At 44.5% G+C, this 57,671-nt stretch carries 54 protein-coding genes, 3 pseudogenes, 2 CRISPR repeat arrays and 1 riboswitch (2 of these 60 cut by a window edge); of the genes and pseudogenes, 46 read left to right on the plus strand and 11 right to left on the minus strand.

The features are described from left to right. Nucleotides 1-97 carry the end of a spore cortex-lytic enzyme gene (gene sleB / locus FN782_RS13555; RefSeq protein WP_142506346.1) on the plus strand. 566 nt of this gene lie to the left of the window's left edge, so the window shows 97 of its 663 coding nt (coding positions 567-663); the start codon falls outside the window, past its left edge; the stop codon is at nt 95-97. Between the two features lie 261 nt (nt 98-358). Here the strand turns inward: sleB and FN782_RS13560 are convergent, their stop codons facing one another. Together FN782_RS13560 and FN782_RS17530 are read right to left on the minus strand one after the other, a co-directional pair. Then, on the minus strand, nt 359-1,075 hold the full coding sequence (locus FN782_RS13560; protein ID WP_142506347.1) for a LysR substrate-binding domain-containing protein: 717 nt from the start codon (nt 1,073-1,075) through the stop codon (nt 359-361). A gap of 58 nt (nt 1,076-1,133) precedes the next feature. After that, nucleotides 1,134-1,223, minus strand: a pseudogene (locus tag FN782_RS17530) (LysR family transcriptional regulator); the annotation flags it as partial. Between the two features lie 122 nt (nt 1,224-1,345). Between FN782_RS17530 and FN782_RS13570 the strand changes: the two are divergent. The 9 genes from FN782_RS13570 to FN782_RS13610 all read left to right on the plus strand — a co-directional run bounded on the left by FN782_RS13570 (nt 1,346) and on the right by FN782_RS13610 (nt 11,069). Beyond that, nucleotides 1,346-2,389, plus strand: a complete 1,044-nt coding sequence (locus FN782_RS13570; RefSeq protein ID WP_185956315.1) for an MFS transporter — start codon at nt 1,346-1,348, stop codon at nt 2,387-2,389. 384 nt (nt 2,390-2,773) lie between these two features. Next, nucleotides 2,774-3,055, plus strand: coding sequence for an alpha/beta-type small acid-soluble spore protein (locus tag FN782_RS13575; protein ID WP_142506349.1), 282 nt, complete (start codon nt 2,774-2,776; stop codon nt 3,053-3,055). Nucleotides 3,056-3,263: 208 nt separating this feature from the next. After that, complete coding sequence (locus tag FN782_RS13580; protein WP_142506350.1) at nt 3,264-4,385, plus strand: MGDG synthase family glycosyltransferase; 1,122 nt, start codon at nt 3,264-3,266, stop codon at nt 4,383-4,385. Nucleotides 4,386-4,500: 115 nt separating this feature from the next. Beyond that, the gene (locus FN782_RS13585) at nt 4,501-5,523 is read left to right on the plus strand and encodes a fumarylacetoacetate hydrolase family protein (RefSeq protein ID WP_142506351.1); all 1,023 of its coding nucleotides are present in this window, start codon (nt 4,501-4,503) and stop codon (nt 5,521-5,523) included. 95 nt (nt 5,524-5,618) lie between these two features. After that, nucleotides 5,619-5,733: riboswitch (SAM riboswitch) on the plus strand. Nucleotides 5,734-5,820: 87 nt separating this feature from the next. Beyond that, nucleotides 5,821-7,086, plus strand: coding sequence for a homoserine dehydrogenase (locus FN782_RS13590; protein ID WP_185956316.1), 1,266 nt, complete (start codon nt 5,821-5,823; stop codon nt 7,084-7,086). Between the two features lie 130 nt (nt 7,087-7,216). Beyond that, nucleotides 7,217-8,602, plus strand: a complete 1,386-nt coding sequence (rlmD, locus tag FN782_RS13595; protein WP_246064958.1) for a 23S rRNA (uracil(1939)-C(5))-methyltransferase RlmD — start codon at nt 7,217-7,219, stop codon at nt 8,600-8,602. Between the two features lie 4 nt (nt 8,603-8,606). Then, nucleotides 8,607-10,199, plus strand: a complete 1,593-nt coding sequence (locus FN782_RS13600) for an amidohydrolase (RefSeq protein WP_142506354.1) — start codon at nt 8,607-8,609, stop codon at nt 10,197-10,199. A gap of 121 nt (nt 10,200-10,320) precedes the next feature. Beyond that, a complete protein-coding gene (locus FN782_RS13605) occupies nt 10,321-10,743 on the plus strand; it encodes a cell wall hydrolase (RefSeq protein WP_142506355.1) in 423 nt (140 codons plus the stop codon). Nucleotides 10,744-10,760: 17 nt separating this feature from the next. After that, complete coding sequence (locus tag FN782_RS13610) at nt 10,761-11,069, plus strand: spore coat protein GerQ (RefSeq protein WP_185956317.1); 309 nt, start codon at nt 10,761-10,763, stop codon at nt 11,067-11,069. A gap of 56 nt (nt 11,070-11,125) precedes the next feature. Here the strand turns inward: FN782_RS13610 and FN782_RS13615 are convergent, their stop codons facing one another. Next, the gene (locus FN782_RS13615) at nt 11,126-11,566 is read right to left on the minus strand and encodes a YtoQ family protein (protein WP_142506357.1); all 441 of its coding nucleotides are present in this window, start codon (nt 11,564-11,566) and stop codon (nt 11,126-11,128) included. 190 nt (nt 11,567-11,756) lie between these two features. On the opposite strand from FN782_RS13615, the gene FN782_RS13620 reads away from it, so the two are divergent. Then, on the plus strand, nt 11,757-12,416 hold the full coding sequence (locus FN782_RS13620; protein WP_142506358.1) for an FMN-dependent NADH-azoreductase: 660 nt from the start codon (nt 11,757-11,759) through the stop codon (nt 12,414-12,416). A gap of 350 nt (nt 12,417-12,766) precedes the next feature. Here FN782_RS13620 and FN782_RS13625 read toward each other — a convergent pair whose 3' ends face one another. Next, entirely contained in the window at nt 12,767-13,360 is a 594-nt protein-coding gene (locus FN782_RS13625) for a hypothetical protein (protein ID WP_142506359.1), read from the minus strand. 217 nt (nt 13,361-13,577) lie between these two features. Between FN782_RS13625 and FN782_RS13630 the strand changes: the two genes are divergently transcribed. Further along, nucleotides 13,578-14,819, plus strand: a complete 1,242-nt coding sequence (locus FN782_RS13630; RefSeq protein ID WP_185956318.1) for a helix-turn-helix domain-containing protein — start codon at nt 13,578-13,580, stop codon at nt 14,817-14,819. 100 nt (nt 14,820-14,919) lie between these two features. Here the strand turns inward: FN782_RS13630 and FN782_RS13635 are convergent, their stop codons facing one another. Then, nucleotides 14,920-15,984, minus strand: a complete 1,065-nt coding sequence (locus tag FN782_RS13635) for a TIGR04053 family radical SAM/SPASM domain-containing protein (RefSeq protein WP_142506361.1) — start codon at nt 15,982-15,984, stop codon at nt 14,920-14,922. Nucleotides 15,985-16,187: 203 nt separating this feature from the next. Continuing rightward, the gene (locus FN782_RS13640) at nt 16,188-17,153 is read right to left on the minus strand and encodes an L-lactate dehydrogenase (protein WP_142506362.1); all 966 of its coding nucleotides are present in this window, start codon (nt 17,151-17,153) and stop codon (nt 16,188-16,190) included. 511 nt (nt 17,154-17,664) lie between these two features. Here FN782_RS13640 and FN782_RS13645 point away from each other — a divergent pair. The 8 genes and pseudogenes from FN782_RS13645 to FN782_RS13680 all read left to right on the plus strand — a co-directional run. After that, nucleotides 17,665-18,030, plus strand: a complete 366-nt coding sequence (locus FN782_RS13645) for a hypothetical protein (RefSeq protein WP_185956319.1) — start codon at nt 17,665-17,667, stop codon at nt 18,028-18,030. Nucleotides 18,031-18,290: 260 nt separating this feature from the next. Continuing rightward, entirely contained in the window at nt 18,291-19,052 is a 762-nt protein-coding gene (locus FN782_RS13650; protein ID WP_142506364.1) for a phosphoadenylyl-sulfate reductase, read from the plus strand. A gap of 24 nt (nt 19,053-19,076) precedes the next feature. After that, on the plus strand, nt 19,077-20,243 hold the full coding sequence (gene sat, locus FN782_RS13655) for a sulfate adenylyltransferase (protein ID WP_142506365.1): 1,167 nt from the start codon (nt 19,077-19,079) through the stop codon (nt 20,241-20,243). A 415-nt stretch (nt 20,244-20,658) separates the two neighbouring features. Next, on the plus strand, nt 20,659-20,970 hold the full coding sequence (locus tag FN782_RS13660; RefSeq protein ID WP_142506366.1) for a PTS sugar transporter subunit IIB: 312 nt from the start codon (nt 20,659-20,661) through the stop codon (nt 20,968-20,970). A 25-nt stretch (nt 20,971-20,995) separates the two neighbouring features. Next, the gene (locus FN782_RS13665) at nt 20,996-22,276 is read left to right on the plus strand and encodes a PTS sugar transporter subunit IIC (RefSeq protein ID WP_142506367.1); all 1,281 of its coding nucleotides are present in this window, start codon (nt 20,996-20,998) and stop codon (nt 22,274-22,276) included. Between the two features lie 21 nt (nt 22,277-22,297). After that, on the plus strand, nt 22,298-23,626 hold the full coding sequence (locus FN782_RS13670; protein ID WP_185956320.1) for a 6-phospho-beta-glucosidase: 1,329 nt from the start codon (nt 22,298-22,300) through the stop codon (nt 23,624-23,626). Between the two features lie 16 nt (nt 23,627-23,642). After that, on the plus strand, nt 23,643-23,966 hold the full coding sequence (locus tag FN782_RS13675) for a PTS lactose/cellobiose transporter subunit IIA (protein WP_246064959.1): 324 nt from the start codon (nt 23,643-23,645) through the stop codon (nt 23,964-23,966). Between the two features lie 15 nt (nt 23,967-23,981). After that, a pseudogene (locus FN782_RS13680) lies at nt 23,982-25,064 on the plus strand (DUF871 domain-containing protein); the annotation flags it as partial. 157 nt (nt 25,065-25,221) lie between these two features. Here FN782_RS13680 and FN782_RS13685 read toward each other — a convergent pair. From FN782_RS13685 to FN782_RS13695, 3 genes are all read right to left on the minus strand, one after another. Continuing rightward, nucleotides 25,222-26,046, minus strand: a complete 825-nt coding sequence (locus tag FN782_RS13685; protein WP_425462717.1) for a phosphoenolpyruvate hydrolase family protein — start codon at nt 26,044-26,046, stop codon at nt 25,222-25,224. Between the two features lie 43 nt (nt 26,047-26,089). After that, nucleotides 26,090-27,295, minus strand: a complete 1,206-nt coding sequence (locus FN782_RS13690) for a Tm-1-like ATP-binding domain-containing protein (protein WP_142506370.1) — start codon at nt 27,293-27,295, stop codon at nt 26,090-26,092. Nucleotides 27,296-27,406: 111 nt separating this feature from the next. Beyond that, nucleotides 27,407-28,174: a DUF3153 domain-containing protein gene (locus FN782_RS13695; protein WP_185956321.1), complete on the minus strand. Its 768-nt coding sequence runs from the start codon at nt 28,172-28,174 to the stop codon at nt 27,407-27,409. Nucleotides 28,175-28,472: 298 nt separating this feature from the next. Between FN782_RS13695 and FN782_RS13700 the strand changes: the two genes are divergently transcribed. The 7 genes from FN782_RS13700 (at nt 28,473) to abc-f (ending at nt 36,900) form a co-directional block, all read left to right on the plus strand. Beyond that, entirely contained in the window at nt 28,473-30,611 is a 2,139-nt protein-coding gene (locus tag FN782_RS13700; RefSeq protein WP_142506372.1) for a coiled-coil domain-containing protein, read from the plus strand. Between the two features lie 286 nt (nt 30,612-30,897). Next, the gene (locus FN782_RS13705; protein WP_142506373.1) at nt 30,898-31,338 is read left to right on the plus strand and encodes an NUDIX domain-containing protein; all 441 of its coding nucleotides are present in this window, start codon (nt 30,898-30,900) and stop codon (nt 31,336-31,338) included. A 210-nt stretch (nt 31,339-31,548) separates the two neighbouring features. Continuing rightward, the gene (locus FN782_RS13710; RefSeq protein WP_142506374.1) at nt 31,549-31,866 is read left to right on the plus strand and encodes an antibiotic biosynthesis monooxygenase family protein; all 318 of its coding nucleotides are present in this window, start codon (nt 31,549-31,551) and stop codon (nt 31,864-31,866) included. Between the two features lie 226 nt (nt 31,867-32,092). Then, a complete protein-coding gene (locus tag FN782_RS13715) occupies nt 32,093-33,547 on the plus strand; it encodes an RtcB family protein (RefSeq protein ID WP_246064961.1) in 1,455 nt (484 codons plus the stop codon). A 5-nt stretch (nt 33,548-33,552) separates the two neighbouring features. Next, entirely contained in the window at nt 33,553-33,834 is a 282-nt protein-coding gene (locus FN782_RS13720) for a DUF6881 domain-containing protein (protein ID WP_142506375.1), read from the plus strand. A gap of 419 nt (nt 33,835-34,253) precedes the next feature. Next, entirely contained in the window at nt 34,254-34,967 is a 714-nt protein-coding gene (locus FN782_RS13725) for an MOSC domain-containing protein (RefSeq protein ID WP_142506376.1), read from the plus strand. A 286-nt stretch (nt 34,968-35,253) separates the two neighbouring features. Then, entirely contained in the window at nt 35,254-36,900 is a 1,647-nt protein-coding gene (gene abc-f, locus FN782_RS13735; RefSeq protein ID WP_246064962.1) for a ribosomal protection-like ABC-F family protein, read from the plus strand. A 147-nt stretch (nt 36,901-37,047) separates the two neighbouring features. Here abc-f and FN782_RS13740 read toward each other — a convergent pair whose 3' ends face one another. Continuing rightward, complete coding sequence (locus FN782_RS13740; RefSeq protein WP_185956322.1) at nt 37,048-37,770, minus strand: thermonuclease family protein; 723 nt, start codon at nt 37,768-37,770, stop codon at nt 37,048-37,050. 350 nt (nt 37,771-38,120) lie between these two features. Between FN782_RS13740 and FN782_RS13745 the strand changes: the two genes are divergently transcribed. From FN782_RS13745 to FN782_RS13785, 9 genes and pseudogenes are all read left to right on the plus strand, one after another. After that, nucleotides 38,121-38,822, plus strand: coding sequence for an aspartate/glutamate racemase family protein (locus tag FN782_RS13745; protein ID WP_142506379.1), 702 nt, complete (start codon nt 38,121-38,123; stop codon nt 38,820-38,822). Between the two features lie 189 nt (nt 38,823-39,011). Further along, complete coding sequence (locus FN782_RS13750; protein ID WP_142506380.1) at nt 39,012-39,452, plus strand: Rrf2 family transcriptional regulator; 441 nt, start codon at nt 39,012-39,014, stop codon at nt 39,450-39,452. Nucleotides 39,453-39,530: 78 nt separating this feature from the next. Next, nucleotides 39,531-40,166 carry an NAD(P)-dependent oxidoreductase gene (locus FN782_RS13755; RefSeq protein ID WP_142506381.1) on the plus strand — a complete coding sequence of 212 codons (636 nt, stop codon included), beginning with the start codon at nt 39,531-39,533 and terminating at the stop codon, nt 40,164-40,166. 200 nt (nt 40,167-40,366) lie between these two features. Then, the gene (locus FN782_RS13760) at nt 40,367-41,086 is read left to right on the plus strand and encodes a response regulator transcription factor (protein WP_246064963.1); all 720 of its coding nucleotides are present in this window, start codon (nt 40,367-40,369) and stop codon (nt 41,084-41,086) included. Between the two features lie 200 nt (nt 41,087-41,286). Next, a pseudogene (locus tag FN782_RS13765) lies at nt 41,287-41,955 on the plus strand (ABC transporter ATP-binding protein); the annotation flags it as partial. 230 nt (nt 41,956-42,185) lie between these two features. Further along, a complete protein-coding gene (locus FN782_RS13770) occupies nt 42,186-43,013 on the plus strand; it encodes an ABC transporter permease (protein ID WP_142506384.1) in 828 nt (275 codons plus the stop codon). Nucleotides 43,014-43,027: 14 nt separating this feature from the next. Then, nucleotides 43,028-43,801: an ABC transporter permease gene (locus FN782_RS13775; protein ID WP_142506385.1), complete on the plus strand. Its 774-nt coding sequence runs from the start codon at nt 43,028-43,030 to the stop codon at nt 43,799-43,801. 100 nt (nt 43,802-43,901) lie between these two features. Next, nucleotides 43,902-44,288: a MaoC family dehydratase gene (locus tag FN782_RS13780; protein ID WP_142506403.1), complete on the plus strand. Its 387-nt coding sequence runs from the start codon at nt 43,902-43,904 to the stop codon at nt 44,286-44,288. A gap of 180 nt (nt 44,289-44,468) precedes the next feature. Then, nucleotides 44,469-44,897 (plus strand): NUDIX hydrolase, encoded by a 429-nt coding sequence (locus FN782_RS13785; protein WP_142506386.1) that lies wholly within the window; start codon nt 44,469-44,471, stop codon nt 44,895-44,897. 10 nt (nt 44,898-44,907) lie between these two features. Here the strand turns inward: FN782_RS13785 and FN782_RS13790 are convergent, their stop codons facing one another. Beyond that, nucleotides 44,908-45,039: a MetS family NSS transporter small subunit gene (locus FN782_RS13790; RefSeq protein WP_142506387.1), complete on the minus strand. Its 132-nt coding sequence runs from the start codon at nt 45,037-45,039 to the stop codon at nt 44,908-44,910. A gap of 271 nt (nt 45,040-45,310) precedes the next feature. On the opposite strand from FN782_RS13790, the gene FN782_RS13795 reads away from it, so the two are divergent. The 10 genes from FN782_RS13795 to tnpA form a co-directional block, all read left to right on the plus strand. Further along, nucleotides 45,311-45,913, plus strand: coding sequence for a DJ-1/PfpI family protein (locus FN782_RS13795; protein ID WP_142506404.1), 603 nt, complete (start codon nt 45,311-45,313; stop codon nt 45,911-45,913). 222 nt (nt 45,914-46,135) lie between these two features. Further along, nucleotides 46,136-46,706: a CRISPR direct-repeat array (repeat unit 30 nt; unit sequence GTTTGTATCGTACCTATGAGGAATTGAAAC). A 257-nt stretch (nt 46,707-46,963) separates the two neighbouring features. Then, nucleotides 46,964-47,737, plus strand: a complete 774-nt coding sequence (cas6, locus tag FN782_RS13800) for a CRISPR-associated endoribonuclease Cas6 (protein ID WP_142506388.1) — start codon at nt 46,964-46,966, stop codon at nt 47,735-47,737. Further along, on the plus strand, nt 47,718-49,640 hold the full coding sequence (locus tag FN782_RS13805; RefSeq protein WP_142506389.1) for a TIGR02556 family CRISPR-associated protein: 1,923 nt from the start codon (nt 47,718-47,720) through the stop codon (nt 49,638-49,640). Before cas6 ends, FN782_RS13805 begins: the two co-directional genes overlap by 20 nt. Nucleotides 49,641-49,700: 60 nt before the next feature. Then, a complete protein-coding gene (cas7b, locus tag FN782_RS13810) occupies nt 49,701-50,642 on the plus strand; it encodes a type I-B CRISPR-associated protein Cas7/Csh2 (RefSeq protein WP_142506390.1) in 942 nt (313 codons plus the stop codon). Nucleotides 50,643-50,655: 13 nt separating this feature from the next. Beyond that, nucleotides 50,656-51,429 carry a CRISPR-associated protein Cas5 gene (gene cas5, locus FN782_RS13815; RefSeq protein ID WP_185956323.1) on the plus strand — a complete coding sequence of 258 codons (774 nt, stop codon included), beginning with the start codon at nt 50,656-50,658 and terminating at the stop codon, nt 51,427-51,429. A gap of 11 nt (nt 51,430-51,440) precedes the next feature. Beyond that, nucleotides 51,441-53,894, plus strand: coding sequence for a CRISPR-associated helicase Cas3' (cas3, locus tag FN782_RS13820; RefSeq protein ID WP_142506392.1), 2,454 nt, complete (start codon nt 51,441-51,443; stop codon nt 53,892-53,894). Nucleotides 53,895-53,967: 73 nt separating this feature from the next. After that, entirely contained in the window at nt 53,968-54,459 is a 492-nt protein-coding gene (gene cas4, locus FN782_RS13825; protein ID WP_142506393.1) for a CRISPR-associated protein Cas4, read from the plus strand. Between the two features lie 14 nt (nt 54,460-54,473). Beyond that, nucleotides 54,474-55,466, plus strand: coding sequence for a type I-B CRISPR-associated endonuclease Cas1b (gene cas1b / locus FN782_RS13830; RefSeq protein ID WP_142506394.1), 993 nt, complete (start codon nt 54,474-54,476; stop codon nt 55,464-55,466). 27 nt (nt 55,467-55,493) lie between these two features. Then, nucleotides 55,494-55,748, plus strand: coding sequence for a CRISPR-associated endonuclease Cas2 (gene cas2, locus FN782_RS13835; RefSeq protein ID WP_142506405.1), 255 nt, complete (start codon nt 55,494-55,496; stop codon nt 55,746-55,748). Between the two features lie 211 nt (nt 55,749-55,959). Then, nucleotides 55,960-56,667: a CRISPR direct-repeat array (repeat unit 30 nt; unit sequence GTTTGTATCGTACCTATGAGGAATTGAAAC). 792 nt (nt 56,668-57,459) lie between these two features. Beyond that, nucleotides 57,460-57,671, plus strand: part of the annotated coding region (gene tnpA / locus FN782_RS13840) for an IS200/IS605 family transposase (protein ID WP_246064964.1) (this coding region is incomplete at its 3' end). 41 nt of the annotated region lie beyond the right edge of the window; 212 of its 253 annotated nt are in view.

Raw genomic sequence — 57,671 nt, forward strand, 5'->3', positions numbered from 1 at the left:
GGCACTCTATTACTTCAATCCAGATACAGCAACGTCCGACTGGATTTGGAGCCGTCCGCAGATTAAAAAAATAGGAAAGCATATTTTCGCCAGATAATCATTCTCGAAGCTGTCTTCAAGGACAGCTTGAGGTTCATGACAAAGTGGGGGAGAGGGGATTTCCGTCTCCGCATCTCTTTCCTCCAGCAAAGAAGAGGAAGGAGTCCGCTTCACCCCCTCCGGTCCCAACCAGCGGCCAAAAGGGAAAAGCAAGTTGTCCGCTGGTTGGGACCGGAGGGGGTTCCGCTGAGTTGTCGGAAAAGGATGCTCCACCGGATATCCCCTTCTTATTATTTTTGTCAACAGTCTCAAGCTGTCTTCAAGGACAGCTTTTTCTTTTGGAATGGTGATCCACCGAATGATTCAAAAGGTCCATAAAATGAGTGATGGCCGCGGTTTGTTGAATATCGTTTCGTTGAATATAGACGGTGGTTGCATAACGGTAATCGTCAGGGAGAGGGTGAAGTTTGATTTGCTTACTATTTTGTGCAACTGAACGGGATACAAGGGCAACACCGAGTCCCGCCCTCACACATCCTAACAGGCCATCCAATGTGCCCAATTCCATCCGCTTTATTGGACGAATTCCCTCAAGCCGTAACCATTGCTCCAGCAAGGACCGATAGTAGCATCCTGTATGAAAAACCAGAAGAGTTAGGTCTTGAAGGTCACTGGGAGTTCGAATGGGCTCCTGGTGAATGGATGAGATTAACACCAGCTCTTCTTTCACAAAAACGGTTGTATTTAAATCCGAGTGCTTGACAGGACCTGCAATGAAAGCGCCGTCTAGTTCATGGCGGAGTACCTGCTCCATCAACTGTTCCGAAGAAGCGGTTGTCAACGATAGTTCCACATCTGGACAGTGCTGATGATATTTCACCAACAGTTCCGGCAGGTAAACCGCGGCTGTCGACTCTGTGGAACCTAACTTTAAAGGTCCTTGCGGAATATGAAATGCATTTTTTGCGTCGCTTACCCATTGTAAAATCTGGTCTGCGTATTGAATCAGAATCCTTCCGGAGTGAGTTAATGTCATTCCCCTTCGGTTGCGGTGGAATAACTCCGTATTTAACTCCTTTTACCAATTGCTTCAACCGATTTGTCACATTGGATTGTACATAGTTTAATTCTTCTGCTGCTTTGGTTACACTTTTATGTCGTGCTACCGACTGAAAACATTGCAAGTCACGGATATCTATTTGATGATCCTACCTCTGTATTCATTTTTTATGATACAACATATCTTCATTCATCATTTTACATGATAAAACCTTCTTCTTACACTTTAACGAGAGGAGGGATCGTCATGCGCTTTTTTACAGTTTCCAACCAGGGAACACTCCGTTGGGTATTTTTGGGTTTGGCTACCTGGGTTCAAGCTTCTGCCACATTGGTAACTTATGGGGTAGGTCCGTTAGCAGCTATTTGGCAACAGGAACTTTCCCTGTCTCAAGCACAGGTTGGCTTGTTGATTTCTGCCGTCAACATGGGTCCTCTTGTATCGATGATGTGGATCGGTCAAGCACTCGATCGGTATGGAGAACGCTGGATCATAGGTGCTGGATCTCTATTGCTTGGTCTTACCATGGGAGTGGTTTCTCTGATCAACGATTACACAATGTTGCTTTTCTTTATTTTTCTGGTGGGAATCCATTATGGAACAGCACAACCAGGTGGTAGTAAAGTGGTGATGAAGTGGTTTAACTTAAAACAAAGAGGACTTGCCATGGGCATTCGCCAAGCAGGAATTCCGATTGGAGGAGCTGTGGCAGGATGGTTTATTCCGCTACTCAGCACCCGGTATGATTGGCCGGTTGCTGTCCTGTTTCAAGCGGTATTGGCGGTGGTCGGCGGGTTGGTATTTCTTTTTTTCTATAAAGATCCGAATACAGAAGAGATAAATGATAAAGGGGATAACGGTCTTTGGTCCGAATGGAAAAAGCTGCTCAGAAAAAAGCAGTTGTATCCGCTTCTTTTTGCAGGTTGGACGCTTGTCTTCTTACAACTGGTGTTACTCACACATTTAATGATTTATTTAAAAACCCATGTGACCGGGATGACAATTGTGTCCGCTGGGCAAATGTTGACCGTAAGCTTGTTGTTTGGAATGGCGGGTCGTATTACATTGGCCTGGCTCAGTGATAAAGCATGGAATGGAAACCGAATCCGACCGCTTCTGCTGTCGATCGGATTATCCGTCGTCGGTTTATTTTGTTATCCTTACCCAAAGAAACACCCACCTGGGCATTGTTTTTCATTTGCGCTTGACTGGTTTTTTTGGGGATCGGGTGGTATAGCTTGTTTATCGCAGAAGTTGCTGAAACATCCAGTCAACGCTCCATTGCATTGACTGTTAGTTACGCATTGACTCTGAACCAAACAGCAATTATAGCTGGGCCTGTCATATTTGGATTTTTGGTGGATTGGCACAATTCCTATGTATTGCCATGGATTATACTGGCTAACCTTTTATCTGTAAGCGGGGTTTGGCTTTGGTGGAGTGAACACATTTCAACTCCCAACAAAGGACGAACATTGCGGAAACATTTCTAAAATCGATGTGTCGGGTTCTTTTATGGTAAAATAAGGGATTGATGGAATGAAATTATTTTTTTGTTTGCAACCGTTTCAACCAAACTAAGAAGACCCCCTTGCTGTTTCCTTTGGGATCGATTAACAAGAAATGTAAAGCGGTCATATGATTTTTCTTTATGCTTGAGGAGGTGTTTCCCATATGGCCCGTAGACGCCGAAACCAGCTTTTAGTGCCTGAAGCGAGAGCGGAAATGGAGCGTTTGAAAGCTCGTGTGGTAAGTGACCAAACCGGTAAGGTTCTGCACAACTCCGTTGAGACCAAAGCAGAGATGGCTCGTCAGGCAGGTGTTTCTTTTCAGCCAAAAGGGTACAATGGAGACATGAAGACCGAGGAAGCTGGCAAAATGGGAGGATCGGTTGGAGGGCAAATGGTTAAAGAATTGGTAAAAATGGCAGAGGAAGAATTGAGTAAAAGAAAATGAAATTTCTCCTGAAATGGGCTGATTCCCAGAGGCTGATTGGTTTGTTCCATCTGGGTTCAACCCCATTTTTTAAATACCCTTTGTCACATTTTTGGATTCATGGTAAATTAGGCAAAGTTGGGTTAAAATTTTCGTTGATTTTATTTGAAGATCCCGTTTTTCGTGGGAACATCCTTCATAATGGTGGGAGAATGGGGGGAGAAAAATAATGGAGCGTGTGATCATTCTTACAATGGGGTTTGGTACGGGACATAACGCAGCGGCCCAAGCAGTTGCCGATGAATTTCAACAATCCGGTGTGGTTGTGAAAATAGTCGATCTGTTGGAACTGGTGCCCAGTAAGTTTCATCCATTTTTACAGTCCGGATACAGCCAAATGTTAAACCGTTTTCCCTCGTTTTATCATTATCTTTATGACAGTACGTCTCAATCACGGATTCTCCGGTCTGTTTCAAAAGGATTTATTGAAAAGATGGGTTGGATGATCCGGAAAAAGCTGATTCATACGTTGGATCACTTTCACCCCACCCGTTTAGTGACCACCCACCCTTTTTCCCTGTTGTTACTTCCTTCTAAATGGAGGCAATTGCCCTCCACTGGTGTGATTACAGATTATGAACTGCATCCGCTATGGTTAGCGCGGGTCCCCAATATTCTGTGTATACCGCCTCGTTTGCTTCAACGCGGGGAGCTGGATCGTTTGAAATGGCAGACGGGATGTCAGGCAGTGGAAACGGGAATTCCCTGTAACCCCCGTTTCCGAGAACGGATATCCACACAGGAAGCCCGACAGCGGTTACATTTTAGGGGAGATATTCCTTTGATTCTCGTAATGGGCGGTGGATTGGGCTGTGGTCCTTTTCCTTCTCTGGTAAAGGAATTAAGCCATATGGACCGTTCCACTCAAATCCAGGTATTGACAGGAAAAAATGAAAAACTGTACCAGGATCTGTCCAGACGGTTTTATGCTGGACGGGTGCGTGTGGATTCCTATCGGGAGGATGTCTCTCTACTGATGGATGCTGCAGATCTCCTGGTGACGAAGCCAGGAGGATTAAGCGTAACAGAAGCAATGGTCAAACAAGTTCCCATGCTGTTGTTTGAAGCATTTCCCGGACAAGAGATTGCCAACCAGAAATATCTTGTTCGACAAGGGGTTGCGTTGCATGCGCGTCCAGAAACAGTTGGCAGGTTGGCAAAACACCTTTTGACTCATCCTGAGCAACGAAAGGAAATGGCCAAACGTCTGGGTGTACTGGCTCGTCCCAATGCTGCCAGACGGATTGTCAAAGAATCACTTCAGGTAAAGCGACTCTTTTCCGTACTGTGAATAAGAATAAAAAACACACAGAGTCCCATTTAGCGGGGCTTTTTTCTTTATCCAAAAAACACTTGCCAATATTCTCTTTTTAAGAATATGCTGAATGAAAAGGGGGGATGGATCGATGAAACTTGTTACATATATTGCGAAAGAAAGGGCACTACCCATCAGTAGCGGTCGCCTTCCAAAGGAGGCACGGATTGGTTGGGTGCAAGAGGAAATGATTGTGGATATCGGATTGGCTCAACAGTGGGCAGTCTTCAATCATGGTCTTCCGAAGACCCAGATTCTCCCTACAGATATGCAGTGTTTTTTGGAGACGGGTTCTCAAGGGTTGGAGACTCTTTCCCAAGTAGCTGAAACCGTCGACGGAAAGGACCTTCGTTCTCTTCAGGTGGAAGGGAAACTGGTCGCTCGATCCATGCAAACGGTGACTTTATTATCACCGCTTCCAACACCTCGAAGCTTTCGGGATTTTTATGCTTTTGAACAGCATGTCAAGACAGCGCGAGCGAAGAGGGGACTGGATATGGTCCCGGAATGGTATGAGATTCCCGTTTTCTATTTTTCCAATCCGTATACAATGATTGGGCCTGAAGCAGCAGTAGAAAAACCTTGGAACACAGAAGAGTTGGATTATGAATTGGAGGTGGCTTGTGTCATTGGAAAAGCAGGAAAAGATCTTTCGGTAGAACAGGCGATGGATTATGTTGCAGGGTTTTGTATCCTAAATGATTGGAGTGCGAGGGATTTACAACGAAAGGAGATGAAAGTGGGTCTGGGTCCTGCGAAAGGGAAGGATTTTGCCACTTCCCTGGGTCCTTGGTTGGTCACCTTGGATGAATTGGAAGATCGCCGATCTGAAAATGAATTGGATCTGACAATGGTTGCACGAGTGAACGGGCAGGAACTTTCCAGAGGAAATGTCCGGGATTTAACGTATTCCTTTGCACAGATGATCGTACAGGCTTCGCGAAACTGTCCCTTGCAGCCGGGAGATCTAATTGGCTCCGGTACGGTAGGGACGGGATGTATTCTGGAGTTGGGGACAGATGTTCATCGCTGGTTGGAACCCGGTGATGAGGTGGAGCTGGAGGTTGAGAGGTTGGGAGTACTGAAAAACAAGGTTGTTGACTCCTCATGTTGAAAGGATTCCATGGTGGAAGCTCTCTTAATAAAAACATTTGACAGAAGGTTTTTATCTGCTACATAATGATAAACAACTGAATAGAATGGATCTGCTCGTTATCCAGAGAGGTGGAGGGACTGGCCCGATGAAACCCGGCAACCCGCCCGCGCGAAATACGCGGGTATGGTGCCAATTCCTGCAACGTCCGGTGGCGTTGAGAGATAAGGAGTGGGAAGACGGTTTTGCGATATGTGTCGAATACAGTCAACCCCCTCTTTATAGAGGGGGTTTTTTATTCATGGAGGAGGAGAAGCTGTGAATCAGATTGGAGTGGGATTATTAGGTTTTGGTACAGTGGGTTCAGGTGTGTTTCATGCTCTCAGGTCTCAGGAAGATGTGATTTTCCGACGGACAGGAACTTCATTGAAGGTGCGGACCGTTTTGGTTCAAAATCATGAAAAAAAGAGAATCCCGGATGTGCGCTCCATTCTCACCACGGACTTTTCTGATGTATTAAAAACGGATATTCAAGTGGTGGTAGAGGCGATGGGTGGAGTGGAACCCGCTCTGACTTATGTAAAACAGGCGATGGAAATGGGGTTGCACATTGTGACAGCCAATAAGGAATTGGTAGCCAAACACGGGGTGGAACTTGAACGAACAGCCCGTCGAAAGGGTGTGCAATTCCTCTGTGAAGCCAGTGTGGGCGGGGGTATTCCGGTTTTAGGGACTTTGTTGCATTTTCTAAAAAGCAATCGAATCTATCGAATATCCGGTATTCTCAATGGAACCACCAACTATATTTTAAGCCGGATGAGCGATGAGGGGGATTCGTTTGAACAGGTATTGGAAGAGGCTCGGAGACAGGGATATGCTGAAGCAGATCCCACAGCCGATATCGATGGGTTTGACGCTGCCTATAAGCTGTCCATACTTGGCCGGATCGCTTTTGAGGCTGATGTCCCGGTATCAAACATACGAAGAGAAGGGATTCGGGATGTGACAGCGTTAGAATTGAATTTGGCTCGTCGGTTAGGGTATACGATTAAGCTATTGGCGGTGGGGGAGCAGTATGGAGAGAACGGACCCATCACTTTAGGAGTGGAGCCGACGTTGCTTTCGATCACACATCCGTTGGCATCCGTTCATGGCATTTATAACGCCATTCATTTGGAAGGCGATGTGGTTCAGGATTTGACTTTGGTTGGACAAGGAGCGGGAGATTTACCCACATCCAGTGCGATATTAGAAGATTTGTGCAATCTATTTGTTCTCTCCCCGCCAAAACGTTCCCTGTCCAGAGAACCGTTGCTGTTGCCTGAAGAACAACGGGGAGGGGTCCGTTTTGTTTGCCTGGAACCTTCCCAAACGTCAGAGGATCTGAATGCAAACGAGTTGCGACAACGCCTTCAATCCATCGGGCTCCCAGTGGAAGATACGGTGGTTTCTCCGGAAGGAGGGGCAGCATTTATTATTCATCGGTGGCATCCCTCTTTCCCATCCGTTCTGGTGGCAGAATTGGGATGGGATATATCCAGGATGACGATTCGTCCTGTTCATGGGGCCAAACGTGTTTATTAGGGGTCGTGATGGACAGTGGACCCTCTCCCGAACCAATGAATCGTCATTTTACCGCTTTCAAGTTTGAGAAGGCGTGCTGGGTTTCGGTACAATGAAAGGAACGACTGTTTATTGGAGAAGAGGATGGAGTATGAAAGGGATTCGCTTAAAAAAGGGACAAGTGATTGATCTACCTGTTCGTCGTTTGGGAATCAATGGAGAAGGAATCGGTTTTTATCAAAAACAGGTGGTGTTTGTCGAAGGAGCGATTCCGGGAGAAACGGTTCGGACGCGGATTGCTGAGGTATATTCCAAGTATGTTCGCGGGAAAATATTGCAATTGAAAAAAGCCTCCCCTCATCGAGTAAAAGCGCCTTGTCCGGTTTTTCGGGAGTGTGGGGGGTGTCAACTGCAACACATCAACTATCCCAAACAACTGGAATTGAAACGGGAGTTGGTGGTGGAAACTTTTTCGCGATATACCGGCAGAAAAGATATTCCCATTCAAGAAACGATTGGGATGGAGACTCCTTGGAATTATCGAAACAAGGCTCAACTGCCACTTAAGAATCTGGATTCCCGTTTGGTGATGGGGCTCTATGCTGCCGGTTCGCATCGCTTAATTGATGTGGGAAACTGTGGGGTTCAACATCCATTAACCAATCAGATCCTGGAAACAACAAGGAAAGTATTGGAAGAAATGTCGGTACCGGTCTATCATGAAAAAAAACATCGAGGCACTATTCGCTATCTGGCTACCCGGATTGGGTTGACAACAGGGGAGGCGCAATTGATCCTCATCAGTCGCACATCCCATCTTCCGTATGAGGCGGAAGTGGTGAGGCGGTTGCGAGAACGTCTTCCTCAGGTGGTTAGCATTGTAGTCAATGTGAATCCCCAACGAACCTCCAGGGTGTTTGGTGAAAAAACGCGCGTCCTCTGGGGGGAGGAAAAGATGAAAGAAAAGCTGGGGTCGCTCACTTTTGCTCTCTCCGCTCCGGCTTTTTTTCAACTCAATCCGGTTCAGACAGTAAAGTTGTATGATGAAGTGAAACGGCTTGCGGGTCTTACCGGCCGGGAAACACTGGTGGATGCTTATTGTGGGTCGGGAACCATTGGGTTATGGTTGGCTCACAAAGTGAAACAGGTTAGGGGGATGGATACCGTCCCGGAAGCGATTGAGGATGCACGGGAAAATGCCCGCATCAATGGAATTGAGAATGTAACATATGATGTAGGGGCTGCGGAGAACCTGCTTCCTGATTGGTTGGATCAGGGGTTTCGTCCGGATGTGGTGGTGGCGGACCCTCCCCGAACAGGACTTGGGAAAGCGTTTATGGAAGCACTCATCCGTATTCAGGTTCCCCGTTTTGTTTATGTTTCCTGTAATCCATCTACTTTGGCCAAAGATTGCAACCGTTTGATCCAATCCGGTTATCGGGTAGAGGCGGTTGTTCCGGTGGATATGTTTCCCCAGACCTCTCAAGTGGAGTGTTGTACACTGTTGGTGCACGAATCCTCAAGCAGGGAAGGGTGAAAGCATGGCAAGTCAAATCTATTTCAATGGCCGGATTTGTACCTTGGACCCCAAAAATCCCCAAGCTGAAGCAGTTCTGGTGGAGGAAGGAAGAGTGAAGGCCGTTGGCTCCACAGAGGAAATCCTCCTTCAGTCAGGACGGGCTGGTGTTACCCGCTTCGACCTGGAAGGGGGATATGTTTATCCCGGTCTGACAGACAGTCATCTTCATCTGATGGGACATGGAATGAAATTATCCATGCTGGATTTATCCGCTGTTCGGTCAAAAGAGGAACTTTTGTATATCGTGCGGGAACGTGCTGTACAGGTTCCGGAAGGATCATGGGTGTTGGGATTCAATTGGGATGAAAACAAGTTTTCCGTTCCGGTCCCACCGATGAAGGAAGAATTGGACGAAGTATCCCCCAACCGGCCTGTGATCCTCAGTCGGGTGTGTTATCATGTACACGCAGTAAACAGTGCTGCTCTCCGGGCCGCAGGTATTTTCCGGGAAATATCCGATCCGTCAGACGGTAAATACGGAAGAGATCTGGATGGTGAATTGAATGGGTTGGTTTATGAAAATGCCTCTCAGCCGATTTTTGATGCGATTCCCCCTTGGACGTTGACGGAGCGGATGAATTTTGCTCGAATTGGAGCCCAGGATGCATTATCGAAAGGGCTGACCGGGGTACATACTGAGGATTTGCGTTCGGCTAAACGCGTGAAAGACTTGATTCATATTTTTGAAGGATTGCTGGAAGAAGGAGTACGATTGCGAACGCATCACTTGGTCTATTACCCTTTTCTTCAGGAATTTCAAGAGATCGCAAGGAATTTGTCTTACAAGGATCAATGGTTTCGATTTGGGGCTGTCAAGCTGTTTGCTGATGGCTCTTTTGGTGGCAGGACTGCCTTGTTGTCCCAACCTTATGCAGACGATCCATCCACTTGTGGATTTGCTGTTCATACAGAGCAGGAGTTGGAGGAGCGAGTCCGGAAAGTACGGACTGCCGGGATGCCCATTGCCATTCATGCCATTGGAGACAAAGCCGCAGAAATGGCAATCCAGGCGATGGAAAACCAACCGTTCATCCATGGAAACTTGCGGGATCGATTGGTTCATGGTCAAATTCTTCGAGAGGACTTATTGGATCGAATGGTACGGATGCCATTGGCGGTCGATATCCAACCTCGGTTTGTGGCGAGCGACTTTCCCTGGGTGATGGACCGATTGCCTCGTCCACTGTTTCATACCGCTTATGCATGGAAAAGCTTGTTAAACAAAGGGATTCCTATCGGTGGAGGAAGTGATGCTCCCATTGAGCCGATTGACCCCCTTTTGGGGATGCATGCAGCGATCACCCGACGTTCTCCGGAAGGGAAAGAGGTGTATATGCCGGAACAGAAGTTGACCCCCCTTGAAGCCCTTTCTCTTTTTACCATTGGAAGTGCCCAGGCTGCGGGTGAAGAAAAGGAACGGGGTACGATCAGCATAGGAAAATATGCAGATCTGTCTGTTTTTGACCGGGATCTTCTTTCGCCAGAACCGGATTCGATCCTGGAGGCGACACCGCTTCTCACGGTGGTAAACGGTGAAGTGGCTTATCAAGTATAAAATTTATGAATGTTTATTTTTGTCAGTAGTTTCAAATGCTCCTCTTTTGCTGTAATCTCTGCCGGCAATGCCGGTTCTTTTTTTACTTTCAGGCGAATAGAGTGGAGTTGGGGTGACAGATATGGCTCGAGTGCGAACGAACAGTGCACAAACCAAATTGTTGGCTCGACTGATGCGGGCAGAAGCGGAAGGAGAAGGGGATATTGGCATGCTCCTGGTGGGAAATGTCGGGGTGAACCGGGTGGTGGCCGATTGTTTGGACTTTGATGATATTCGGACGATCAAGCAGATGGTGTTTCAATCACCGGGTGGGTTTGAAGCGGTTCAGAAACCATATTTCTACCAACGGGCCCGAAATCGGGAAATTCGGCTGGCTAACCGGGTGATCCAGGGAGAGCGAAGGGACCCTGCCTCCAATGCCTTGTGGTTTTTCCGACCGACGGGAGCTTGTCCTGCGCGTTGGTTTAACCAGGTACAGAGCGGTCGGTATAAAGCGCATTGCTTCTATCTTCCCACGTATGCTGATTGCCCATCTGTTTATTAATGAAAGGGGGAAAAGACGTGTATTGGTATCAACATCCTTTTCACACAGCATCTGAAGGCTGGGTTTCACAGCGGAGAGAAGAGAGAGTCTATACAGAAGATCTGTTGAATCGAAATATTGGAAAATTGATTACATTTTATCTGACATACGAAAATAATCGGGAGTGGAATGCGAAGGTCCTGACAGGAGAATTGCGGGAAGTGGGACGGGACTTTGTTCTGGTTCGGGATCAAAAAACGGGGAAGGATCATATTTTGATGAATATTAATATTGATTATTATGTCTTTGAAAAGCAACCTGCCCGTTTGGTAGAACCGCGCCAATAACGGAATTAAAAATCTGCTGACTTAAAAGCAGTCAGCAGATTTTGCATTTCAATACATTATTCCAGGACATAGGCCAAAGCATCCAATGCCTGATCCGGCGTTTCCACGACAACTTGTGCTCGTTGGGCCAGTTCTTTCAAAGGATGAACAAGCCCTTCAGGGCGTACCAAAATCAAAGGTTTTCCGGATTGGATGGCGGTGGCTGCGTCCATGGCGGTATTCCACTGTCTGTACTTCTCTCCAAACAAGGCAATCACGACATCTGCTTTTTCCATCCAGATTCGGGTTCGAAGATTGTTAAATTCCGACGCAGCCTGGTCTCTATAGACGGGATTGGGCTGCTTTCCTTTTATTTGTTCGCCGATATCATCAGATCGGTCATGATTTTCCTGAGGTCCTTTCAGAATCAGGGGAAGCCCACGTTCCTTCGCTTTTTGTCGGAATTGTTCGCGCCAATCATCGTGAATCTGTCCCGCTAGGTAGACAATCAGTTCCATCATATGTCTCCTTTCTAGAAAAGCTGTGTCAACCTTGCTTCTTTTGGCTTCATTCCTATTTTAGCAAATCATGAATCTTTGTATATAGATCGGGTGAAATGAATCACTTGACAAAAGTAAGTAATACATCTATCATTACTTATATAAAGTTAGTTCCTGAATATTTTTCAGTAAAGAAAGGTGAAATGTTATGGGCAAAGTATTGTATATAACGGCCAACCCAAAGGCTGCGAAGGATTCCTACAGCTTGACGGTTGCTGATGAAGTCATTCGTACTTACCGGAAAATCAATTCTGCTGATGAAGTGATTCATCTGGATCTTTTCCAAGAGGAAATCCCATTGATTGACGGAGATATCCTGGAGGCTTGGGGGAAACTGGGCTCCGGTGCTTCGTTTGAATCCTTGACGGATTCACAACAGAAAAAAGTGGCAAGACAAAACGAGTTGTTGGAACAGTTTATGGAAGCGGATCGATATGTTATTGCGATTCCGATGTGGAATTTTGGGGTACCACCATTGATGAAGGCCTATATTGATAATGTTGCCATTGCCGGGAAGACATTTAAATATACGGAAGAAGGACCTGTAGGTCTTCTCCAAGGGAAAAAAGCATTGATTGTTCAGGCATCGGGTGGTGTATACAGTGAGGGACCAGCTGCTGAACTGGATTTTGCCAGCCGTTCTTTGAAAGCTGTCCTGAATCTTGTGGGTGTTACAGATGTAGAAACGGTCTATGTGGAAGGTGTGAGCCAGTATCCCGATCAGGTGGATGAGATCCGGGAAAAAGCCATTAAACAGGCAAATGAGAAAGCGAAAACATTTGCCCAGGACACCGTTGTTCCGTCTTAATAAATCAGTGAGAACCAGCTTCGTCGATTTTTTGACCGGATGAGCAATCCTGGCGATTCCGGAGCAGAGGTTAACGGGTCTAACCCGTTTCAGATATACGCTGCTTGACGAGGGAAAACGACGAAACCGTCATAAGAAAAGGGGGAGCTGTGGAGGCTCCCCCTTTTCGTTACTTGTTTTTAAAGAATTTCGACCAATTACGTACAGCAGCAACCACAAACCAAACCAAAAACGCAACCAAAGCAAGGTTGATAAGTATACCGTGTATACTTATGCTATACATTACCACACCTCCTTTACATATATTGTATAAAAGAAGAAAACCCCTAGATAGGGGTTTTCTTTGTCAATTACGGTGCAGTTAGGTTGAAAGACCCGCCTGAATAGTAGAACTTTGCATTAGCTGTAGTGTGAGCATACGCCACCGAAGCAGAATACTTATCTGTTTGAGCGTTCTTACAACTAGACCGTTTACAGGTAACATCAAGAGTATTGCTATACACTTTTCCAATACCGCCAGATCCGATGATACCATATGCCGTATGTTTCCCGTACATATAGATCTTCTTTAGCTTCTTAGCCCCACTTGTTTTCTTAGCAGTATAGTTAACGCCCCATGTGTTGGTTGCCAAATAGTGGTTTGCGGTCACACTTCCCCGCAGTGAAACTCGCAAGCCACTAATGCCTCCACTACGTTTAAAGTGGTTCGTCTTAAGAATACCTATTCCTCCAGATCTGCCATTAGCATGTTCTTTGACAAACTCAGCATCCTCCTTACTCAACATTTCTCCAACCTTGTACTTCCTGTCGATTTCATCCATTTTTGCGTCAACAGTGTTTACAATGGACGGCTTTTCTTCAACAACAGTGTCAGCATTTGCAATGCTAACTCCCGAAAACACAGAAACAACCATACACATGCTTAAAAATAAAATCCTCTTCATTTCTGAATCTCCTTTACATAAAAGTGAGCTCCCACAGAAACATTACCATAATTTATAATTATTTCAAATTTTTCGACAAAATATACCAAAATATTCCCTCTATATTCCATAATAAACCTCATAGAACAATAAAATCCTTATTCTAAAAAATATTTTGAAAAATGAATGGATATGCTAAAATATAATTGAATAATCTATGGAAAGGCAGGAATTATATGTGATCCAATACGACCCAATCAGTGTCGGGGAAGTTTTACGTAAAATTAGAAAGTCAAAGGGTTTGCGTCTGGGGGATTTGGCGGATGAGAATATCTCTACAGCTACATTAAGCAATATCGAGAGGGGGACATTAAGGGTAAAATACGAAAAAGTTGATTATATTATCAATAAACTTGGATTAACCATGCAAGAGTTGCCAGAATATATTGCAAAGGAACAAAAGAATCAGGAACATGTAAAATCTTTCTTAGGGATGGCAGAGTCTCTTGTTAATATGGGGTGTGAAGAAAGCGCATACAATATGGTAAAAAACATGGATGTCCAAGATGAAAGCTCTCATGCTTCCTTATTTTACTGGATTACAGGGTCTTACTATATGAGGAAAAAGAAATATGAAAAAGCAGAGGTTCATTTCCACAACGCAATACGCACATCCGCGAGGTCCCGATTTACATCTGATTCAAACATCGAAGCATATGCTTTCAAAGATCTGGGAAGATGTAGCTATTACCAAAATGACTTACAAAAAGCACTCTTGTTCACAGATAGTGGATTAGATGCTTACGACCCTGACGGAGAAAGGAATCACATAAAGTACATTCTTTTAAGAAACAAGTCAATATACTTGGAAAGGTTAGGACGCATAGCGGAGGCCTTTAAGATCGTTCAGGATGTTTGGTCCAACATACACAGAATAGACCACATTGAAACACTTGTATCTCTATACTGGTTAAAGTCCGAATTGCTTAGGAAGACAAGTTCATTCAAGGAATCCGTATACACTGCGCAAGAAGGAATCCACAAGGCCGGAGTTAACAAACTGAAAAGTTTCAGCACAAATCTTTGGGTAACGCTCGGCAGCAGTTATCGCTCTCTAAAAGAGCTGGAAAAAGCGGAGGTATGTTACGATATTGCAATGCGTCTTGCTGAAAGCACCGAAATGAGCAATCCCTATATAAGAGCATGTATCTCTGTTTCGTATCTATGCATGGATAGAAAAGACTGGGACAAAGCAGAAGTCCACTTGGGAAAAGCGATCGAAAAGGCTAAAGAGAATGAATGCCACTTTTACCTGATCGATGCATACATGGCATCCGGTATACTGTACAATCTCCAAGGGTTTAAAGACGAAGCAATAGCAAACTTCCGCCTAGCAATAAAAGTGGCTGATGAATATAACTATCCTCAAGTGCCTCTTCCTTTAAACATCCTCACATTATTGGACCTCAAAAGGAATTAAGCGAGCCGGAGAAATGTCCACGGTGACTCCTGTGGACCGTTTTTTACGGGGGAAATGTCCCGCAAAAAACCGCCCAATGATTATTGGGCGGATACTACCCTTATATGGAATTTTGTGCAACAGGAAGATATGTGCAAGTCGGGTCGCTTGCTAGAGGATCATCGGTCAAGGCATAAGCGCGTGCACGAGAACCTCCGCAGATCTTTCGATACTCGCAAACCCCACATTTCCCTTTTAATTGCTCCGAATCCCTCAAAGCTCGGAACATAGGATGTTGCCGATAAATCTCTGACAGTGGCTGCTTCCTTACATTTCCGCAATTGATGGGCAAAAATCCACTGGGATACACGTCACCGGTATGGGAAACAAATACGAAGCCATTACCGTCATTGACACCCTGCGTTGAACGTATACTTCCACCAGCACCGCGACTGCCCCTGGGGGTGGATGAAAGTACCCCTTTCTCGATCAGTACTCGCCGGTAGGGAGGAGCTGCTGTCGTCTTGATATCGAAAGAAGAACGGGTTGAGAGATCAGCAAGCCAATGATAGACGCTTTCGTGCTCCTCAGGGGAAATCATGTCTCCTTCTTTTCCCCGTCCCGTCGGAACTAAGAAAAATACTCCCCACAGCACGACTTCCATCGTTTCCATCATTTTTGCTAGATTGGACAAATCGGCCAGGTTGTACTTGCTGACCGTTGTATTGATTTGCAACGGCATGTCTAATTCTTGAAGATACTCGATGGATCGCAATGTGTGGTTATAAGAACCGCTCGTACCCCGAAACTGATCGTGAATCTCCGCAGTCGATCCATCCAGGCTGAATGCCCAGCGATCCAGACCCACTTCCTTTGCCTGACGCATCGCTTGGGGAGTTACTCGAGGCGTTGCACTGGGTGTAAGGGAGACATGCAGTCCCTGTTCCTTGGCATATGCTGCCAATTCAAACAGGTCCACGCGCATCAGTGGATCTCCTCCGGTAAAGACCAGAATCGGTGAACCCATCTCCCGAAGGCTATCAATCAGTTCTCTTCCTTCTTCTGTCGTCAGCTCCAGGGGATTTCTTCGGTACTGAGCCTCTGCTCGGCAGTGTAAACATTTCAAGGCACAAGCCCGTGTAACTTCCCAAATCACAATAAATGGATTTTGATCAAAATGACTCATTTTACATCCTCCCTTTTAAAGGGAACCTGTTTGACATTTTCAATACGTTATCTTCCTCTTTAGTATATCCGTTTATCTCCTTTCTGTTTGTGATTTAAATCACATGAACCAGGTTGAGCAATTCTTAAACACTTTATTCGATATAGGAGAGGAGGTCCAATGGGTTACGAACCCGTTGGACCTCCAGTTTCAAGTCAAACATATCATGTTTTTTGCGAGGGTAAAGCGCTATGAATCACTTCAGAGAGCACCGTTGCTGAATGTTGAAGCTTTTTAGTTTCGCTTTCATTTAGCTTTAATTCTATAACTTCCCGTATCCCGTTTTGGTTGATAACGGCAGGCAGTCCTATATAGACATCTTCCAGTCCGTATTCCCCTTGGGCTAGACAGGAGACCGTGTGAATGGAGTTCTCGTTTTCCAGTACGGCTTGGGTAAGACGGGCAAGACCCATGCCAATTCCGTAATAGGTGGCCCCTTTTGCCTGAATAATGTGGTAGGCAGCATCCCGGACCTGAATGAATAGATTATCCAGTTCCTGTTGTGACGGTCCTTTCCCATCTTTCAGATATTGCGCGATGGAACGACGGCCGATGTCCGTAAGACTCCAAACCGGTAGCTCTGTATCCCCATGTTCACCGATGATATAGGCGTGGACATTGCGCGTATCCACATGATAGGCCTGACCCAGAAGGTAGCGGAATCGGGCGGTATCCAAGATGGTACCGGTCCCAATCACTCGTTCTGACGGAAGCCCTGAGTATTTCCAAGTGACATAACTGAGGACATCAACCGGGTTAGTAGCGACCAGAAAGATTCCATTGAACCCGTTTTCCATCACTGAGTCAATGATGGATCGAAATATGCGGGCATTTTTTGCCACCAGGTCCAAACGGGTTTCCCCTGGACCCTGATTGGCCCCGGCGGTTAAGACAACTAAATCAGCATCTTTGCAGTCGGAGTAGTTCCCGACCCGGATGGTCATTGGAGTTCTTGCAAAGGGAAGGCCATGGTTAAGATCCATCGCATCCCCGATTGCTTTTTCCTCGTTAACATCCACCAGCACCAATTCATGACATAACCCTTGAATAAAACAGGCGTAGGCGTAACTGGAACCAACAAACCCCGTTCCAACAACAACGATACGCGAGACTTTTCTTGGTTGCGACATGATAGATCAGCCTTTCCCTATCGATTTGGATTGAAAAATCACGGCTAAAAGGAGCGCCAACCAGCCACCATAGGGGATAGTTTGTGAAATATTTCACAAAAAGGGGCGTGTACATCCTTCCCGATTGTAAACATCACATGGATCGATTGAGTGAATCAAAGCTTCTTACGGTTAAAATCAAGCAAGTGAACCTTTTGGATGAGACTGCTTCCTATTGAAAGTCCTACCCTTATATTACAAAAAACCACCCCGCCTCCAATTGAACAATTATTACAATTTATAGTACATCCAAAAGATTGGACATCTATTAACCAAGACCGTCAACCATTATCATTTCGAGTAAAATCTAGACTTGGGTAAATGGGGAGCAAAGGAATCATTTGTGACTTTCAGCACAACAACGTTTCCTGAAAAATGATAAGGTAAAGAACACAATCAACGAATGGTTGAGAAAGGGGCAAACATGTTGGTTCAAATCACTATATATTTCCATGTCCTTGGGGCTGTCGCAATGGGATTCTATCTTTTATTGCCTTTTTTTTTGCAGAAAGCGTTATTGCAAAATAGGTCCGTTCTTCATGTATTCTATTGGATGAACTTTATCTCCCAATGGGTTCTCGTCATTCAATTGTTGACCGGTGGTTACTTGTACATGCTAGGGGATTATTCCCTGATGTGGATCATTTCCGTTTCGGTCGTCTATACAGCGATCGGTGCATTTGGGGGATTATTCGGTTATCATATCCGAAAATTTCTTCAGTCTTCCAGTCCCTCCGCACTTGATCCATGGATGCGAAAAGTCCGCTTCCATGCGATCCTTACCACGGTCTCAATGCTAGTAATGATGATACTGATGCTATTTCCCTACGCAATCTAATTCTGTTCATATCAACCCAGAGTATCCGTTGAGTGAACTCCCATACCATAAAAGTGAGTGAAAAGAGAAGCTGAACGACTCAAGCCACGAAGGAAGTATCCTTGGAGTGTATGGTGTCGTCTCTTTCACTGGAAAAGCAGGAAACAGAATTTGCCAATCTTTCTGGGTTACTGTCCTGAAACGAAGAGTGGCTTTTTATGATAGTAACAGTGACCATCTATCGGGGTTTCGCATATGGAAAAAGAGGAGGAGGGAAAACGATGTCGGATCAATTAAAGGGCCGTTGCAGTACTTCAGAAGCCGAAGAGAAAGCGCTCATTCAAGAGGTTCAAAGGGCAGCGAAAGATTTGCGTGATGCCAACCCATGGGAGATCTTAATCTGGGCCTCAAAACGTTTTGGGAAATCAGTGACGATGGCATGCAGCTTCGGTTATGAAGATGTTGCTTTGGTTCATATGGTGTACCAACAAGGTTTGGATATGGATATTTTTTATCTGGATACCGATCTTCTGTTTCAAAAGACATATGAGACACGGGACCGGCTAAACAAAAAATATGGGATACATTTTATACAAGTCCGTTCCGCCTACAGTTTGGAGAAACAAGCCGAACTTTTGGGAAAAGAACTTTGGAAACGGGACCCCAATGCCTGTTGCCTTGTTCGAAAAGTGGAACCGTTGCGTCGCTTCTTGAAAGATTATACGGCCTGGTGTACAGGAATTCGCCGTGAACAGTCGCCAACCAGGGCAAATACGGAAGTTGTGGAGTGGGATACGCAGTTTCAGTTGGTTAAATTGAACCCGCTCGCCTTTTGGAAAGAAGATCACGTCTGGGATTATATCCACAAACATCGCATTCCCTATAATCCGATGCATGACAACCATTATCCCAGTATTGGATGCATTCCGTGCACCCGTCAGGTACAACCGGGGGAAGATCCTCGAGCCGGACGCTGGTCCGGAATGGAGAAAACGGAATGTGGGCTTCACCCCTCAAGGAAAAAGGAGACAGGAGATGCCTGAACCTTGAAATGGGAGGAGATGTGGATGGACTCTTTGCCCCATGGCGGAGTCTTGGTTAACCGAGTCTGTTCGATGGAAGAGAAAGACGAATGGTTTAAACGGGTGGAATCCCTTCCTTGTGTGACGATTTCCAAACGAACCCTTTCTGACCTGGAATGCATCGCTACGGGAGTTTTTTCTCCGTTGAAGGGATTTATGAATAAAGAAGACTACATCTCAGTCAGGGACCGGATGCGTTTGGCTGACGGGACAATATGGAGTCTTCCGATTACCCTTCCGGTTGAAAAAGATGCGGCTTCCGACATTTGGGAAGGGGATCGGGTAGCACTCAAGGGGGAAGATCATCGGGTTTATGCGGTGATGGAGGTTGAAAGTCTCTATCAGGTGAGTCTGGAACAAGAGGCGAAGGCTGTTTTTCAAACGGTGGACCCTAAACATCCAGGGGTGGCCCGGTTGCTGAAGACATCTCCGGTCTATGCGGGGGGACCGATCCATTTACTGCATCTTCCGGATCACGGGATTTTCTCAAAGGATTGGTTTCAGCCGAGCCAAACACGGGAGATTTTTCAAAACCGTGGCTGGAAAAAGGTTGTTGGATTTCAGACGCGCAATCCGGTTCACCGTGCCCATGAATATATTCAAAAGTCCGCACTGGAAACGGTGGATGGTCTGTTTCTCAATCCTTTGGTAGGGGAAACGAAGAAGGATGATATTCCTGCGGAGGTTCGGCTGGAAAGTTACCGAACGATCTTACATCACTATTACCCGAAAGAGCGTGTCTTTTTTGGGGTTTATCCGGCAGCCATGCGCTATGCCGGTCCCCGTGAGGCTGTTTTTCATGCTTTGGTGCGGAAAAACTACGGATGCACCCATTTTATTGTGGGCAGGGACCATGCAGGCGTCGGGGACTATTATGGAACCTATGATGCGCAAAGCATTTTTTCCCAGTTTCGGGAAGAGGAATTGGGAATCACTCCTCTGTTTTTTGAGCACAGCTTTTATTGTCGCCGCTGTGATGGTATGGCCTCTTTTAAGACTTGTCCACACTCTGGAGAGAATCATGTCACGCTTTCCGGAACCAAAGTCCGAGAGATGTTGAAACAGGGAATCACTCCTCCGCCAGAATTTTCCCGACCGGAAGTCGTGGAGGTTTTAATCCGGGGATTACAGCAGAAGGAGTGGAAGAATTGAGGTTCAGGACAAAGTGGTGAAGGGATGATTTCCGTTCCAAAGCATCTCTTTCCTCCAGAAAAGAAGTGAAAGGAGTCCGCTTTACCCTCTCCGGTCACAACCAGCGGACAAATTATCCGCTAAACGGTTGGGACTGGAGAGGGGTTCCACTGGGTTGTCGGAAAAGGACCTCCAGTTTGTCAGCAGTCCCGCCGGTTTAAATCCGGCATTTTTTAATAGAAAAATAATATTTATTATTTATAATTTTTAGAAAAAATGATTGCCAATGATGCTTCGTCCAGAATATAATGGATATGAATTCGTCTTTTTCCAGCTATCAAACGAACAGGTTGCAACGTTTTTCGTGAACTGCATCCTCATCTCGATGGGGGTGCAGTTCACAAATCTTAAGTATTGAACATCAGGAGGTTTAAGGATGAGAGTATTGTTTGTCTGCTCTGGTGGAATGTCTAGTGCCATTGTTGTTCAGGCTCTGAAAAAGGAAGCGCAAAAACAGGGACTGGATCTGGAAGTTATGGCAGTTGGAACGAGTGAAGTGGAGACAGAGTTGAAGAAGGGATGGGATCTGGTGTTGGTGGCTCCACAGGTGAAACACCGTTTGGAATCGATTCAAAAAATTGCGGATCGCTTTTCCGTTCCGTGTGATTCGATTCCGCCACAGGCGTATACCCCATTGGGAGGAGCATTATTGTTAAAGACAGTGAATGAACGGATGAAAGATAAATGATTGCAGATAAAGGAGTGTTGGTAAAGTGAACGGTTTTGTTTCCTTTTTGGAAAAAAATTTATCGGGACCTATGGCGAGGCTGTCGGAACAACGCCACCTTCGAGCGATCCGGGATGGCGTAATTTCTGCATTGCCGTTTATTATCGTGGGGAGTTTCTTTTTAATTCTCGCCTTTCCGCCGATTCCAAAGGAGACGTTTGTGGCACAGTGGGCCAATCAACATGTGAATGAAATTTTGATCCCCTATCGGTTAACGATGTTTATCATGTCTTTGTATATTGCTTTTGGAATCGGTTACAATCTGTCCAAAAGCTATGATTTGGACCCGTTATCTGGTGGTCAGGTGGCAGTGGCGTCCCTGTTGCTTACGATTGTACCCAAAGTGGTCGAAGAGGAATTTGTCCTTCCGATGACGAATTTGGGGGGACATGGATTGTTTGTAACGATGCTGGTCTCCATTCTTTCTGTAGAGGTTATGCGGTTTTGCAAAGAGAAAAATGTGACCATCAAAATGCCGGAACAGGTTCCCTCTTCGGTTTCTCGCTCGTTTGAGGCCCTGATTCCGGTGGCATTGGTGATTGCGCTCATGTCTGTCGTTACAGTGGTCCTCAACATTGATCTGCACCATGTGGTGGATCAGGTGGCTAGTCCCTTGGTAAAGGCGGGAGACAGTCTTTTTGGTGTCTTAATCCCGGTGTTTTTAATCACATTTTTTTGGTCTTTTGGAATTCATGGTGTATCTGTGGTGGGTACGGTGGCTCGTCCAGTATGGGAAGTCTATCTCGCAAAAAATGCAGAAGCAGTGGCAGATGGTTCTTCCCAGATTCCATATATTGCACCTGAGACCTTTTATCAGTGGTTTATCTGGATCGGTGGTTCTGGTGCAACGCTGGGCATGGTATTGGCTATGTTTCTGTTTTCAAAATCTAAATATTTAAAAACTTTATCCAAGACGTGTATTGTCCCAGGTGTATTCAACATTAATGAACCGATCGTATTTGGTGCACCCATTGTATTGAATCCTCTTCTGATCATTCCATTCGTCATCACTCCATTAATTACGGCAACCCTTTCATATATTGCAACAGCGGTCGGTTTGGTAACTCCCACCTATATTATGCCCCCTTGGACCTTGCCTGCTCCAATTGGCGCCTATCTGGCGACTGGAGGTGACTGGAGAGCGATTGTGCTGGTACTTATCAATATCCTCATTTCCTTCTTTATTTATCTGCCGTTTCTTAAAATGTACGATCGCAACATGATAGAGATGGAGAAAGAGGGAGAAGGGGATACAGAGATCGCTTGAGCCGATAAAGGGGGAACTGGTATGGCCAATCAAGGAATGAAAATCGCTGTGATCGGAGGGGGTTCCAGTTATACACCGGAACTGATTGAAGGCTTGATTCAACGCCATCATAATTGGGGTCCTCTGGAAGTATGGTTGATGGATATTGAGAAAGGGAGAGAGAAGCTGGAGATTGTGGGGGATTTGGCGAAGCGCATGGTGGCTAAAGCCAATGGGACCATCCAAATTCATCTCACCTGTGATCGCCGGGAGGCATTGGCAGGAGCTGACTTTGTTATTATTCAAATACGTGTCGGTTTATTGGAGGCACGGATCAAAGATGAATGCATTCCTCTCAAACACGGGATCATTGGTCAGGAAACCAACGGCGCCGGCGGGCTCATGAAAGGTTTGCGAACAATTCCGGTGGTTTTGGATATTGCTGACGAAGTGCAGGAGCTGTGTCCGGATGCCTGGCTCATCAATTTTACCAATCCTGCAGGAATGGTGACAGAAGCACTTTTGTGCTACGGTTCACATCATAAGGTGGTCGGGGTATGTAATGTTCCCGTTCATATGACAGCGACTGTAGCTGATATGCTGGGAGTGGACAAAGAGCGTATTCATATTCACTTTGCCGGTTTGAACCATTTGGTACACGGATTAAATATCTTTTTGGATGGGGAGGAGATTACGGAGGATCTCCTCCAAAGGTTGACAGATCCCGATCAGCAAATGACACTGCGCAACATTGATCCTCTGCCATGGCAACCGGAATTTATCACCTCGATGGGAGTTCTTCTATGCCCCTATCATCGCTATTATTATAAGACAAAGGAAATATTGGAAGAGGAACTGGTCCAATTTCAAAGCGGAACGACAAGAGGCAAAGTGGTAAAAGAAGTGGAAGAAGAACTGTTTTCGCTGTATCAAAATCCGGATTTAAATGAAAAACCATCACAGCTGGAAAAGCGGGGAGGTGCATACTACAGTGATGCCGCTTGCCAGTTGATTGATTCCATTTTCTGTAATCGGCAGACCATACAAACCCTGAACGTTCAGAACAATGGTGCCATCGCCGGAATTCCATACAGATCAGCTGTTGAGGTAAACTGTGTGGTGACAAAAAATGGCCCCAAACCATTGGCGGTGGGAGAGTTGCCGGTGGAAATCAATGGACTGGTTCAACAGATCAAATCGTTTGAGCGAGTGGCGGTGGAAGCGGCGGTGACCGGTTCCTACGAGAAAGCACTATTGGCGATGACGATTCATCCATTGGTACCGAGTGATCAAACAGCCAAAAGGGTGTTGGATGAATTGTTGGAAGCACATCATGAATATTTGCCTCATTTTTTTTCATCGCAACGCTGAATGGAGGAACTCTGATATGGATATGGAGCAATTGGAGTATGGGATCTTTGAAATCATTTCTTATGCAGGAAATGCTCGCTCTTTGGCCTATGAAGCATTGGAAGCAGCCGAAAACTTTACCTTTGATCAAGCGGAAGATTTAATTCAGCAGGCGGAAGAGGAATTGAGTCGTGCTCACCGGACGCAAACGGAATTCATTCAAGCGGAACTGAACGGTACACAACTGGAAAAGTCACTGTTGCTGATTCATGCACAGGATCATCTGATGACAGCGTTGTCAGAGCAGAAATTGATTGAACACATGATTCGGGTGATCAAAAAGTTAAAAGCGGAGAAATAAAAAGGAGGGGCTCTATTGAATCGATTGGGTATTTCCATCTATCCGGAACGTACTACTGTGGAAAAAGATCTGGAGTATATTGCGCTGGCTCATTACTATGGGTTTACCCGTATTTTTACCTGTCTTTTATCTGTGGAAGGGAGCCGACAGGAGATCCTGGATCGTTTTCAGGAGACCATTCGTTTTGCCAACGATCACAGAATGCAAGTAGTCGTCGATATTGCTCCCCGTGTCATGGAGCGGCTGGGTGTTTCCTATCAAGATCTATCCTTTTTTCATGATATGGGCGTTTATGGGGTTCGCTTGGATCTGGGATTCAGTGGGAAGGAAGAAGCGGAAATGACGATGAATCCCCATGGTTTGGCAATTGAAATCAATATGAGTGGAGGAACCAAATATTTGGAGAATATTTTAACCCATCGACTCAATAAGGATAACCTAATCGGTTCTCACAATTTCTATCCCCACCGTTACACCGGGTTGTCTGATTCCCATTTTTCAGATTGCAGTCGGGTGTTCAAGCAAAATGGGATTCGTACGGCTGCCTTTATCAACTCTCCATCCGCAACCTTTGGTCCATGGCCAGTGACAGAGGGATTGTGTACATTGGAGAAGCATCGCGAACTGCCGATCCAGGTGCAGGCCAAGCATCTTTTTATGACCGGTCTGATCGATGATGTGATTATTGCGAATGCATATGCATCAGAGGAAGAGCTGAAAACTTTGAGCCGGCTGGACCCTCGTTTGCCTACCTTTGAAGTGGAGTTGTATGAAACGGCTACGGAATTGGAGAGGGACATTGTATTGAAGGAGTCTCATTTCTATCGGGGAGACGTTTCTGATTATGTGATCCGATCCACTCAAAGCCGGGTAAAGTATAGGCAGGAATCATTTCCACCCACAAACACACCTCCCATTCGTCGGGGAGATCTGTTAATCGATAACGAACAGTATGGTCAGTATAAAGGAGAACTTCAAATTGCCCTTCAGGATATGGAAAACAGTGGAAAAACCAATGTGGTGGGTCGAATTGTAGAAGATGAGACCTTTTTATTGGACCATCTGCAACCTTGGTCCTCCTTTGCGTTTGTTCTCAAAGGGCAATTGGTCAGTGATGGAGCCTATTTTTTCAAGCAAAAACCCCCAGCTCCAGCTGAGGGGTAAAACGGATAAAGAAGCAATCCACATAATTGATTATCAAAAATCAACTTTCCTAAGTAACGTTGTCCTTCACTCCCTGTGATCAGGGAGTTTTTTATGAAATGTTGGCGGATTTAAACTGGCGGACTTGAGACTGAATCGCTTGTTCTACGGGAAGACGCTCAATACTGGATGCTCCAAAAAAGCCAACGACTCCTTTGGTGGATTCATAGATCGCTTGAGCATCTTCGGGTTCTGCAATGGGACCGCCGTGACAAAGCACCAATATGTCCGGATTCACCTTTTTGGCTGCATCATGCATAGCTTGCACGCGATGAGCGGCTTCTTCCAGGGTAATGGCAGTTTCTGCTCCGATCGATCCTTTTGTGGTCAGACCCATATGGGGAACCAGCACATCTGCTCCGGCTTCCGCCATAGCTGTTGCCTCATCTTCATTAAATACATAGGGACACGTTAACATGTCACGTTCCGCAGCGAGACGGATCATCTCCACTTCCTGATCAAATCCCATCCCTGTCTCTTCCAGGTTTTGGCGAAACACTCCATCGATCAGTCCCACCGTGGGGAAGTTTTGGACACCATCAAAACCGAGTTCTTTCAATTGATCCAGAAAAACATCCATTCGGCGGAACGGGTCTGTTCCGCACACTCCAGCCAGTACGGGAGTGTCTTGAATGACGGGAAGTACTTCGGAAGCCATATCCTTTACAATGGCGTTGGCGTCTCCATAGGGTAACAATCCAGCCAGAGAGCCTCTTCCAGCCATACGGTAGCGTCCTGAATTATAAATGATAATTAAGTCGGCTCCTCCTGCTTCCGCAAATTTGGCAGATAACCCAGTTCCGGCTCCGCAACCGATGATGGGAGAACCGCTCTTTACAGTCTGACGAAGGCGCTCAATCGCTTCTTTTCTTGTGATAAATGGCAAGTGAATCCCCTCTTTTCGTTTAGTGTACAAAGGATCAGTCCATGATCTCCAATAGCTTTTCTGAGGCTGCTTTTGCAAACTGAGGGTCATTAATATTACAATCCAACTCGTAAACAGGGATGTCCTTTCGTATATGATGACGAATGGCGTCAAAGAGTGCAGCATCTGCATCCGGCCACCAGAATTCCTTGTCAGGTGCATCCAGAGCTGATATTCCCTGCAACGGAAGGAATACGGCTACCGGTCCACAGGAGCGATTCACCTTTTGGGCCAGAATACGTCCCAGATTTGCATTTTCTTCGGGAGTGGTGCGGATTAAGGAAACATTGGGATTCCATTGATAAATGATCCGGTCGCGCAATGACTCCGGGATTGTGTTCATTCCCCAAAAGTTGGCCATATCCAAGCAACCGGGAGCGACGACTTGAGGAACCCCTAATTTGGCTGCGGCATCCATTCGTGTGGGACCGGCAGACAATACTCCTCCGACCAGCTCATCAGCCAGTTCTGTGGTGGTTAAATCCAGCACACCATTGATATATCCTTTTTGTACAATTGCTTCCATGGTTTGGCCACCGGTGCCGGTAGCGTGGAAGATAAGCATTTCAAACCCTTTCGCTTCCAAGTGTTCTTTACATTGGTTAATGGCTGTTGTTGTGTTGCCAAACATGGATGCGGTAATCAATGGCTTTCCGTCAAACATAGGTGGAGTCGTTTCCAGCATGCCACACAGGGTACCGACAGCATTTGCATAAATTTGGGCGCTAAAACGATTGACACCGGATACATCCAGAATAGCAGGAAACATGACTACATCACTGTTTTGTACATAAGGTTGTGTATCTCCGGACGCAACCGTACTTACCATAACTTTTGGAACGCCTAACGGAAGCGAGCGCAGAGCAGCGGTTCCAATAATGGTTCCGTTGGACCCTCCCATGGAAAAACCGGCATCAATCTTTCCATCATTAAACAAAGATCGAACAATTTCAGCCACACCCTTGGTCATTAACATCATGGCCAGGGATTTGTCTCCTTTTTCACGGAGTTCATGAAGTGTGACTCCGCTGGCTTTTGCGACTTCGTCTGAGGAGATATCCGGTTCAATCATTGGTTCGCCCATGATTCCGGTATCAATTAAAAGTGTTTGATATCCTCTGGATTCAAACTGTTCTTTTACAAATTCATAGTCTTTTCCTTTGGTGTCTAATGCGCCGATCAAAGCAATTGTCTTTTTCATAATACCCTCTCTCTGTTATTGTATTTGTAATAAAGATAACGAAATCACAGATATAAAAGATTCGGTCTATTCCTTATGACAAGGAAAAATACACAGACTTTTAATAAATAATCAGGCAGCCTGCGATGCTGATTTCCGTTTTCGACGGTTGCGAATGATCAGCCATACGACGAATCCGATGAGGAACAGCACCGTAACAATGATGATAGGCACCCAGAAGACTGGATTGGGGATCTTAATGGATAATTGAATGGGATTTTTCTTTCCGGGCTCCATATTCCAGGTAAGTGTTTTACCGTCGTCGGATACATGATCAGCATTATGTGAATCAGGCTCGATTGGCAAGGTTAGCAAAAAGCGAAGCTTTACCTGATCCATAAAGGCTTCAGCCATTGGGTTATCGGATGAAACATCACTGAGATCCGCTTCCATGTCAACATTGGCACGAATAAACAGCAGTCCGGTGTTCACCTTGACCTGCTCGCTGTTTAAATCAGAAAGGAATAAGGGTGTACCTAATCCTACACCTGTGATGGGATCAGTGGATGCAACCGGTTTCGGTTGTATCAGAGTGGACAGATGATCCTGCATCCTTTTTCCTGGTGGCTCATCTATTACGTTGGCCACCTCTTTTTTGGCGATCCACCCTGTTTTTCCATCTTCTGTTATCGTCTTGATCTTGTATCCGTCATCTTGCAAACTCTTTTTCAGGTCTTTCAGTTCTTCCAGCACAAGTTTGTTTGTCAAGATTTTCATTTCATAGACACCGGAACCGTCCATGTTGACTTTCACATGATAATCTGCGTTGACACAACCGGACAGAACGATTGTCATCATGAATATCAATATCAAACCTATAACTTTGTTCCTGCTATGCAAACAAATCCCTCCTTTCGTTTTATCTATCTTTTTAGTATAGAGGATGTAAAGAAAGATGTCATTTTGTAATCGTTTTTTCATAAAACGTAGTGTTTGGATGAGAAGATAGAACAGGAAACAGGGAGAATCTTAACACTCTGACAGAAGAGAAGGTAAAAGAAAGATCTCCAACATATATATGCGATTTATAGGAATTATGGAGGTTACCTGTTGAGGTATAATTATGCTATAAAGTAATTGTTTCAGGATCAATCCCTTGATATGATAATGCTTTTTTTCAATAGAGGAGGATCATAGAATGAACGTTCATGGAGAAAACAGTTGGGATACACAGCGAGTCATTCAAAATTACAGAAATAAAATTCGCCATTTGAATCAAGTTATAGAGCAGATGATGGAAAAAGAACAAAAATATCAATTCTCACTAAATGAGAAGGACCAAATTATCCAGCAGTTAGCAAATCAACAGCAGAAAGATCGAGAACAGCTTAAAAAATGGGAAAGCAGTTATGAACAGTGGCAATGGAGTTCAGATCGAGAACATGCAAGGATTGATCAGGAGAAGGCTTTACAAATGCTCCGAAAAGATCTTCGGATCAGTAAAGAACAAGTCAATCAGATTCGCAGGCAACAGGAGAGAGATCGAAAATTACGCAAACAGTTGGAGTCAGAACTTCAGGAAAAAACCAACCGTTTGAAAGAAAAAGAAGAGATGGAATACAAACTTCAACAGAAGTTGGAAGAGGGACGCCAGTATCTTAATCGATTGCAGGAAAAATATCATGCTGCGTTAATGGAAAAGGAAAAAGAGCTGCAAAATTGGAAAGATAAATATTCTGAAGCAGAAAGTTTATTTCAGAAAAATATGGATGACTTGAAACAAGAGCAATTTGCTTATCAGGAGCAGGAAAAAAAGTTACGGTCTCAGCTTGAAGAGAGCATGAGCAAGCGAGAGGAACAAGAAAAAGCGTATCGGAATGCTTTGTCGGAAAAGGAAAAGGAACTGCAAGAGGCACGAAAAGAACAAGAAACCTTGCAGAATCAATTGGAAGAAAGTTTACGTAAACTGCAAAGGCACCAGGAAGCGTACCAAGAGACTCTGTTAGCGAAGGAACAGGAGATGCAAAGGGAATGGGAACAAAAAGAAGCGTTGCGTGCACAGTTGGAAGAGAGTATACGTAAACGGGAGAAGGAGGAAGCTTCGTACCAGGAGAATTTGTCTGCGAAGGAACAGGAGTTGCAGGAAGCACAAGAAGAACAGGAAACCTTGCGTGAGCAGCTGGAAGAAAAGATATATAACTGGGAAAAACGGGAGAATTGGTATCAGCAGCGCTTGTCTGTACAGGAGCAGGAATTGCAGAAAGTGCAGGAACAGCGGGATTCCTTGCGTACGCAATTGCAAAAAAGCATACGTAAGTGGGAAGAGCAGGAGTCTTCGTATCAGGAGAGCTTGTCGGCGAAAGAACGGGAGTTGCAAGAAGCACAGAAACAGCAGGAACTCTTGCATGAGCAATTGGAAGAAAGAATACATAAATTGGAAAAACAGGAAGCTTCATACCAGGAGAATTTGTCCGCAAAGGAACAGAAGTTGCAGGAAGTACAGAGACAGCAGGAACTTTTGCATGAGCAATTGGAAGAAAGCATACGAAAGCGGAAACAGCAGGAGTCTTCATTTCAAGAGAGTTTGTCGGCGAAGGAACGCGAGTTGCAGGAAGCACGAGAAGAACAGAAAACCTTGCATGAACAATTGAACGAGAGCAAGCATCAACTGCAAAATTACCAGGAATCATATCAGGAAGCTCTGTATGCCAAGGAACAAGAATTGCAGAGAGAATGGGAACAAAAGGAAGCATTGCGTGTACAATTGGAAGAGAGTATGCAGAAGCGAGAGAAGCAAGAAGCTTCCTACCAGGAAACGTTATCCAAAAAGGAGCAGGAATTGCAGAGAGCGAGGGAAGAACTGAAGGCATTAAATAGACAATTACAACAAAAAACGAGCAAGCAGGAGAAAGAGGAAGCTTCATACCAAGAGGCTTTATTCGCGAAAGAACAAGAGTTGCAGGAAGCGAGAGAAAAGCAGGAATCTTTGTGTTCACAGTTAGAGGAAACCATGCGTGAACTTAGAAAGCATCAGAAAGCCTTTCAGGAAAATTTGTCAATGAAGGACAAAGAGCTGCAAACACAGCGACAGCAGAAAGAAGAAATGTGGACTCAGCTGGAAGAAAACTCTCGTGAACTCAGAAAGCATCAAGAAGCATTCCAAAGAGCACTGTTAGTAAAGGAAAAGGAATTAAAGGACCTGAGAGAACAATTGGCAGAAAAAGAACAACATCTCAGCGAACTAAAACACCAATTGGAAATCTGTTGGAAAAAGATAAACAGAAGAAGTCAGGAAGTATCAAAAGGGTCACTTCTGTGGAGTGATCAAAGGGAATAAAAAATGTGGCTGATACAGAATTTGAATAATGATCTCATTTCGATCGTTTGTGTCGATCAACCAAAAGTCTGTGAATCCTCTGTGAGCTTTTTATGAGATAGGGGATATCACAGACTTTTGATGGCTTTAAGATATGGAAGAAAAAAGGATGTACAAGGCTGATATGCATGATAACACATGAATGTCAACGGAAGATAAATTCACATGATATTCGGGTCAATTTCGTATGATCAAAGCGTGTAAAATGATGTTCAGAAGGTTTTATTTTTGAGGGAGGTTTTATGGTGTGGAGAGAATCGATGAATTAAAAGCAGGTGTTGCCGTTATTATTTTAAATGATGAAAATCAGGTTTTACTGCAGAAAAGAGCTGATGTAGGATTATGGGGGATTCCTTCAGGACATGTAGAAATCGGAGAAACCGTCTCTGAAGCAGCGATTAGGGAGGTCAAAGAGGAAACCAATTTAGATATAAGGATTAAAAAGCTGATTGGGGTATACTCCAATCCAGACTCTCAGGTATTTGTGTACCCTAATGGTAAAACCGTTCATTTTATCACAACCTGTTTTCTTGCTGAAATTACAGGTGGACAGCTAAGGTGTAATTCAGATGAATCACTTGAAATAAAGTTTTTTGGACAACAAAACTTACCGAAAGACCTGCTGAAAATGCATCCTCGATGGTTAAAGGATGCACTTGCAGAAAGAGAGATGGCATTTATTCGTTAAAGTGGCTTCTGTAATGGTATTGCGAAACGATTACAATGCTTGGACATCGATCCAAGCACTTTTTTATGCATGGTGATCCAATCCGTCAATAAACATTGAACCGTAAAGAGATACGGATATCTAAAAAGAGCAGACACTCATACATTGACAATGATAATTGTTCTCATTATAATATAAATCAGAAAATCCCGCCTGAAGGAGATATAAATATTGTTTATTGAAACGATCACGATTCACGTAACAGAAGGATCATCCGAAAAAATAGTTGAGCGTTTCAGCCAGGAAGGGCCATTGGAAAAGGCAGAAGGTTTTATCGATATGAGTATCTTGGTCAAAGATCAAAGAAGAGGGGATGAGGAGGTAATCATCCTCATTCGTTGGGAATCCAAAGAAGCGTGGAAAAACTGGGAGAAAAGTGAACCTCATCTTGAGATGCACCGAAAGAGCAGAGGGAAGCCGAAACCTGAATATGTGATCAATCGTCAGCATCATGTGTATGAAGTGAAAGCGACAAAGACGGGAAGGTAAAGTGGAGCATCTGTCTCCCCATGGCTAATAAAATGATACCTCTGATTGAATGAATGTTTATTATGGTATGAACATGTAAGTGATCAAAAGTCTGTGATTTCTCCGAATTTTTTAGTAAGATGGAGAAGTCACAGACTTTTGTTTCATCTTTTTAAGAAACTTCTTCAAAGGTGAAGGATAAAAAAATGTACGGAACAGGAAGTTTGAGGAGATGGAGATTGATCTGATGGAAACAAGAAAGGAAAAAAGGGAAATGTATATCGATCATGGACACAACCATAAAGAACTGAAACTAAGAAACGGAACCCTTCATGTTTTTGCCAATGATGAGGTGTTTAATAACCTGGATGCCAAAGTTTATGAAATGGCAGATAATAATTTGATGATTCCACGAGCGGTTCATATGAGTTATACACCGGACGCCCATGTTGGCATCGGAACCTGTATTGGAACGACTGCGGTTTGGGAGATGAAAGATGGTTTTGTTTCTCCGTCCATTGTAGGCTCGGATATCGGCTGTGGAATGCGGGTTCACCTCACTCCGCTGTCCAAGGATGACATTCAGGATAAAAAGATTCGCCGGGAGCTGATTCAGGCTGTAGAAAAAGTGGTGCCGGTCAATGAGCGATCCGCTTCCCATTACGGCGATATCGATATGGAAAAAGTGGTGACCAGCGGCATCAAGGGATTGCCCAATAAATATATCCCGGACGCATATACGCCCAGTAAAAAGCGCTCCCTTACCCATGTTGAAAATGCCACCTTTACCTTTGACACAGATTATTTACAACATATTCATCCCAAACAATGGTCCCGCGGGAAAAAGCAAATCGGCACACTGGGAGGCGGGAATCATTTTATAGAAATCCAGGTTGTGGAGGTGGACGAGGGGCATCGGGATCTTGCCAAGCGATGGGGGTTGATCGACGGTCAGGTAGTCGTTATGATCCACTCCGGCTCACGGGCCTGGGGTGCACTGATGGGTCGGGATTACAAGAAAGATTTTCAGAGGTTGATGCATAAATGGGGGGTTGGAACGTCAGATCCCAATCTAGTTTTTGCCCCCATTGAGACTGATGAGGGAATGCGATACCTGAACCTGATGTATTCTGCACTCAATTATGCCGTTACCAACCGTCATATGCTGGCCTACGGAGTTCAGGAAGGCTTTAAGGACGTTTTCGGTTCCGACTTTGAAATGCCGGTTCTCTATGATTTAATGCACAACTACGCTCTTAAGGAACCTCACCGGAACCGTTCCATGCTTGTCCATCGAAAAGGGACCACCCGTGCATTGCCACCTGGCCATTTTCTGAATGCCGCTCCATATAAAGAGACCGGACACCCGGTTTTGATTCCAGGCTCCATGGGTACAGCCAGTTATATTCTTGTGGGAAGAGAAGAGGGAGTCAAGAACTTTTACTCCGTCTGTCACGGCGCGGGAAGAATCCGTTCTCGACGGGCTACGAAACAAGCGGTAACAGTAGATGAGTTTGCTTCTTCCATGAAGGTGGGGACTGATGAGGAAATTTTGGTAAATCATCGCACATTGGAGCGCATTCTGGATGAATGTCCACAGGCTTATAAAGACGTGGACCATATTATTGACTCGGTGGTTGGAGCCAATCTCGCTTCCGTTGTCGCTCGTTGTCGTCCCATGGCTGTTATTAAAGGGGTATAATAGGAATGAATATGCGCTATATCCTTTGCCATTGGATTCAAGAAGATTTGGATGAACCGGTCAAGATCTACTCAGAGGTGGATGAAGAGGGACATGAGTTAAGAAAAGTAGAGGTATATCGTGATGGTACAGCTGATTACGCTACGCAGGAAGTTGCCGTGGGTCAAGCTGGATTGGCATTGATTCTGTTTCCGTCTATAGAGGAGATCAACATGGATTCAGAAACCGTTGCAGAAGAAATCTCACCCGCCGAGTTCAAAAATATATGGAAAAAATACGTAGGATAACTGTGGGGCCATCTTTAGCGGGAAGGTGCTTGGGTATATAACTCCATAAAATAGCTGGTATTATTTGTACACAGTTGCTTAATCAAAGCATCCGCCTCTTCAAGACAGAAGATGAAGGTTCCAATCCTTCCCACAGTCCACGGACACCCTCCAATTTGCAGTAAGCGAATGGGAGGGTTTCTATATGAAAGTTAGAAGTTGTTGGATCATTTGAAAAACCGTTTATATCATCAAATGATACGGATAAAGATTGTTTTGATTACATAACGAATCTAGTATGTTAAATCGTTATCCATCCGTTCAAAGCCTTGCAGGTCGTACCTCACACTAAAAATGTACAATCTGCTGATCGGTTCCAAATGTCCTATTGCCACGGTTTTATTTGCTTTAACCTCAAATAGGAAAGGTGAAGTGTGAATATGATGAAACCTATTGGAAGCGTGAAAAAATTGTGGTCTTATCCGGTGAAATCCTTGTTGGGACAAACACAGAGCGAAGTCATGATTGAACCCAGAGGGGTTGTCGGTGATCGTCGCTATGCCATTAGGGATGTTAATGGCAAGTTGGGGAGCGGTAAGACAACCAAACGCTTTCAAAGGATTGCGGGTTTGTTTGAGCTACAGGCACATGTTGATGGTGACCAACCGGTAATCACTTTTCCTGATGGGGAATCGATCCGTGAAGGTGATCCCAACATGGATCTCCGTTTAAGCGATTTTTTGGGTCAAAAGGTGACACTGGTGAAAGAGCAAGACCGTTCCCATTTTGATGAGGCTCCGATTCATATGATCACTACTGCGGCAATGAAGTGGTTAAAAACGGAGTTACCTTCTTCAGTGATCGATGAGCGCCGCTTTCGGCCCAATATTGTCATTCAAACGAATGGCGATCAACCGGTGGAGCATTACTGGGTGGGACAAAGGGTGCATCTGGGTGAAGTGGTACTGGAAGTGATCGGTTTGACAAAACGTTGTGTCATGACCACAATGCAACAACCCCAATTACCACGGGACCCGGCTGTTCTGAAACAGATCAGTCAAGGAGCCGATGCAAACTTGGGCGTTTATGCCAAGGTTCTGAAACCGGGCAAATTGTGTACAGGAGATCATGTTGAGATCGCAGAACGCTTTTAGATAGATTGTTTTTCTCTTTGCAATTTTTCATCTGATTCGATATGATGGAAAAAACAATGGAAAGGAGGGAAATGACCTTGCGCAACGGAATATGCCTTTGCTGGTTTGGAATGGTTGTTGTAAATATCATCCATGTTTTTGCCGCACACGGGGTACGTATGCCCTTTTTCAGCCATTCGCATATTCCAGAAACCGCGTAAGGCTCTTCCCTGAACGGATGAAATAAAAAACCACAGGCGAGAGATCTTGCCTGTGGTTTTTTGTGTGCAAAAAAGGAGGATTTGGCATGATGTTGTGTGCGGCAAACCAGGTAGCAAAAATGTGGGGTGGAAACTGGATTTTTCGGGATGTTTCTTTGGACATTCAGGAAAACGATCGGATTGGATTGGTCGGACCGAATGGATGCGGGAAAAGCACTTTGTTGAAGGTATTGGCGGGTGTGGAAACTGTGGATCAGGGAAATGTATTCCTTAAAAAAGGAGCACGAGTGGGCTACCTCAGGCAAATGCCTGTTCAGCAGACAAAAAAGACGGTCAGACAAGTGTTGCTTACTGCCTTTTCCAATCTCATCTGCTTAAAGCGACGGATGGAGCAGTTGGAATCGGAGATGTCCAACCCGCATCTCGCATCAAATGAACTGGAACGAGCCCTCTCCCGTTATCAGTCCTGTCAGGAAGAATGGGAACGATATGGGGGATATGAAATCGAGGCCAAAGTGGAACGTGTTGTACGGGGGCTTCATCTGCCGCCAGACATTTTGGATCGTCCCTTTGAAGCGTTGAGTGGAGGGGAAAAGACCAAAGTGGAGTTGGGACGGGTGCTGTTGGAAGAGCCGGAATTGTTGCTGTTGGACGAACCTACCAACCATCTGGATCTGCGGGCGATTGAGTGGTTGGAGGAGATGATCCGTGCTTATCGGGGTGCTGTGTTGGTGGTTTCTCATGATCGTTATTTCCTTGATCGTATTGCTACTTCCATCGTTGATTTGGAACATGGAGAAAGTGTCTACTATCCGGACTGTGGATATACCACGTTCCTTAAGCGTAAGGAAGAACAGCTACTGGCTGAGTTTCACACGTATAAGGAACAACAGAAGAAAATCAAAAAAATGAAAGAGGCCATCAAACGATTGCGTGACTGGGCCAGTCGTGCCAACAACGACAAAATGCACCGGCGCGCTTCCAGCATGGAAAAAGCACTGCATCGGATGGAGAAAATGGACCGACCACGCCTGGAGCGGAAAACGATTGGATTGGCTTTTGGCATGGATTCCCGCAGTGGACAAGACGTATTCCGATGTGAGGAGGTTTATCACGAATATGGGGATACGATCGTATTGGATGGTGTCCATTTTCAGGTCCGGTTTGGTGAAAAAGTGGCCATCGTCGGGGAAAATGGATGTGGTAAGTCTACCTTGCTGAAAATTTTGTTAGGAGAGGTTGAACCGGATTTGGGAAACGTGGTTCAGGGTCCATCCGTTCGGGTGGGCTATCTGTCTCAGCAGGGATGGGAAGGGGACGATGAGACAACCGTATTGGATGCTTTTCGCGAGGAAGTGGTGGTAGATGAAGGGCAGGCGCGTCAATTGTTAGCCCGTTTTTTCTTCTATGGATATGCTGTGTTCCGTAAAGTAAAGGATTTAAGCGGTGGAGAGCGGATGCGACTCCGTCTGGCACAGTTAATGCATCAGTCTTTCAATGTTTTGGTGCTGGATGAGCCTACCAACCATCTGGATCTTGACTCCCGTGAAGTGCTGGAAGAGGCTCTGGAAGCATTTCCTGGGACTGTTGTGGCGGTTTCCCACGATCGCTATTTTCTCAATAAATTGTTTGCCCCCACCTACTGGCTGCAAAATGGGCAGTTGTCCCGCTTTGAAGGCAATTATGATGAAATGAAGGCGGAGTGGAAACGGCGAGGCATATATCTGGAGTAGGTTGGGGTTATAAAAAGGATTCCTGATCCGTAACATGGATACATGAAAGAGGTTGCTGACTTTCACTTGTTGTGAGTGAAAGTCAGCTTTTTTTGTATAAGAAGTCCGTTGCGTCGGGAGCCAGATCATATAGCAAACCGCAAGAGGCTATTTGAGGGAACAGTGTTTGGATTGACACATCCGGCGTCCGCTTTCCTTGGCTTCCTCTTCTGTATCAAAATAAACGGCGTTTTCCGGCTTAATCTGGTCCGCTCCACCGGGGCAACCCACTTCGTGATAAATATCGCTGTTCTTACTGGCGATGAACTTGCCCTTATTCCCTTCTTTTTTCTCATCCTTACACCATTTATCTGGATTGTAACCTTTATCAGTTACATATCCAGGGCATTGCCAAACCCCGATCTTCTTTTTCTTGGCGATCTCTTCGGCTTCCCGAAAATCATCTAAATATTCACGGCTTTCATTTATGTAACCGACTCTTGCAAGTCCCTTTTTTAGTACCTCTTCCTGAACACTCTTTCCATCAACGTATACATAGGCAAGCATCCGGTCATATTTGTCTCTCTTCTCGGTATCAAACTCCAACTCAATTTTGTCTGCGGTCGTTATCAGTTCTTTTACATAGTTGCTAGCTTCTTTTCCCAGTGGCTGCTCCCCGAATTTCGGGTGATTCGTTTCCGGCGTGTCAAACAGGAGATAGCGAACCTTTTCTTCTTTTCCGTTTACGCGAAACCTTGTAGTATCACCGTCTATGTGCTTAACGAACTTCACTTCAACCCGATCAGAAGATTTGGTCGATTGACCGGCCGGTTCTGAACAGGCTGTCAGCAGTAAAGCCAGCATGAGAAACCATACCCAAACCCTGTACAAAGCTATTTCCTCCTTTTGATGAAGTATATTATAAAACAAAAGATATAGTAACATATAGTTATTTTTATATAAAGATAAAAACTACTTATAGTTTATAAAACTATAGTTAAAAAGTAGTATGTAACTAAATCATTCGTTTGCTGAGAGAGGTGAATTCGGCGATCATTTCCTGTGTTCCAAATATGAGGATATTAACGGAGGAATGAACCAACGTGAGTTGAGGCAAGGAAGAATAATGATTTATCATGCCTGAATTTTTAGTGATCCTCTCGTAAGTCGGAACATTCAACGGTAAAATGTTATATAAAGGAATGATTTGCCTCTACTATTTAGTGACTGGGGGAATAAAGATGAACACAATCGGTATCATCGGTGGAATGAGCTGGGAATCGACTGCCATCTACTACCGGCTGTTAAATAAAGGGATTCGGGATCACCTTGGAGGTCTGCACTCAGCGAAGATCCGGATGGAATCCTTCGATTTTTCCGAAATTGAACAGCTCCAACGGGAGGGAAAATGGACGGAAGCGGGGAGTCAACTGGCGGAGGCTGGTATTCGGTTGGAGTCCGTCGGAGCAGATGTTCTCCTGATCGCTACCAATACAATGCACAAAGTGGCAGATATGGTGGAAAGCGCCGTATCCATCCCACTTCTTCACATTGCTGATTCGACCGGAGAGCGGATCAAGAAAGCGGGTATTCGCCGGGTTGCATTGTTGGGTACTAAGTTTACAATGGAGCAGGACTTCTACAGAGGACGGTTAAAGGAGCACTATGGTTTGGAAGTGCTGATCCCTGAACCGGAAGACCGGGATACTGTTCATCGGGTGATTTTTAAGGAGCTTTGTCAAGGACATATACGGGAGGAGTCCCGACAAGCGTATCTGAATATCATCCATCGTATGTTGTCCAAGGGAGCGGAAGGAGTGATTTTCGGCTGCACGGAAATCGGGTTGTTATTGTCAGAGGAAAAGGTGCCCGTTCCCGTTTTTGATACCACCCGTATTCATGCGGAAGCGGCGGTTCACTGGGCATTAGGTAGCAAAGACTAATCGTCTCCATATATTTCAATCGGACTAACGCCTTAGAAATTCCATGAAAACAAAACACCAGAAAACTTGATAGCAACGGAAAGGGAGTTCCTACAAACGGTTGATACTCTCAATCAGTGAAGAATATGCAAAACTTGACATGCGTTCAATGTTGTAACTATAATGATTACAACGGAAGAGGGGGTACTTATGAAAATCAGCAGTCGCTTTACCATTGCAGTTCACATTTTGTCGTTGCTGTCCATTTCGCGTGATGCTCATTGCACTTCAGAATGGATCGCCGGCAGCGTGAACACCAATCCAGTGGTCATCCGCAGAGTTACAGGGATGTTGAAAAAAAGAGGTTTGGTGGACGTCCGACCGGGTGCTGGTGGAGCGTACCTTCTGAAAGGTTTGGATGAGATCACTTTGTTGGATGTGTACAAAGCGGTGGAAGTTGTGGAGGAAGGACAGCTTTTCAACATCCATGAAGAGCCCAATCCGGATTGTCCGGTTGGTGCCCGGATTCAAACCGTGCTCCAACTCATCCTGGAACGTACTCAGTCAGCCATGGAAGAAGTACTGGGTAATATTACAATGAAACAAGTGGTAACGGATCTCATGGAAACGGACAAAAAGTCCACTAACTAATTTTTTTTGCTTGTATTGTAACTGCTTCTGTTACAATACATACCCTCTTCTATTTTATGAATGAAAGGATGTTATCATATGAAAATCGCACTGGTGGGTGCTACAGGAATGGTTGGTCAACGCATCTTGCAGGAAGCATTGCAACGTGGACACCAAGTGACAGCGGTTGTCCGTGATCCTTCCCGTATCAGTGAACGACGTGAAAACATGCATGTGGTAACAGGTGATATCTTTGATGCAGAAAGCATTGCTGAAGCGGTAACGGGACATGATGTGGTGATCAGTGCCTATGGCCCGAAAAAGGGAGAAGAGGAAACCTTGGTACAAGCAACACGCTCTCTGATTAATGGTGTTAAGCGCTCCGGAGTCCGCCGTCTATTAGCCGTGGGAGGAGCCGGAGGACTGGAAGTGGCTCCTGGGGTCAAACTGGTGGAAACACCTGAATTTCCGGATTTTATCAAGCCGATCGCTTTGGCGCATCAAGAGGCGTTGGAGATTTACTTGGAAGAAGAGGACCTGAACTGGACAAATCTCAGCCCAGCAGCGCTCATTGAACCAGGAACCCGAACGGGCAAATACCGCACAGGAACGGATCAATTGGTGACAGATGAACAGGGAAACAGTCGGATCTCTGCTGAAGATTATGCCGTGGCCATGCTGGATGAAGCAGAGAATCCACGTTTTACCCGTAAACGATTTACTGTAGCTTATTAAAAAAAGGGGCTAAAAGCCTCTTTTTTTTGCGTTTGGAGTTGTTGAGCGTTTGGGGGCATCCGTTGTTTCTGGATCAAATCCGTGAGAAGATGAAGAACAAGACAGCATTCATCCGTCAAGGTTAAGATTTCGTAGTTACAGTCAGATGTTTACAAAACGTGTATTGCCAAAGCTCAGTTTTCAGTGAAGGGATGGAGATGGTGAGAACGGAAGAGTGGCGGATTTTTATTGTGGAAGATGATGTTCAAATTACCGCTTCCATTCGGGATTATTTAAACGGTTATGGTTTTGTTACTCAGGGAGTGACGGATTGGATGCGAGTAGAAAGGGAGTGGCGACAGTTTGGTCCCCATTTGGTGATCTTGGATGTAAATCTTCCAGGAAAAGATGGGTTTCATTTGTGTCAGGAGATGCGTCGCCATTCATCCGTCCCGATTCTTTTTTTGTCCGCACGTTCGGGAGAGATGGAACAAATTTATGGGATGGAAAGTGGCGGGGACGATTATATCACCAAGCCGTTTCGCTTGGATGTTCTGCTGGCCAAAATAAAGGCGCTGTTGCGAAGGACCTATGGTTCTCTGTCTATTCACGATCTAGGGTTGGCGGTTATTCAGATTGGAGCATTCACTTTTTGGCCGGACAAGGGAGACATGGAGTTTGAGGGAGAAAGACAGTCCTTGAGTAAAAATGAATGGAAACTGTTGGCTTTGCTGTTGGAACGTCGGGATCAGGTGGTGAGCCGGGAAGATTGCCTGGAAGCGCTGTGGGATGATCAACGGTTTGTAGATGACAACACATTGACGGTGAATGTTACTCGTCTGCGGAAAAAGCTGGCCCTTTGGGGGCTGAACGAGGCGATTGAAACACGCCGGGGCGTAGGATATCGGCTGAACTCCGCCATTCTGGGGGGAGAAGCGTGAAGATTGGAAGTGTTTCTGGATCGGTTGGGTTGGCGATCGATAGTATACGGATTTTGTCTGACGCCTGATGGGGCGTCTTTTTATCTTGCAAAAATGTAAGCTTTTCAGCGTGGCTGTAAGTTTTTTCGATGGGAAGGGGATGGATGATCTCATTAAACTGAGAAAGGAGGGTAATCAACAATAAGGAGGATGGAATCACGATGAATGTTTTGGATGTGGAACATGTAACAAAAAAGGTGGGCTCACGAACCTTGATCGATCAACTGTCCTTTTCCGTACAAAAGGGACAGATATGTGGCTTTCTGGGTCCAAACGGTGCCGGTAAAACCACGTTAATCCGTTTGCTTACCGGATTGATTCGTCCAACGAGCGGTGATCTGAAAATCAAGGGGACCAGTGTGATTCAAAACCGTACACAAGCACTTCAACATGTCGGCGCGATTGTGGAATCTCCCATTTTCTTTCCCTATCTTACAGGTAGAAAAGCCCTTTTCAATTTGGCTCGATTACATCCACAACTAAAACGCCACCAACGGCAAAGAAAAGTGAGGGAGGTGTTGGAGAAGGTAGGGCTGACGGATGCTGCGGAACAAAAGGTGCGTACTTATTCGTTGGGTATGAAGCAACGGTTGGGAATTGCACAAGCCCTTCTTGGCGACCCGGAGATTATTATCCTGGATGAACCCGCTAATGGCTTGGACCCCATGGGAATGCGTGAGCTTCGCAATCTTATCCTTCAGCTTCGCAAAGATGTTGGGTGCAGTTTTCTCATCTCCAGTCACTTATTGGATGAACTGCAACAACTGTGTGACCACCTGGTCGTTATCAAAGAAGGAAAGCATATCTGGCAGGGAGACATAGACGAAATATTTGGGGAAACACAATATGTTTATACACTTTCTCCCCTTTCAAAAGCAAAAACAATCATTCAAAGAGAGTATTCTGTTCAAACATTAGCGCAAAATCAATTGCAAGTGGAGATCCCTGATGAGGAAGTCAGCCGCTTAAACCAAATATTGATCCAAAACGACATCCAAGTGATCCGTGTGGAGAAACAACAGAAGCGGTTGGAAGATGTGTTTGTGGAGATGGTGACATCATGATGGCATTGATCGCCAGTGAATGGGAACGACTTTGGAACCGGAAAATAACCTGGTTTCTTTTTGCTATGATTCCAGTGATTCTGTTTGTTTCCGGACAGTATTATCAAAAGAGTAATCAAGGATTGACCCCCGAAAATCCAGCGTATGCCGTCTTGGATAACTTTCCTGTCTTAGTACTTGCCGAACAGTTGATGATTGGCTTTAATTTGATGTTACTGCTTTTGCTGGTCTTTTCCGTCACGGAAGAGTATCGGACGGGCCAGATCCGGATGGTGATGATCCGTTCCTATTCCTTTTCGCAGTTGCTGTTCGCCAAGTGGCTCACAGTGATGGAGGTTATGCTTCTCTTCCATGTCACTTACCTGATTCTAAGCTATGGTTTCGGTGCTTGGATGTTTGATAGCACTTCACAGCTGTTGCTCTTTTACCATGATGAACCGGTTTCCCATGGACCCGCATTTTTTTATGTTCTGCGTTATTATGCTCTTGCATTTGTAACATTGATAGCCATTTCTTCAATTATGACCTTTATTGCAGTGATCAGTCAGTCCACAACGACAGCAATTGGAGGAACCATCGGTTTTTTGCTTGTCTCTGCGGGCTATCCAACGATCTTGCAAAAATTTGCTCAAACCATGGAACCACGACCAGATCCACATTGGTACTTTCTATCCATCACGCAGATCCAATATGAAGGCATCGCGTTGGCGCTGGCTCCACACTCTAGATTCGTGCTTTTTAATACGGGGGTTCTCTTTGCTTATGCGTTTATTTTTGGTGTGGCGGCCCACCTGATTTTCACCAAAAAGGACCGGTTTATCTGAAGGAGTGAGTTGAAATGTACGAATTGATTTTAAGCGAGTGGGAACGGATCTGGGCGCGTAAAAAGACATGGATTAGCCTGGCGGTTTTTATCATCTATTTGGGAATCTCAGCTTATTCATTAAGTTTTTTCTTGATTGGATTCTATACACCAGAGTTGGAGACATCCATTAACTCTCTAAACTTTTCTGTGTTTTTTCTGAGAGAAGTTGATATGGTTCTGACCTTTATTATCTTACCCATGTTATTTGTCGATTGTTTTGGCGGTGAATATCATTCGGGAGCGTTACGGATGGTATTGATTCGCCCGCAATCTCGGATTCGTTTGCTGGGAGCAAAATGGATCGCTATGACGGCAGTGATCGTCCTCTTTTTGACGGTTACGTTTGTGGTGGGGCAGATTTGTGGATGGAGTTTATCCCCAATAGTGGATCAGGTCACCTTTTATCCCCAAGGGGAACATTTCACCACATGGGGGGCATTGGGGTACTCCGTGTTATTTTACTTGACCTTCTTGAGCATCTACCTTGTCTACTTGGGAATCGCCAGTCTGATCAGCACCGTTTTCCCCAATGCGATTCTGTCGTTTTTCTTTATCCTGGCCATCGTGATCGGAACACTGTATCCCCCTGACGGATTATGGCAGTTCTTTCTATTTACCAGCGAAAAAACCTTTGCCTTATTAAATGGGACGGGGGTATCATCGTTCTTGATTGCGCTACCGGTTGTTTTGGGAATCACCTATGGCACAGTTTGGTGGTTGTGGAATCGAAAGAGTTGGGTGAGGTAAACATGTATGAAAACGAATGTATCCAGAATAAGGTTGACTTTTGCTTTTAAAGCGAATAATTGGTAAAATGATTAAACTGATGAATGAATATTCAATCATAATGGAGGGGGCTTTTGTGAAAGTAGGGGATGTGTTTACTTGGGAACGAACCTTTACCGAAGAGGAAGTATTGCAATTTGCACATTTCTCAGGGGACACAGGCAGCCATCATATGCAGCGTGATGAGCATGGGCGTTTGATGGTACATGGCTTACTAACTTCAAGCATTGGAACAAAAATCGGAGGAGATCTGAATTTTATTGCCAAAGAAATGAACTTTGAATTTTTGAGACCGGTTTTTACGGGGGATACCATTACCTGTGAACTCACCATTACCAAACTGGAGCCCATGGAGGGGCACAAAAAGGTAGCTGTAAAGTCCGTATACCGAAATCAAGAAGGAAAGGATGTGTTATTGGGAACCAGCCATGGCATTATTCGAGATTGAATGACTGCTATTAGATTATATAACCCGGACCCTTTGTGTATAGGGTGCCGGGCTTTTTGTAAGGGATCGATTGGTGGACGATTGTGCCTTGAGGCACCTGTGTCAAGTGATCCGGGATAGTGTTTCCCTGTTGACGAAATGGTATGAACATTATACCATGCACTGGCGGGAGGTGATTGGATGAAAAGAATGGATGTGGTTTACGCCTTCATTTATGATGAGAATCAAGATAAAGTGTTGATGGTGAAGAACCGCAGGGGAAGTTCGTTTGAGTATACGCTTCCCGGAGGGGCGGTTGAGGAAAGAGAAACATTGGAGCAGGCAGCCATAAGGGAAACGAAGGAGGAAACGGGATTTCACATTGAAGTGGGATCGATTCTGGCTGTGAATGAAGCGATCTTTGAAAAGAGAGGGCATCATGCGATTTTTTTCACTTTCTTGGCAAGAATCACAGGTGGAGAAATGAACCTGTCACGCCCTGAAGAAATTGCAGATATTTCTTGGATGGATCTTGATGAGGCTGATCAATGGATGCCTTATCTGCCCGGTGGAGTAAGCAAACTGTTGAAGAATAAATACTCCGCTCCCTATATGTTTCAAGGTAAATAAGTGGTGGTTATTACTCCTTTGTTTGCTTTTCCAAGCTATGCGGATGACGCTTCGATCGAGCAGCCACCCAAATAAAGTAACCCAGTCCTCCATAAATAATTCCAGACCCCACAATAAGCATGATCCAAGCCGAGGCATTCATGGAACGATTCCCCCTTGTTTTGAATCATTACCTGTTGAAGAACCATAAAAACAGATTCTTGATATAAACAGTTATTTCCTGCTTCTGTTTTGCAGGTCAGAAATGATTCTTTTTATATTTATGTCAATGTGGAAAAGAAAATCCCTGGATTCTGTTATAGGGATGAAAACAGCATCGCATGAGGGATACTTGATTGATTAAACAAGGAAGGTCCTTGCAATGGATCTTCAGTAAAAAAGGGTTTCCTCAAACATAGAAAGGAGTGGTCAAACTGAAGCGATATACAGTTGGGATCTTCGTCTTCAATGAAGTAGAAGTACTCGACTTTGCCGGTCCGTTTGAGGTATTATCCGTTACCACATCTCCTCAATCTGAAGATAAGCCTTTTATCGTCAAAACCATATCTCAAACTGGAGAAATCATCACTGCTCGAAATGGTCTGAAGATTGTTCCTGATTACAGTTTTGAACATGCACCTAGCTTGGATATTTTGATCGTTCCAGGAGGGTATGGTGCAGAGGAGATTGAAATCCATAATCCTGTTGTCATCCAATGGATACAAAATCAGGCCAAAAAGGTGGAGATCCTGGCATCCGTTTGTACAGGCGCCCTTCTGCTAGCCCAAGCTGGGCTATTGGACGGAAGACGAGCCACGACGCATTGGATGGATCTGGATCGTTTGGAAAATGCGTATCCACATGTACAGGTGCAACGAGGAGTGAAATTTGTGGATGAAGGTTCACTCCTCACATCGGCAGGGATTTCAGCAGGGATCAATATGTCTTTGCACATTGTCAAAAAACTCTGTGGGCCAGACATTGCCAGGCAAACCGCGAAACGGATGGAATATGATGTAGACCTAGACCTCAAATAGCCGGTATACCTGTTGTGCAAGGAAAGAGAGTGGAAAAAGCGGATCACCTTATGGATTGTCGTCGACCCCCAATGGTGTAAAAATCCCCAGGGATCGACGACATTTGTTATATAGCTGATAAGCCCGGTGCAGCGCTATTTAACCGGATTTGATCAATGATGCGACTGTAAGCCAATGTTTAACGCGGTTCTTGAAAAGACAAGTATAGTGGGTATAAAATGGGTTTGTATCGTACCTATGAGGAATTGAAACTTTGAAAAAATGATAAAAAGTGTCCGAATCCGGAAGCAGTTTGTATCGTACCTATGAGGAATTGAAACCTATATTGTGACGATGCTTCGTTAATGATGGATGCATGTTTGTATCGTACCTATGAGGAATTGAAACTCAAAGAATCCTCGCCAGCTAAGAAAGCGAAGAAGACGGTTTGTATCGTACCTATGAGGAATTGAAACAACGTCCCTTTGGTCAGCTGAAGGCTCGCAAGTCACAGTTTGTATCGTACCTATGAGGAATTGAAACTGGTGACGCGCTTCTAATTTTTGCAATACATCCACCACGTTTGTATCGTACCTATGAGGAATTGAAACGATGTTCCACTGGACTGGATCACCTCCGACACCCGCCACGTTTGTATCGTACCTATGAGGAATTGAAACATCGTTCTTGCATTCGATTTAGCTTGGCACGAAGACGTGTTTGTATCGTACCTATGAGGAATTGAAACAAGACTCAGCCATGCTAAGTCCAAACTTGATGTCATGTTTGTATCGTGCCTGCAAGGAATTAGAACATTTGGAAGCTGTGTGTTGACAGAGCCCTTCACTCCTAAGAAAGGGAAGAAGGTTTATTCCCACATTTAAGCTAAAGCTTGAAAGAACAGGTTTTCCTGTTCTTTTTCAGATTTATGACCCCTCTTAATAGAGGAAGATGGCCTTGACGATATATCTATACGTGAAAAATAATCAAACATTGGAAATAAAATATTGATTATCCAATTGAAAGTATTATATTATAAATCATGTTAATGGAAATAAGGGAGGTGAAACATTGAAACTTATAATGCAGTTTTCGAAGAATGATGGCATGATTGAACTTCCAATCCATTACAATCACATGTTGCAGTCGTTTTTATATCGTTATCTGAGTGATGATCACTACCGGGAGTTTCTTCATGAAGAGGGGTACGCGTTTGAGAAGCGCAGGTTTAAAGGGTTCACATTTTCCCGATTGGACAGTACATATTCTATCGATTCCAAGCGAGGAGTGATCCGCTTCCAGTCACCAGTCACCTGGACGGTCACTGCTGTCAAGGAAGCCTTGATTCGCGATTTGATGACAACTTTATTGAAACAGGACCAATTGAAATGGTACGACCAGAAGGTGCAACTGGAGAGTCTCCGTTCAGAAGCGATTCCTTCTGTTACCTCACCAACCTATGTACGGACCTTATCCCCCATCACCATGTATACCACCATCCTGGATGAACACCATCAAAAAAAGACCCATTACTATCATGTTGAAGATCGGGCCTTTTCTTCATTGATACAACAAAATCTGATCAAAAAATATGTGGCTCTATATGAAAAGGAGCCGGATGATGTCTCTTTTTCCATCTCTCCTGTTCGCATCAAACAACGGCCGGAAGTTGTGAGGTTTAAGCGATTCATTATTAAAGGCTGGATGGGGGTATTTCGATGTACAGGCTCTCCGGAATTGATTCAATTTGCGTTAAAGGCGGGAATGGGTGCTAAATCGTCACAAGGTTTGGGTTGTGTTGAAATTTGGGAAGAAGGTGACATCTATGATCGAAGCCGTGCGTAAGCAAGGTGAGCCGATCGTCAACGCTTCACAAAAGGCACAAGCAGATGCCCTTGTGGTGCAAGTAAAAAAAGCAGAAAAAACGGGTCCCGCTTATGTTGTTTTCCTTAATTTTGACTTGCAGGACCAAACATGTTCTCTTGATCTCAAACCGCTGACTGCTGATTCATCTTTTCAATATTTCCATATTGGAACAGCAGACGGATCAAGCAGTGAACAGTGGATGTTAACCGGAACACGTCCGGATTATATTGTCTCTCAAGCGTTATACGCCCTTCTCAAAAGGCTTCCGGATTGTGCATGGAAGGATCAATTAACTCAGGTAAGGAACGATTTTTTCTATGATACGGGTGAAAAGAGGGGCATGAAAGCTCGTTATCGTTATGTTTTGGATGTGAAACATTTGAACCGTGGCACTACGATGGAAGCGTTGATGGAAGAGGCAAAGGGAGATGAGAAAAAATGGATCTCCCTGGTGAAAAAAGAACTGAACCAAGCAGTGATGGAGCAGTTGGAGATCAGACCTGAAGATGTGGGGCTTTGGGTGTGTTCTGTAAACGGCGAATTTCCCCAACAAAGTGATGACTACCGGAAGTTAGCATGGCAATTGAAAGAGGCCGCTTTCGAGAAAGCAAAAAAAGGGAAATGCTCTTTGTGCAATGAAGAGGCCACTGTTACGGATGATACGAGCAAGTTAAAGTTTAAAAGCTATATTACGGATAAAATCAATTTTGCCAGTGGTTTATCTAAAGACTTTTCTCGTAACTTTCAGCTATGCCGACCCTGTCATCGCCAATTGATATTGGGTGAGATCCGGGTGATGGACGAGTGTGCGGCCCGGATTGGGAAACTATCCCTTTATATCATTCCGGAATTCTTGTTTGATGACGCAGATCGGAATGTCAGTGAATGGAGACATGACGCAATCAATCAGGGACGGGCCGTTCTGGATATGAAAGCGGCATACGAGAGAGACTTTCAGCTCATCAAAGATGCTTGGCAGCAGCCGCGGTTTAACAATCCGTTTACCTTGCATTTCCTTTTTTATATCAAACAGCAAAATGAATTCCGTGTTATCAAATTGATCAAAGATGTTTCCCCTTCACGGCTAATACGACTGCAACGGATCACTGCTGAGATGGATCAATTGGGAAAGGTGTATTTTCAAAGGCTAAATGAACCGGATCACAAGGATTGGATCATTGATTTTCAACAGATTTATTGGCTGTTTCCACTTAAAGAAAATCAGGGCCAGCTAATGGAGTATAGAAAGCTGTTGCAACTATATGATGCGATCTTTGCAGAAAAGCCGGTTGAGCGACGTATTATTGTTACCAAGTTGCTTGAACTGGCAAAAGTATATCGTTTTGGGCAGACAAAAGCATATCAGCTGTCGGAGCCCCTGGGTGGCAATGAAGATTATGCCATGATCACGGGCTTGTTAAAAGGGTTGTTGCTTTTGAAGTATCTGGAGATGGCCCATGTTCTCAGAGGAGGAGAAGCCATGGATGTTTCATTGTTATCCATAGAAGATGCGTTGAAGGATTTTATCCTGGATATGGGCTACAGCGAAAGTCAAACCTCTTTGATCCTATTGGGAATGCTAGTCAATCAGGTGGCCCGAAAGCAGTATGATCACAACCTTACGTCCAAACCCATTCTTGATAAATTGAATTATCAGGGGATGAACTTGGGAAAATTGCAACGCCTCAGTACAGACGTGTTTGCCAAGTTAAAGCAGTATAAAGCTTTATATTCCGTAAATGAGAAAATGTATGCGGATCATACCATGCTGTTACATAAAAATCTTGCCCGATGGGATTTATCGGATCAGGAAAACGTGTTCTATATCTTATCCGGCTATGCGCTGGGAACGAGACGATTAGGCAAACAAAAACCTGAATAGAACAAAGCGACTAAATAGAGTGGTAAATAAAGATATAATTTATTGCGGGAGGAAAAACGGATGAATAATAGCGATTTGCTGTTTTTGTATGATGCGAAGTTGACCAATCCCAACGGAGACGCTGATGATGAAAACCGTCCACGGATGGACTATGATACATCGCGCAATTTGGTGAGTGATGTACGCCTCAAACGCTATTTGCGTGACTATCTGCAAGATGCAGGGAAGGAAATATTTGTCGCAAATATTGAAAACAAGACAGTGAACGCAACGGCCCGATTGGAGAATCTGTTTAAGCAATACGGAAGCAAAGTTAATATTAAAAAATTGGCCTCCGAACAGATTGAGTGGATGTTGGATCAGTTGTTGGATGTCCGCCTGTTTGGTGCCACAATGCCAATTAAAGCCGAATCGGGGAAAGGAGCATCGCTAACGTTTACAGGTCCGGTACAGTTTAATTGGGGCTACTCTCTCAACCCGGTCAGTTTGGTTGATTCCAGTACGATAACCTCTCATTTCAGCTCAGAGAGCAGTAATGAACGAGGAACCATGGGGAAAGATTATCGTTTGTATTACTCCCTGATCGCTTTTCATGGAATTATCAGCGGTCGACGGGCGAAACATACCCGGTTGAAGGAAACTGATATCGATCTCCTTGATCAAGCAGTTGTCCGTTCCATACCCACTCAGGCAACGCGAAGCAAAATTGGGCAGTACCCACGTTTATACATGCGGGTAGAATACAAGAACGATCAATTGATCCTCGGAGATCTGCGCGATTTGATCCCCAACTTGGAAAATCCTAAAATTCGGGATATCAGCCAATATGAACTGCATATGGAGGAATTGCGTCAAAAATTGTTGGGACATAAAGAACAAATCCACAAGATTCACTATTGGCATGACTCCAAACTACAACTTGTAAGTGAAGTGGGACAAGGAACACTGGAGAATGTATTGGGGTCGGAATTGACTGACCGAATGCATCTGCTGGATGTTTAAGGGGGGAGGGATTGTGCAAGCACAACCGATCCTGGTGTTAAAGTGGTGGGGAACAATGGCTCACTTCCGTAAATTTTATACCAACTCTTCTTCACTCAGCTATGCCTTTCCGCCAAGGACAGTCATTATGGGGATGCTGGCTGGTATGGTTGGATATGAGCGGGATACCTATTATAACTGTTTTGATCCCAAAGAGTTCCAATGTGCGGTAGAGTTGGTGACACCCATCAGAAAAATCACGCAAACAGTCAATTATATTTTTGCCAAGTCATCCAATGATTTGAATCGTTCGAAAGGTCCAACGCAAATCCCGTTGGAAATAGTCTTAAGTCGCACATTAAAAGCATGTGGTTACAGCCGGATCTGCTACCGTCTGTTTGTACGTCACCGAGATCTCGACATGATGCATGAATGGCGACATCGGGCACAAACATCTTCCTTTTTTTATCCCCCTGTTTTTGGCTTGAGCGAGTTTGGTTCGCAGGTGGAGTATGAAGCATGGATTGATGAAACAAAAATTGGTAAGCTGCCACTAGGGACAAGGGTGGAATTGGATTCAGTCTGTCCCATGCCCAGCATTGAACCGAAAGGATTGGAATTTGATCTCTCCGGAACCCGGCAATATATAAAGGAACGGATGCCGCGACATTTTTTTGAAGACCGTCGGGTTAGAGAAACGGAACAATACATTTTTGAGCAAAATGGCAAGGCCGTAGTCGGTACGTTTCGTATACCTGTGACAAGTATTGAGCTGGACGGAATAAAAAAGAACATTATGTGGATGTAGGTGACCTCACTATGTACTCCCATATTAAAAAAAACGAGCAGGGTGAAGTGGTCTGGAAGAAACCGCTTGTTCAACATTTGCGGGAGGTGGCAGTTTCAGCAGATCAGATGTCTCCTTTACCGAGCCGCCGGGATGAGAAACTACTTAAACAACTTCATCGCATCAATGCCTATGGACATGATTTTGGTAAATACACGCCCTACTTCCAAGAATACTTATGGACAGGTGAAAAAAAGGGGAATTTGCACCATCATTCCTATATTTCTGCGGTGTGGACTGCTTGGTTATTGGCAAAAATCTGTCCAACAAGGGATGGGTGGGGGCGTTATGCCCCCCTCCTTGGTTTTCTTGTTGTTCTTCACCATCATGGAGATCTCGGATCATTGGAGCACGATGTTCCCAAAAAAGAAGATGTAAATTTCGAACTGGCCCGATTGTTGGGGCATGTGAGTCATCATCGAGATAAAATTGAGGGATTGAAAAAACAGGTGAACAGTCTGTTTTCCTATCAGGAAACCATTGAGAATGATTATGTCTCATTGCTGGGATCAGGGGTCAGTATTCAAGAATTTAGTAATGATTATTTGACTGCATTTGGAATGTTGGATCGACTGAGAGAGCAACTATTAACAGAAAGCGACGAGTTAAGGGTTCAGTTGTTCTTTTATTTACAGCTGCTGTTTTCATTGCTGATTGATGGGGATAAGCATAGTGCTGCGGATGTTTCCTTTATAGAAAGAAGATCCTTGCCGGCTGATCTGGTGGATCGATACATAGCAGATCATTTTACAAAACACCCGGAAACACCCCTTGATGAGTTGCGCATCGATTTTGCACAGACTTCCAAAGAGCAACTGTCGCGATTTGATGTAAAAAAGCGTCTTTACACAATAACCTCTCCAACCGGATCTGGAAAAACATTGACTTCCTTTTCCATTGCCCTTGGAATGCGAGCAGCGGTTCAAAAGGAGCTGGGATATGAACCCCGGATCATCTATGCATTGCCTTTTACGAGCATTATTGAGCAAAATTACGACGTGCTTCGCAAGCTCTTTTCTTACATACCTGACTTTTATGGATCGGAAGGATGTTATTTACTAAAGCACCATCATTTAGCGGAAGTTTCCTATCAGGAAAACCGGACTGAGAAACCCATCTCCAATGCTCTCCTCTTACTGGAAAGTTGGGAATCTGAAGTGGTTATCACTACCTTTTACCAGTTATTGCACAGCATGATCGGTTTTAAAAATCGATACTTAAAGAAAATACATCAACTCTGTGGCAGTATCATTATTCTGGACGAAGTACAGAATGTTCCTGCTGAATATTGGCCACTTCTCAACAAGATGCTGAAATACGTATCACAATACTTAGGTTGTTATATTTTACTGCTGACAGCGACAAGACCATTTATTTTTGAAGCGGGAGAGTCACGGGAGTGGTTGCCGCCAGCCAAAGTGAAAGGTTATTTTCAGTCTCTTAACCGGATGAAGGTGATTCCTGTATTTCCTGAGCATCGCGGTGCTTGGTCAGAGGATGAATGGTTTGACCGTTTTGCGGAGCGGTATGACAGAGAGAAGTCTCATCTGCTTATTTTGAATACTGTGCAAAGTTCCATCCATGTGTATCGACGGATGGTTGAATATGTGGACGGTCACAACGTTTACTACTTATCGACCAATATTACGCCTTGGGAGCGAATGAAACGACTGCGTGCCATTGAGGAGGATTTAAAAAAGAGAAAACCGGTTATCGTTGTCTCAACACAAGTTGTTGAAGCCGGGGTGGATCTTGACTTTGATGTCGTGGTCCGTGATCTGGCACCGATTGACAGTATTGTACAAGCGGCGGGACGTGGCAACCGAAATGGAAAACGTGGGCAAGGGACATTATATGTCATTCCGATGATGCGCAACGAGACCCATAGCGATTGTACCCTCGTCTATGGTGCCATTCATCGCAAACTTGCAGTTGAAGGGTTAACACAGGCTGTTATTCATGAACGTGATTTTTACCGTTGGATTGAATCTTACTTTACACAGAAGATGGGAAAGACAGATTATACAGTTGCACGGGATATTTGGAGCGGTGTTCGATCCTTGCGTTTTTATGATCAGAACGATCCGGACAATTGTGAAACGGTTTCCCGTTTTCGATTGATTGAGCAACAGGTGGACATGGCCTCGTTGTTCGTGCAGATGGATGAAAGAGCTGAAGAGGTATGGGAGCGCTATATGGCAGAAGTAGTTGCTCAGCCTAACGGGTTATTGCGAAAAGAAGCCTATCTGAAACTGCGTCGCACATTTCAATCCTACATCATTTCCGTACCGTTGAAGCGTGTTAAAAACTTGGAGTTGCATGGAAGCGTATTTTTACTGAGAAATGAACTACTTAGCCAGTACTATAAAGTAAACGACACCGGATTTGTTCGCCATTCGGAAGATGCTGATGTATGGATGCTATGAACGAAAATGCTTCTTTTTTAAACCGATTGATTCCATTAATCGCTATATTTGAGAATAAAGGGGTATTGGTATCGTGCAAGTAACCGGGACACTGGTCTGGTACTATTTTATTTGTCATCGGGAAGTGTGGTTGATGGCCCATCAGTTAATTGCAGATCAGGACCATGAGGATTTGGATATGGGGCGGTTTATTCAGGAAACTTCTTATTCTAGAGAGAAAAAAGAGGTTGCAATGGAAAACATTCGAGTTGATATGATCCAAGGGGATGACAAAGAACTTGTTATCAGTGAAGTAAAAAAGTCTTCTCGGTTTGAACAGAGTTCTCGGATGCAACTGTTATTTTATTTATACACGTTTAAGCAAAAGGGAGTCAAAGCAAAAGGGGAGCTGCGATTTCCTAAAGAAAAAAGGAAAGAGACGGTTTACTTGACAGAAGAATTGGAGGAGAAGCTAAAACGAGTTATAAACGACATTCAAACGATTATCAAACAACCGGTACCCCCTTCACCTGTTCCATGTAAATACTGTGGAAAATGTGCTTATTACGAATCTTGCTGGGTATAGACAGGAGGGACAAAGTGAAGAAAACACTTTATATTTTTCGAAATGGAAATCTTAAACGTAAGAATCAAACACTCCTGTTAGAGACAGAAAATGGGAGTAAATATATTCCTGTCGAGGATACAAATGAAATCCTAATTTTCGGCGAAGTTGATTTTAATAAGCGATTACTTGAGTTTCTGTCACAAAAAGAGATCCTGTTGCATCTTTTCAACCACTATGGTTATTATGTAGGTTCTTTTTACCCAAGAGAGCACTTGAACTCAGGTTATATGATTTTAAAGCAGGCAATATGTTATCAAGATGATGAAAAAAGGCTGCAATTGGCCAAAGCATTGATTCATGGTGCAGTCTATAATATTTTACAAGTACTGAAATATTATCGAAATCGTGGGAAGAATGTTGCTCCATATATGGAAAGTATCGCTTCACTGCAAGGATTGGTTGAAGCGAGTGCCACGATTGAAGAATTAATGGCATTGGAAGGGAATATGAGGGGATATTATTATCAATCTTTTGATCCAATTTTAGAAAATAAGGAGTTTGTTTTTGAAAACAGATCAAAACAGCCGCCCAAAAATAAATTAAATGCCTTGGTAAGCTTCGGAAACACCTTGCTTTATACGACTGTCCTAAGCGAAATATATAAAACACATCTCGACCCTCGCATCGGCTTTTTACATGCGACCAATTTTCGTCGTTTCACATTGAATCTGGATGTTGCTGAAGTATTTAAGCCAGTGTTTGTTGATCGGTTAATCTTTAGTTTAGTAGCCAAAAAGATGATTGCGGCAAAAGACTTTGATCAACGTGCCGGGGGAACATTTTTGACGGAGCGAGGGAAGAAAATCTTCATTACGGAGTGGGATAAGCGACTAAAGACGACAATCAAGCACCGAAATCTGGGAAGGAATGTTTCCAATCGGCGTTTTATTCGTCTGGAGCTTTACAAAATACAGAAACATCTGATGGGAGAAAAAACTTATATCCCGTATAAAGCTCAGTGGTAAGTAAGGGGGGATTCAAATTGTTTCGTTATTCTCGTATATGATGTTGGACAAAAACGGGTAGCCAAAGTGTTAAAAACATCACGAAAGTATTTGAATTGGGTGCAAAATTCGGTGTTGGAGGGAAATATCTCACGCGTAAACTATCAAAAATTGAAAGTTGATCTGAAAAGCATCATTCATCCTGAGGAAGATTCAGTGATTTTTTATACTTTTCGTACAACAAAGTATTCAGAAAGGGAAATGATTGGTCTCCAAAAAGGAGGTGAGGAATTCATACTCTGAGACCACATGCGGTTTTCAAATGTTTTATCTGTTTTTGTGATAGAATGTCGTCGACCCCCAATGGTGTAAAAACCCCCAGGGATCGACGACATTTGTTATATGGCTGATAAGCCCGGTGCAGCGCTATTTAACCGGATTTGATCAATGATGCGACTGTAAGCCAATGTTTAACGCGGTTCTTGAAAAGTCAAGTATAGTGGGTATAAAATGGGTTTGTATCGTACCTATGAGGAATTGAAACCTGACTGAACAGCTCGAGGTGGCGGCGACATCGTTTACGTTTGTATCGTACCTATGAGGAATTGAAACACTCAAAATCTAAATCCACGAGGGTACCTACACCCCTCAGTTTGTATCGTACCTATGAGGAATTGAAACTTTGTAACTCATCTAATAAAGAAAACGGCGGTCTCAATGTTTGTATCGTACCTATGAGGAATTGAAACAAAGGAAGATGGACAATCCCTTCAAGGAGGGTGCTCGTTTGTATCGTACCTATGAGGAATTGAAACCGTAATTCTTCCTTTAGTTCCTCGATCCGCTCCATCTGTTTGTATCGTACCTATGAGGAATTGAAACAAATGATGGGCAATATACACGGCTGCCGGATCAAACGTTTGTATCGTACCTATGAGGAATTGAAACCCTTGAACATATCTACAAACAAGCACCAGACGGTGAAAGTTTGTATCGTACCTATGAGGAATTGAAACCCACAGAAGGCTTTGGGGAGCGGGCTGTCAATGTTCTGGTTTGTATCGTACCTATGAGGAATTGAAACTTGGTATACCGACATGGTTATGTATGAAGCGCCAGTACCGTTTGTATCGTACCTATGAGGAATTGAAACCTGGAAGAGTTGAACCAGATCGAATCACAGGCGATTGAGGTTTGTATCGTACCTATGAGGAATTGAAACTCAAAGAGACCTTGAACCGTCGGCAACCTCATAAACTGTTTGTATCGTACTTGTATTCGAGGGTGATTGGTTCTTCCTGATCCAAAATCCCCTCCGCGCAGCGGATTACTATTATGGACCGATGGATGGTCTGGAGATGAATTGGAAAATGAAGTTGGCTAACTACAGTTGGGATTATGGGAATAATCGTTAAAGGAAATGGAAGATTCATAGAGGTGAAGCTTATTAGGTGGAGAGACCTCTCTAGAGGAGTTCCAGCGTCCAACTTTTTATTGTGTTTTGCCGAATGTTAAGCCGTCTTTGATGCAAAAGGAAGGGGGTTTTAATTCCATACAAAAAGCCGCTCCTCACAGAGAGCGGTTTTTATCTGCATTCAAGATAAGACCGGATCAGGGTTTTACTTTATCGATGGGAATGGCAAAACTCACGTGTTTCCAAGACAGCTTGCCGGATCTCAGCAACGTCCTCTTTGCTGCCTACCTTCGACAGATCTTCCTTTTTATCAAATAGCTCATACCGTGTTAACGTATGAGCTATTTTCATTTTCATTTTGAACAATTTTATTTAATATTGGATTTTGCCACCAATTGAGCAAAAAATGACTTGAGTTATATCTTTGCGAGCGAGAAAATCCCTAGCTTTAGCTATGGGGATGAGAGCGAGCGTCAGGCGAGGGAGGGGTGTTTTTTACCCCTCTCGCAAGCCTGACCCTCTTTTGCTCTCTTTTTTTGCTCCTGTTTAATTAGATATATTGAATCTATATAATATTCGTTGTAAAATTAGCAATAGGTGATGAATTTGAGAACGGTTCAAAGTAATCGAAATGTCGTGTACGACTGCAAGTATCATGTAGTTTTTTGTCCCAAGTATCGACGAAAAGTGCTGGTTTCGCCTGTAAGTGATCGGCTGAAAGAGCTGTTCGCAGAAAAAGCAAGAGAGCTGGAAGTTACGATTTCCAGTATGGAAATCATGCCCGATCATGTGCATTTACTCATACAATGTGA

Source organism: Melghirimyces algeriensis (assembly GCF_900182565.1).
Taxonomy (GTDB): Bacteria; Bacillota; Bacilli; order Thermoactinomycetales; family DSM-45169; genus Melghirimyces; species Melghirimyces algeriensis.

Excerpts from the sequence above, each read along its gene's own strand:
- FN782_RS13570 (WP_185956315.1), top strand. The coding sequence starts at position 1,346 with ATGCGCTTTTTTACAGTTTCCAACCAGGGAACACTCCGTTGGGTATTT.
- FN782_RS13720 (WP_142506375.1), top strand. The coding sequence starts at position 33,553 with ATGAATATGCGCTATATCCTTTGCCATTGGATTCAAGAAGATTTGGAT.
- FN782_RS13640 (WP_142506362.1), bottom strand. The coding sequence starts at position 17,153 with ATGTCGCAACCAAGAAAAGTCTCGCGTATCGTTGTTGTTGGAACGGGG.
- cas7b (WP_142506390.1), top strand. The coding sequence starts at position 49,701 with ATGAATAATAGCGATTTGCTGTTTTTGTATGATGCGAAGTTGACCAAT.
- FN782_RS13775 (WP_142506385.1), top strand. The coding sequence starts at position 43,028 with ATGTACGAATTGATTTTAAGCGAGTGGGAACGGATCTGGGCGCGTAAA.
- FN782_RS13645 (WP_185956319.1), top strand. The coding sequence starts at position 17,665 with ATGGGATTCTATCTTTTATTGCCTTTTTTTTTGCAGAAAGCGTTATTG.
- FN782_RS13725 (WP_142506376.1), top strand. The coding sequence starts at position 34,254 with ATGATGAAACCTATTGGAAGCGTGAAAAAATTGTGGTCTTATCCGGTG.
- FN782_RS13690 (WP_142506370.1), bottom strand. The coding sequence starts at position 27,295 with ATGAAAAAGACAATTGCTTTGATCGGCGCATTAGACACCAAAGGAAAA.
- FN782_RS13700 (WP_142506372.1), top strand. The coding sequence starts at position 28,473 with ATGAACGTTCATGGAGAAAACAGTTGGGATACACAGCGAGTCATTCAA.
- FN782_RS13755 (WP_142506381.1), top strand. The coding sequence starts at position 39,531 with ATGAAAATCGCACTGGTGGGTGCTACAGGAATGGTTGGTCAACGCATC.
- FN782_RS13675 (WP_246064959.1), top strand. The coding sequence starts at position 23,643 with ATGGATATGGAGCAATTGGAGTATGGGATCTTTGAAATCATTTCTTAT.
- FN782_RS13745 (WP_142506379.1), top strand. The coding sequence starts at position 38,121 with ATGAACACAATCGGTATCATCGGTGGAATGAGCTGGGAATCGACTGCC.
- FN782_RS13715 (WP_246064961.1), top strand. The coding sequence starts at position 32,093 with ATGGAAACAAGAAAGGAAAAAAGGGAAATGTATATCGATCATGGACAC.
- FN782_RS13670 (WP_185956320.1), top strand. The coding sequence starts at position 22,298 with ATGGCCAATCAAGGAATGAAAATCGCTGTGATCGGAGGGGGTTCCAGT.
- FN782_RS13785 (WP_142506386.1), top strand. The coding sequence starts at position 44,469 with ATGAAAAGAATGGATGTGGTTTACGCCTTCATTTATGATGAGAATCAA.
- FN782_RS13605 (WP_142506355.1), top strand. The coding sequence starts at position 10,321 with ATGGCTCGAGTGCGAACGAACAGTGCACAAACCAAATTGTTGGCTCGA.
- FN782_RS13805 (WP_142506389.1), top strand. The coding sequence starts at position 47,718 with ATGATCGAAGCCGTGCGTAAGCAAGGTGAGCCGATCGTCAACGCTTCA.
- FN782_RS13635 (WP_142506361.1), bottom strand. The coding sequence starts at position 15,984 with ATGAGTCATTTTGATCAAAATCCATTTATTGTGATTTGGGAAGTTACA.
- FN782_RS13625 (WP_142506359.1), bottom strand. The coding sequence starts at position 13,360 with ATGAAGAGGATTTTATTTTTAAGCATGTGTATGGTTGTTTCTGTGTTT.
- sat (WP_142506365.1), top strand. The coding sequence starts at position 19,077 with ATGGACTCTTTGCCCCATGGCGGAGTCTTGGTTAACCGAGTCTGTTCG.
- FN782_RS13790 (WP_142506387.1), bottom strand. The coding sequence starts at position 45,039 with ATGAATGCCTCGGCTTGGATCATGCTTATTGTGGGGTCTGGAATTATT.
- FN782_RS13615 (WP_142506357.1), bottom strand. The coding sequence starts at position 11,566 with ATGGAACTGATTGTCTACCTAGCGGGACAGATTCACGATGATTGGCGC.
- FN782_RS13620 (WP_142506358.1), top strand. The coding sequence starts at position 11,757 with ATGGGCAAAGTATTGTATATAACGGCCAACCCAAAGGCTGCGAAGGAT.
- rlmD (WP_246064958.1), top strand. The coding sequence starts at position 7,217 with ATGAAAGGGATTCGCTTAAAAAAGGGACAAGTGATTGATCTACCTGTT.
- cas3 (WP_142506392.1), top strand. The coding sequence starts at position 51,441 with ATGTACTCCCATATTAAAAAAAACGAGCAGGGTGAAGTGGTCTGGAAG.
- FN782_RS13580 (WP_142506350.1), top strand. The coding sequence starts at position 3,264 with ATGGAGCGTGTGATCATTCTTACAATGGGGTTTGGTACGGGACATAAC.
- abc-f (WP_246064962.1), top strand. The coding sequence starts at position 35,254 with ATGATGTTGTGTGCGGCAAACCAGGTAGCAAAAATGTGGGGTGGAAAC.
- FN782_RS13560 (WP_142506347.1), bottom strand. The coding sequence starts at position 1,075 with ATGACATTAACTCACTCCGGAAGGATTCTGATTCAATACGCAGACCAG.
- FN782_RS13585 (WP_142506351.1), top strand. The coding sequence starts at position 4,501 with ATGAAACTTGTTACATATATTGCGAAAGAAAGGGCACTACCCATCAGT.
- FN782_RS13660 (WP_142506366.1), top strand. The coding sequence starts at position 20,659 with ATGAGAGTATTGTTTGTCTGCTCTGGTGGAATGTCTAGTGCCATTGTT.
- FN782_RS13650 (WP_142506364.1), top strand. The coding sequence starts at position 18,291 with ATGTCGGATCAATTAAAGGGCCGTTGCAGTACTTCAGAAGCCGAAGAG.
- FN782_RS13575 (WP_142506349.1), top strand. The coding sequence starts at position 2,774 with ATGGCCCGTAGACGCCGAAACCAGCTTTTAGTGCCTGAAGCGAGAGCG.
- FN782_RS13780 (WP_142506403.1), top strand. The coding sequence starts at position 43,902 with ATGGAGGGGGCTTTTGTGAAAGTAGGGGATGTGTTTACTTGGGAACGA.
- FN782_RS13750 (WP_142506380.1), top strand. The coding sequence starts at position 39,012 with ATGAAAATCAGCAGTCGCTTTACCATTGCAGTTCACATTTTGTCGTTG.
- FN782_RS13770 (WP_142506384.1), top strand. The coding sequence starts at position 42,186 with ATGATGGCATTGATCGCCAGTGAATGGGAACGACTTTGGAACCGGAAA.
- FN782_RS13600 (WP_142506354.1), top strand. The coding sequence starts at position 8,607 with ATGGCAAGTCAAATCTATTTCAATGGCCGGATTTGTACCTTGGACCCC.